This is a genomic window from Pseudomonas sp. FP215 (assembly GCF_030687795.1).
In the GTDB taxonomy this organism is placed as follows: Bacteria; Pseudomonadota; Gammaproteobacteria; order Pseudomonadales; family Pseudomonadaceae; genus Aquipseudomonas; species Aquipseudomonas salmasensis.
Genome location: NZ_CP117447.1, coordinates 3441825 through 3499495, shown reverse-complemented (window position 1 = coordinate 3499495; position 57671 = coordinate 3441825). Strand labels below are relative to the sequence as shown.

Annotated in this window: 37 protein-coding genes and 1 pseudogene (2 of these 38 cut by a window edge); 21 read left to right on the top strand and 17 right to left on the bottom strand. The window is 62.1% G+C overall.

The features are described 5' to 3' along the window. On the bottom strand, positions 1–158 hold the 5' portion of the coding sequence (locus PSH76_RS15610) for a LuxR C-terminal-related transcriptional regulator (protein WP_003190613.1). Its footprint begins 415 nt before the window's first position; only the first 158 of its 573 coding nucleotides appear in the window; the start codon lies at positions 156–158; its stop codon lies beyond the left edge, outside the window. Positions 159–288: 130 nt separating this feature from the next. Here PSH76_RS15610 and PSH76_RS15605 point away from each other — a divergent pair, with 130 nt between their 5' ends. The 6 genes from PSH76_RS15605 (at position 289) to PSH76_RS15580 (ending at position 6590) form a co-directional block, all read left to right on the top strand. After that, the gene (locus tag PSH76_RS15605; RefSeq protein ID WP_032892263.1) at positions 289–1467 is read left to right on the top strand and encodes an acetyl-CoA acetyltransferase; all 1179 of its coding nucleotides are present in this window, start codon (positions 289–291) and stop codon (positions 1465–1467) included. 3 nt (positions 1468–1470) lie between these two features. Continuing rightward, a complete protein-coding gene (locus tag PSH76_RS15600; RefSeq protein ID WP_305492515.1) occupies positions 1471–3000 on the top strand; it encodes a class I adenylate-forming enzyme family protein in 1530 nt (509 codons plus the stop codon). Positions 3001–3033: 33 nt separating this feature from the next. After that, on the top strand, positions 3034–4353 hold the full coding sequence (locus PSH76_RS15595) for an MFS transporter (protein ID WP_032892261.1): 1320 nt from the start codon (positions 3034–3036) through the stop codon (positions 4351–4353). 151 nt (positions 4354–4504) lie between these two features. Then, complete coding sequence (locus tag PSH76_RS15590; protein WP_305492514.1) at positions 4505–5059, top strand: histidine phosphatase family protein; 555 nt, start codon at positions 4505–4507, stop codon at positions 5057–5059. A gap of 45 nt (positions 5060–5104) precedes the next feature. Next, complete coding sequence (gene cobF, locus PSH76_RS15585; RefSeq protein ID WP_305492513.1) at positions 5105–5860, top strand: precorrin-6A synthase (deacetylating); 756 nt, start codon at positions 5105–5107, stop codon at positions 5858–5860. A 10-nt stretch (positions 5861–5870) separates the two neighbouring features. Further along, the gene (locus PSH76_RS15580) at positions 5871–6590 is read left to right on the top strand and encodes an alpha/beta hydrolase (protein WP_305492512.1); all 720 of its coding nucleotides are present in this window, start codon (positions 5871–5873) and stop codon (positions 6588–6590) included. Positions 6591–7140: 550 nt separating this feature from the next. Here PSH76_RS15580 and PSH76_RS15575 read toward each other — a convergent pair. Beyond that, positions 7141–7695, bottom strand: a complete 555-nt coding sequence (locus tag PSH76_RS15575; protein ID WP_014718107.1) for a hypothetical protein — start codon at positions 7693–7695, stop codon at positions 7141–7143. 72 nt (positions 7696–7767) lie between these two features. Then, positions 7768–9579, bottom strand: a complete 1812-nt coding sequence (locus tag PSH76_RS15570) for a monovalent cation:proton antiporter-2 (CPA2) family protein (protein ID WP_032897482.1) — start codon at positions 9577–9579, stop codon at positions 7768–7770. Between the two features lie 412 nt (positions 9580–9991). Here PSH76_RS15570 and PSH76_RS15565 point away from each other — a divergent pair, with 412 nt between their 5' ends. Next, positions 9992–21379: an autotransporter-associated beta strand repeat-containing protein gene (locus PSH76_RS15565; RefSeq protein WP_305492511.1), complete on the top strand. Its 11388-nt coding sequence runs from the start codon at positions 9992–9994 to the stop codon at positions 21377–21379. A gap of 203 nt (positions 21380–21582) precedes the next feature. On the opposite strand, the gene PSH76_RS15560 is transcribed toward PSH76_RS15565, so the two are convergent. The 5 genes from PSH76_RS15560 to PSH76_RS15540 all read right to left on the bottom strand — a co-directional run bounded on the left by PSH76_RS15560 (position 21583) and on the right by PSH76_RS15540 (position 26319). Beyond that, positions 21583–21972 (bottom strand): hypothetical protein, encoded by a 390-nt coding sequence (locus PSH76_RS15560; protein WP_305492510.1) that lies wholly within the window; start codon positions 21970–21972, stop codon positions 21583–21585. After that, the gene (locus tag PSH76_RS15555) at positions 21969–23366 is read right to left on the bottom strand and encodes a PAAR domain-containing protein (protein ID WP_305492509.1); all 1398 of its coding nucleotides are present in this window, start codon (positions 23364–23366) and stop codon (positions 21969–21971) included. Before PSH76_RS15555 ends, PSH76_RS15560 begins: the two co-directional genes overlap by 4 nt. 280 nt (positions 23367–23646) lie before the next feature. Beyond that, positions 23647–23910, bottom strand: a complete 264-nt coding sequence (locus PSH76_RS15550; RefSeq protein ID WP_305492508.1) for a hypothetical protein — start codon at positions 23908–23910, stop codon at positions 23647–23649. Positions 23911–24173: 263 nt separating this feature from the next. Continuing rightward, a complete protein-coding gene (locus tag PSH76_RS15545) occupies positions 24174–24845 on the bottom strand; it encodes a helix-turn-helix transcriptional regulator (RefSeq protein ID WP_305492507.1) in 672 nt (223 codons plus the stop codon). Between the two features lie 229 nt (positions 24846–25074). Further along, a complete protein-coding gene (locus tag PSH76_RS15540) occupies positions 25075–26319 on the bottom strand; it encodes a methionine gamma-lyase (RefSeq protein WP_138763508.1) in 1245 nt (414 codons plus the stop codon). A gap of 123 nt (positions 26320–26442) precedes the next feature. On the opposite strand from PSH76_RS15540, the gene PSH76_RS15535 reads away from it, so the two are divergent. Next, complete coding sequence (locus tag PSH76_RS15535) at positions 26443–26913, top strand: Lrp/AsnC family transcriptional regulator (protein WP_014718112.1); 471 nt, start codon at positions 26443–26445, stop codon at positions 26911–26913. A gap of 713 nt (positions 26914–27626) precedes the next feature. Here the strand turns inward: PSH76_RS15535 and PSH76_RS15530 are convergent. Beyond that, on the bottom strand, positions 27627–29063 hold the full coding sequence (locus tag PSH76_RS15530; protein ID WP_098951868.1) for a PLP-dependent aminotransferase family protein: 1437 nt from the start codon (positions 29061–29063) through the stop codon (positions 27627–27629). A gap of 158 nt (positions 29064–29221) precedes the next feature. On the opposite strand from PSH76_RS15530, the gene PSH76_RS15525 reads away from it, so the two are divergent. The 5 genes from PSH76_RS15525 (at position 29222) to PSH76_RS15505 (ending at position 33419) form a co-directional block, all read left to right on the top strand. Next, positions 29222–29404 carry a rubredoxin gene (locus PSH76_RS15525; RefSeq protein WP_032892249.1) on the top strand — a complete coding sequence of 61 codons (183 nt, stop codon included), beginning with the start codon at positions 29222–29224 and terminating at the stop codon, positions 29402–29404. A 27-nt stretch (positions 29405–29431) separates the two neighbouring features. Then, the gene (locus tag PSH76_RS15520) at positions 29432–30301 is read left to right on the top strand and encodes a sugar phosphate isomerase/epimerase (protein ID WP_305492506.1); all 870 of its coding nucleotides are present in this window, start codon (positions 29432–29434) and stop codon (positions 30299–30301) included. A 69-nt stretch (positions 30302–30370) separates the two neighbouring features. Beyond that, a complete protein-coding gene (locus PSH76_RS15515; RefSeq protein WP_032892247.1) occupies positions 30371–31003 on the top strand; it encodes a LysE family translocator in 633 nt (210 codons plus the stop codon). 79 nt (positions 31004–31082) lie between these two features. Then, positions 31083–32141, top strand: a complete 1059-nt coding sequence (locus tag PSH76_RS15510; RefSeq protein WP_305492505.1) for a diguanylate cyclase — start codon at positions 31083–31085, stop codon at positions 32139–32141. Between the two features lie 48 nt (positions 32142–32189). Then, the gene (locus PSH76_RS15505) at positions 32190–33419 is read left to right on the top strand and encodes a M20/M25/M40 family metallo-hydrolase (protein ID WP_305492504.1); all 1230 of its coding nucleotides are present in this window, start codon (positions 32190–32192) and stop codon (positions 33417–33419) included. 197 nt (positions 33420–33616) lie between these two features. Here PSH76_RS15505 and PSH76_RS15500 read toward each other — a convergent pair whose 3' ends face one another. The 4 genes from PSH76_RS15500 to PSH76_RS15485 form a co-directional block, all read right to left on the bottom strand. Further along, entirely contained in the window at positions 33617–33976 is a 360-nt protein-coding gene (locus PSH76_RS15500; protein ID WP_098951864.1) for a hypothetical protein, read from the bottom strand. Further along, positions 33973–38721, bottom strand: a complete 4749-nt coding sequence (locus tag PSH76_RS15495) for an RHS repeat-associated core domain-containing protein (protein WP_305492503.1) — start codon at positions 38719–38721, stop codon at positions 33973–33975. The genes PSH76_RS15500 and PSH76_RS15495 overlap by 4 nt, the downstream gene beginning before the upstream one ends. 128 nt (positions 38722–38849) lie before the next feature. Continuing rightward, complete coding sequence (locus PSH76_RS15490; protein WP_305492502.1) at positions 38850–41924, bottom strand: efflux RND transporter permease subunit; 3075 nt, start codon at positions 41922–41924, stop codon at positions 38850–38852. Between the two features lie 2 nt (positions 41925–41926). Then, a complete protein-coding gene (locus PSH76_RS15485; protein ID WP_305492501.1) occupies positions 41927–43030 on the bottom strand; it encodes an efflux RND transporter periplasmic adaptor subunit in 1104 nt (367 codons plus the stop codon). Between the two features lie 722 nt (positions 43031–43752). On the opposite strand from PSH76_RS15485, the gene PSH76_RS15480 reads away from it, so the two are divergent. From PSH76_RS15480 to PSH76_RS15470, 3 genes are all read left to right on the top strand, one after another. Then, positions 43753–44619 (top strand): pirin family protein, encoded by an 867-nt coding sequence (locus PSH76_RS15480; RefSeq protein WP_305492500.1) that lies wholly within the window; start codon positions 43753–43755, stop codon positions 44617–44619. 179 nt (positions 44620–44798) lie between these two features. Next, complete coding sequence (locus PSH76_RS15475; protein WP_305492499.1) at positions 44799–46244, top strand: mechanosensitive ion channel family protein; 1446 nt, start codon at positions 44799–44801, stop codon at positions 46242–46244. Between the two features lie 93 nt (positions 46245–46337). Beyond that, entirely contained in the window at positions 46338–46775 is a 438-nt protein-coding gene (locus PSH76_RS15470; protein ID WP_032892239.1) for a carboxymuconolactone decarboxylase family protein, read from the top strand. 5 nt (positions 46776–46780) lie between these two features. Here PSH76_RS15470 and PSH76_RS15465 read toward each other — a convergent pair whose 3' ends face one another. After that, a complete protein-coding gene (locus tag PSH76_RS15465) occupies positions 46781–47551 on the bottom strand; it encodes a helix-turn-helix domain-containing protein (protein WP_032892237.1) in 771 nt (256 codons plus the stop codon). 99 nt (positions 47552–47650) lie between these two features. Between PSH76_RS15465 and PSH76_RS15460 the strand changes: the two genes are divergently transcribed. Then, positions 47651–48781 carry an MFS transporter gene (locus PSH76_RS15460; RefSeq protein WP_032892236.1) on the top strand — a complete coding sequence of 377 codons (1131 nt, stop codon included), beginning with the start codon at positions 47651–47653 and terminating at the stop codon, positions 48779–48781. Here the strand turns inward: PSH76_RS15460 and PSH76_RS15455 are convergent. Together PSH76_RS15455 and PSH76_RS15450 are read right to left on the bottom strand one after the other, a co-directional pair. Next, on the bottom strand, positions 48771–50933 hold the full coding sequence (locus tag PSH76_RS15455) for a TonB-dependent siderophore receptor (protein ID WP_305492498.1): 2163 nt from the start codon (positions 50931–50933) through the stop codon (positions 48771–48773). The genes PSH76_RS15460 and PSH76_RS15455 overlap by 11 nt on opposite strands. 602 nt (positions 50934–51535) lie before the next feature. Then, the gene (locus tag PSH76_RS15450; protein ID WP_305492497.1) at positions 51536–52432 is read right to left on the bottom strand and encodes a helix-turn-helix domain-containing protein; all 897 of its coding nucleotides are present in this window, start codon (positions 52430–52432) and stop codon (positions 51536–51538) included. Between the two features lie 138 nt (positions 52433–52570). Between PSH76_RS15450 and PSH76_RS15445 the strand changes: the two genes are divergently transcribed. From PSH76_RS15445 to PSH76_RS15435, 3 genes are read left to right on the top strand one after another with little or no spacing between them, the layout of a single operon-like run. After that, complete coding sequence (locus PSH76_RS15445) at positions 52571–53929, top strand: glutamine synthetase family protein (RefSeq protein WP_032897477.1); 1359 nt, start codon at positions 52571–52573, stop codon at positions 53927–53929. Positions 53930–53954: 25 nt separating this feature from the next. Further along, a complete protein-coding gene (locus PSH76_RS15440) occupies positions 53955–55043 on the top strand; it encodes a polyamine ABC transporter substrate-binding protein (RefSeq protein WP_305492496.1) in 1089 nt (362 codons plus the stop codon). Beyond that, positions 55040–56332, top strand: coding sequence for an FAD-binding oxidoreductase (locus PSH76_RS15435; RefSeq protein WP_305492495.1), 1293 nt, complete (start codon positions 55040–55042; stop codon positions 56330–56332). The genes PSH76_RS15440 and PSH76_RS15435 overlap by 4 nt, the downstream gene beginning before the upstream one ends. Before the next feature lie 110 nt (positions 56333–56442). Here PSH76_RS15435 and PSH76_RS15430 read toward each other — a convergent pair whose 3' ends face one another. Continuing rightward, positions 56443–57327, bottom strand: coding sequence for a LysR substrate-binding domain-containing protein (locus PSH76_RS15430; protein WP_305492494.1), 885 nt, complete (start codon positions 57325–57327; stop codon positions 56443–56445). A 112-nt stretch (positions 57328–57439) separates the two neighbouring features. Between PSH76_RS15430 and PSH76_RS15425 the strand changes: the two are divergent. Next, positions 57440–57671: pseudogene (locus PSH76_RS15425) on the top strand (aldo/keto reductase) (it continues 780 nt past the right edge of the window).

Sequence of the window (57671 nt, the reverse complement as noted above, 5' to 3'; positions counted from 1 at the left end):
AGCTGGTTGACCAGCGCGTCGCGGGTATAGCCGAACAGCTTCAGGAAAGCGTCGTTGCAGTCGAGTATCACGCGGTCGCTGGTGACGATCTGCGGGGCAGGGGACAGCTTGAACGCCAGGCGTTCGAGGTCGGGGAATTGCTGGGCTAGCGCGGTCATGGGGCATCCTGCCTCGTTGTTCAATGCCCTGGGGCGCTACTTACCCGTGTAAGTAGTTACACGAATTGGCGCACGATCAGGGGTGGGTCATTGTAAGTAAAGTCCGAATCAAGAACAGAAGAAATTGATTATGCCTGCTGATTGCGTCTCCATTGTTGCCGCTGGTCACTCCCGTTTTGGTCGCCTGGAAGGCACGACGCTCGAAGACCTGATCGTCCAGGTTACCCAGGAAGCCTTGAGCGACGCTGAGATTGACGCGTCGCAAATCGATGCGTTGTTCCTCGGCCATTTCAACTCGGGGCTGGTGCCCGACGGGTTTGCCGCCTCATTGCTATTGCAAGCCGACCCCGGGCTGCGCTTCAAACCCGCCACCCGCTGTGAAAACGCCTGTGCGTCCGGCTCGGCGGCGATTCAGGCGGGGGTCAATGCGATCCTCTCCGGCAGTGCTGAGCTGGTGCTGGTGGTGGGCGCCGAGAAGATGACCCACACCAGCACCGCTGCGGTCACCCAAGCCTTGGCCGGGGCCGGTTACCAGAACGACCCGGCCGAAGCCGGCCTGAGTTTCCCCCAGTTGTTCGGCCGCGCTGCGCGCCAATACGCCGAGCGTTACCACTGCCCGCTGGGCTCGATGGCGGCCATCGCCACCAAAAACCACTCCAACGCCATGGCCAACCCGCTGGCGCAGATGCATCGGGAGATGAATTTCGAGCACTGCAACAACGTGTCCCAAAGCAATCCGTTCGTGGCCGACTCCCTGCGCCTGACCGATTGCTCGCTGATCAGCGACGGCGCCGCTGCGATCATCCTCGCCTCGCCCAAACGTGCGCGGGCGTTTCGTCGTGAGGTGCAAATCCGCGCGATGACCCAGGTCAACGACACCTTGCCCATCGCCCAGCGCGACATCCTGGCCTTTGAAGGCCCGCAACGCGCGATCCACGCAGCGCTGCGCGGGGCGAATGTGACCCTGGCTGATCTGAGTTTCGCCGAGGTGCACGACTGCTTCACCATTGCCGAGTTGCTGATCTACGAAGCCATGGGCCTGGCGCCCAAGGGCGAAGGGCATCGCGTGCTCGACAGCGGCGTGGTGCGCGCCGGCGGGCGCTTGCCGGTCAACCTTTCCGGCGGGCTCAAGGCCAAGGGGCACCCCGTTGGCGCCACGGGGGTGTCCATGCATGCCCTGGCGTTCCGGCAATTGACCGGCGAGCCGATTGGCCTGGCGGTGCCCAACCCGGAGTTCGGCCTGGTGTTCAACATGGGCGGCATGGCGGTGGCCAACTACGCCTCGGTCCTGCAGGCACGCCGGAGCTGAGCCATGAACATTGCCAACTGGCTGCACGACACCCAGCGCCGGGCCCCGCAACGCCCGGCTTTGTTCGACGGCAGCGTGCTAGTGGCCGACTACGCCACCTTCGCCGCCCACGTGCGCCAACGCGCCGCGCAGCTGGTGGAGCAGCATGGCCTGGTGCCGGGGGATGCGGTGGCGCTGCTGATGAAAAACAGCTGCGACTACCTGGAACTGCTCTACGCCATCTGGTGGATGGGCGGGGTGGCGGTGCCGATCAACGCCAAGCTGCACCCCAGCGAAGCGGCGTGGATTGCCGATAACGCCGAGGCGCGGTTGATCTTTACCGACGGCGGCCAGGTGTTTTCTTCGCGGGATCTGCCCGCGCGTTGCACGGAACTGGACGGCCACCCGCTGCCGCCCAGTCATGGTTGGCCGACCCTGGAACAGCCGGTGCCCCGCCAGGATTACGACCTCGCCTGGCTGTTCTACACCTCCGGTACTACCGGGCGCTCCAAGGGCGTGATGCTGTCCCACGGCAACCTGATCGCCATGTCGCTGTGCTACGCCACGGATGTCGACGCGGTGAGTGCCGACGATGCGGCGCTGTATGCCGCGCCCATGTCCCACGGCGCCGGCCTGTACAACTTCATCCATGTGCGCTGTGGCGCCCGCCATGTAGTGCCGGCCTCCCATGGCTTCGATGCTGCCGAGCTGTTCGGGCTGGCAGAGCAGATGGGCGATGTGTCGCTGTTTGCCGCGCCGACCATGGTCAAGCGCATGGTGGAGCAGGCGCGGCGTCAGGATTATCACGGCGCTGGCATCAAGACCATCGTCTACGGCGGCGGCCCCATGTACCTGGCCGACCTGCGTGAAGCGGTCGACACCTTCGGCCCGCGCCTGGTGCAGATCTACGGCCAGGGCGAGAGCCCGATGACCATCAGCGTCTTGCCCCGCGCCTTGATCGCCGAGCGCCAGCGTCCCGACTGGGCCAACCTGGCCGCCTCGGTGGGCCACGCGCAAGCCTGTGTGGAAATCCGCATTCTCGATGCCGAACGCCAGCCACTGCCCACCGGCCAGCGTGGCGAAATCGCGGTGCGTGGCGCCACGGTGATGCAAGGCTACTGGCGCAACCCGCAGGCCACGCGCCAGACGCTGGTGGACGGTTGGCTGCTGACCGGTGACATCGGCTACCTCGACCCGGCCGGCTACCTGACCCTCACGGACCGCTCCAAGGACGTGATCATCAGTGGCGGCAGCAACGTGTACCCCCGTGAAGTCGAGGAAGTGCTGGCCCAGCATCCCGAGGTGTTCGAAGTGTGCGTGGTGGGCGAGCCCGACGCGCAATGGGGTGAGTCGGTGGTGGCCTTCGTGGTGACCCGCAGCGGCCAGCCCCTGGACGAAGGCGAACTCACCGCGTGGTTCCTGGCGCGCATGGCCTCGTTCAAAAAGCCGAAAAAATATGTGTGGCGCAGCGACTTGCCCAAGAACAGCTACGGCAAGATTCTCAAGACCGACTTGCGGCATTGGCTGCAAACCGCGAGTATCGCCGCGCTTTAACATGGATCGATAATCAGACAAGGAGTCCCCACGATGGGCAATCCCGCACAAGACACCGTCCGCAAGCGCCGCCGTGCGTTTCTCGGTGCCACCTCCGGCCATTTGATCGAGTGGTACGACTACGGCGTGTATGGCTTTCTCGCGGTCTATATCGGCCAGGCGTTCTTCGTCTCCGATGACCCCACCACCAGCCTGTTGGCCAGCTTTGCCGCGTTTGCGCTGAGCTTCTTTATCCGCCCCTTGGGTGGGCTGTTCTTCGGCCCGCTGGCAGACAAGATCGGCCGGCGCAAAACCCTGATCATGGCGCTGGTGATGATGACCGGCTCCACGGTGATGCTGGGCCTGTTGCCGACCTACGCCAGCCTGGGCATCGCCGCACCGATCCTGTTGATTCTGGTGCGCTGTGTGCAGGGCTTCTCGGCGGGCGGTGAAATCGGCACCGTCACCAGCTTCATCTCCGAATACGCCGGCCCCGGGCGCCGCGGTTTTGCCACCTGCTGGCTGATGGTCACCGCCGTGCTCGGCCTGCTGCTCGGTGGCGCCGTGGCCAATGGCATGACCTGGGTGCTGGGCGCCGAGGTTATGCAGGAATGGGCCTGGCGCGTACCGTTCCTGATTGCCGCGCCCCTGGGCTTTATCTCCATGTATATTCGCCTCAAGCTCGAAGACAGCCCCGAGTTCCTCGCCTTGCAACGCGCCGGGCAAACTTCTCGCGCGCCGCTGCGTGAGGTCTGGCAGTGGAAGCGCGCGATTGCCTTGGTGTTCTTTATCATCACCTTGCACAGCTCGATCTTCTACCTGGTGCTGACCTTCGCCTCGACCTACATGGCCAAGATCCTCAAATTCGACAGCGGCACCACCTTGCTGTACGTGTTCGTCGCCAGTTTCTCGGCAGCTTTTGTGATGCCGTTTGGCGGAGCCTTTACCGATAAATACGGGCGCAAGCCGTTCCTGATGGTGATCGGCACACTGGCGACCCTGGCGATGTTCTGGCTGTTCAAATCCGCCCCGACCGCCACCCCGGCGACCTTCTTCGCGCCGTTGATGGCGGTGGCGATTTTGTTCGGGCTGTATGCGTCGTCGACCTATGCGCTGATGAGCGAACTGCTGCCCACGCGCATTCGTTCCACCGGGATTGCGGTGGCCTATAACGTGCCAGTGGCGGTGTTTGGCGGCAGTGCGCCGTTGATTTCCACCTGGTTGATCAAGGTGACGGGAGACATTACCTCGCCGTGGTATTTCTACGTGGCGACCGGGGTGGTGTCGTTGCTGGCGTTGGTGGTATTGCGCAAGGAAGATTTTGTCGCCAGCGCTCACTCCACGGCCGTGCCTGCCAATACTGCGTTGGCCTGATTCACGAACACCCTGTGGAACGGAACTTGCCCCAACTCCCTGTAGGAGCGAGCTTGCTCGCGAAAAACTCAAAGGCGCCGCGTTTACTCAGGCAACACGCGTTATCGTTGACGTTCTTCGCGAGCAAGCTCGCTCCTACAAGAGAATCGCCATGCCGGCCACCCGCTTGACCCTGATCTGCCACGCCCTCACGCCCCTGCAAAAGCAAGGGCGCTTTGCGGATGACGAGTCCGTCACGATGGACTGGCAGGGCGCGGCCTTGTCCCTGGCTGGCCGCTACAAACAACCGGCACGCCTGCTGTGCGGCCCCGAGGCCAGAACCCGCCAGAGCGCGGGCTTGTTCGGCGATAACGCCCAGGTCGACCCCGCCTTATGCGACCTTGATGTGGGTGCATGGAAAGGCCAGCGCATCGGCCAACTCGACAGCGAAACCTTGAACACCTGGGCCACCGACAGCACCAGCGCAGCCCACGGCGGCGAGTCGGTGGATCAGTTGTGCAGGCGGGTTGGCCAATGGCTCAAATCCCTCGAAACCCACCCCGGCCATGTCATCGCCGTGACCCACCCGTTCGTCATCCGTGCGGCGATGCTGTACGTCATGCAGTTGCCTGTCTCGATGTTCTATCGGATCGACGTCGAACCCCTCTCGGCCACCGAGCTACGCTTCAACGGTGTATGGCGCCTGCGCCTGGAAACTTCCGCCTGATTCCCGGAACATGGCAAAATCCACGCCCCGTACTGAGAGCTCCCCATGAAACGCATCCTGATCATCGGCATCGGCGCCGGCAACCCTGACTACATCACGATGCAGGCCGTGAAGGCGCTGAACCGTACCGACGTGTTCTTCCTGATGGACAAGGGCCAGAGCAAGGACAAGCTGATCGACCTGCGTCGGGAAATCTGCGAGACCTATATCACCAAGCCCGGCTACCGTTTTGTCGAGGCCGACTGCCCGGAGCGGGTGCGCGGTGAAATCGACTACACCACCGCCGTGCAAGATCTCAACCGCGATAAGCAGCAGACCTTCGAGCGCATGATCAACGAAGAAATGGCCGACGGCGAAGTGGGGGCGTTTTTGGCCTGGGGCGATCCGGCGCTGTACGACAGCACCATTCGCATCTTGCAGGCGATTCTTGCCAGTGGCCGTTGTGTCTTCGAATTTGAAGTGATCCCCGGTATCACCAGCGTGCAGGCCCTGGCGGCGCAGCATAAGGTGCCGCTCAACCGTATCGGCAAGTCCATCGAGATCACCACTGGGCGCCGGTTGGCGGCGGGGCAGGCGAGTGATGCCGATACCCTGGTGGTGATGCTCGACGCCGAAGACTCCTACCGCAGCGTGGCGGATCAGGACCTGGATATTTACTGGGGCGCTTACCTGGGCACGCCGGACGAGATCCTGATCAGCGGTAAAGTGGCGCAGGTGGCAGAAGAGATCGAACGGGTGCGCAAGGCGGCGCGCCTGGAAAACGGCTGGATCATGGACACCTATTTGTTGCGTAAACCCTGAGGTAAACCCGATGCTCAAACAGCTTGCCTTCGCCCTCCTGGCCCTGGTGGCCGGCGCCGCTCATGCCGATAGCGGCTTGCACACAGACTTGCCGTTGTCCTACCTGGAACAGACCCAGGGCGATGCGCGCAACCAGCCACTGGTGATCTTCCTGCATGGTTTTGGCAGCAACGAGCAAGACCTGTTTGATATCAAAGACGCGTTGCCGTCCACCTGGACTTATCTTTCGGTGCGTGCGCCGCTGCCGGTGGAACCGCAGGGTTATCGCTGGTTTACCAAGACCGATGAGCCTGAGTACAACGGCGAGACCGACGAACTGTTCAGCAGCGCCCGGCTGATCAAGGACTTTGTGCTCAAGGCCACCGCCAAGTACCACACCCAAAGTGATCGGGTGTTCTTGGTGGGGTTCAGCCAGGGCGCGATCATGTCTTACGAGGTGGCCTTGCGTGAACCCGAGTTGGTACGCGGTATCGCTGCGCTCAGTGGCAGCGTGCTACCGGTGCTCAGGTCTGCGCTGAAACCGGATGCGGCGATGGGCAAGCTGGCGATCTTTATTGGCCATGGCACTTTGGATCAGGCGTTGCCCTTTAGCTCGGCCACGCAGGCGAACGAGGTGCTGGCGGGGTTGGGGCTCAAGCCGGAGTTTCATGAGTACCCGGGGATGAATCACACCATCAGCGAAGCAGAGGTGCAGGACTTGAAAGCCTGGCTTGAGAAAAGCCTGAAGTGAAATGCGGTTAAAAATGTGGGAGCTGGCTTGCCTGCGATGGCGGCCTCCCAGCCTACGGCTATCTACCTGACACCCCGCGATCAAACTGTGCGGGCTTGCTCGCGAAGGCGGCCTGGCAGTCAACACAGTTGGATTGGGTACATATCCATTGCTGCGGTAACGGCTACTTAGGGTTCCGCTCTGACAGCGGGTCACTTTTGGAAGGACCCAAAAGTAACCAAAAGGTCCTCGCCCCACCACTTGGCACCTCGCCTAGGCTCGGTGTGCCCGTAATCCGCCAGTGATTTGGGGGGCCGCCGCCACGCGCCATCCATGGCGCGGGGCGGCTAAACCGGCATCCCTGCCGGTTTACCCCCCAAATCCCTGTCGAATTCCGGCCAGCGTGGTTTGACGGGGCGCCTGAGATCAAAAGCAGATCAAGATCAAGAGCGGCTCGCTTCGCATCGTGGTTACCGGTGGCTGCGGCGAACTGCACAGTTGTGTAGATACCTATGGCCATCGCGGGCAAGCCCGCTCCCACATGGGTTTTGTGTGGGCGGGAAGAGGGGGGTTACTTGCCGCCTGTAATCTGCTTCACCAACTGTGCATGCCCCTTCACATCATCCGCCCGCGAAATGGCCTGAATCACCAGCAGATGGTTGCCTGAACCACCCAGGAATGTGGAGTTCAAGGTCTTGCCACCACCTTGGGTAGCGCTGCTGTCCACTTGGCGCAGGCCCAAACCCTTGTAGGTGAGTTTCTTCTCGCCCAGTTTCTTGAAGTCAGGCAGGGCAGCGCTCTGGTCCTTGACGAAATCGGCCACGGCGCCGTCGAGGAACTGCGGGTCGTTATCCTGGATCGTTGCCCCGTCGTTGCGCACGGTTTCGGCGACGATCACCACACTTTTCGTCGTTGAGTTGGCGTACAAGGTGCCTTGGGTGTCAGCGGTGCCGTCTTGCGCGGTGCCGGAGGGCAGGGTGTCGGCGCTGTAGGCCTTGGGCAGTTTGAAGGTGAACTTGCCACCCAAGGTGGAGATGGTCTGGGTGGTGGGCTTGGCAGCAGCGAACACGCTGCCGGCGGTGAGCGCGAGGGCCAGCAGCATTGCGGTCTTGGTGAACGTGGCCATGAAGCACTCCGGGGATGAACGAAATTGCGGCGTATTCTGTCAGAAAATTCGCAGTCTCGTTCATCGGCCCCGTCACACTTTGTCGGAAGATTCTTCCTCAAGCCTGTCCATTTCAAACAAGCGCGCCAGTTCCGCACGGGCTTCCTGGGCGGTTTGCATGACCTTCGCCGCGTCGTCGTACACCGCGTGTTGGGCGGCGAGTACCTGCTGGTCGTGCGTCTTGAAGCGGTTGATGCGCGCATCGGCCTGGGCCTGGCTCAAACCAAGGCCCACCAGGGTACGGCGGCTCATTTCCAGGCTGGAGTAGAAGGTTTCGCGCACCGGTGAAGCGTCCAGGTCCACCAAGCGGTGTACGTGCTGGCGGTTGCGCGCACGGGCGATGATCTTCATGTGCGGGTAGAGGTTGCGCACCAACTCGGCGGTCTTGATGTTGATCTCCGGGTCGTCCATGGCGATGACGAAGAATTCCGCCTGATCGACTTTGGCCGCGTGGAGGATTTCCGGGCGTTGGGGGTCGCCGTAGAACACCGGCATGCCGCCAAAGCTGCGGGTCAGCTCGATGGTTTCCACCGAGGTATCGAGGGCGATGAACGAGATGTTCTGGGCGCGCAGGATACGCGCCACGATCTGGCCCATCCGGCCCATGCCGGCGATGACCACGCGGGGCGCATCGCTTTCGATGGCGCGGTATTCCTCGGGCACTTCCACCGGCTTGACCTTGGGCTTGAACAGCTTCGGGCACACCAGCAACAGCAGCGGAGTCACGGCCATGGACAGGGTGATAGTCAGCACCAGCACGTCGTACAGCTGCGGTTCGAACAGGCCCTGATCGCGGCCGATCTTGAACACCACGAAGGCAAATTCACCGCCCGCCGCCAGCACTACGCCCAGGCGTAAAGCGCTTTCGCGGTTGAGGTCGCCCACCATCCGCCCGACGGCGTACAGCAGCGGCAGCTTCAAGCCGATCAGCAGCAGGGTCAGGCCGATCACCACCAGCGGCGTGCTGAGCAGCAAACTGAGGTTGGCGCCCATGCCCACGCTGATAAAAAACAGGCCCAGCAGCAGGCCTTTGAACGGCTCAATCTGGGATTCCAGTTCGTGGCGGTATTCCGAGTCTGCCAGCAGCAGGCCGGCGAGGAATGCGCCCAGGGCCATGGACACGCCCACCAATTCCATCAGCCAGGCGGTGCCGATCACCACCAGCAGCGCGGTGGCGGTGGACACTTCGCGCAGGCCGGTCTTGGCCACGATGCGAAACACCGGGCGCAACAGGTAGCGCCCGCCGATGATCACCACGGCGATGCTGCCCAGGATCTGCAACACGTGTTGCACGCCCTGGGCCTCGGTGGTTGGGTGATCGCTGCCGGCCAGCAACGGCACCATGGCGATCAGCGGGATGGCGGCAATGTCCTGGAACAGCAGGATGGCAAAGGCCAGGCGCCCGTGGGGTTGGTTGAGCTCCTTGCGTTCGGCCAGGCTTTGCAGGCCAAACGCCGTGGACGACAACGCCAGGCCCAGGCCCAGCACGATGGCGCTGTTCCACGACTGGCCAAACAGCCACAGCGCGACCGCACCCATCACCACGCCGGTGAGCAGGACCTGGGCCAGGCCGACGCCGAACACTGCCTTGCGCATCACCCATAAGCGTTTGGGTGACAGCTCCAGGCCGATGATGAACAGCAACAGCACCACGCCCAGTTCAGAAAACTGCGCCACGCTTTGCGGGTTGCCGATCAGGCCAAGTACCGACGGGCCGATGATCACACCGGCGAACAGATAGCCCAGCACCGCACCCAATTGCAGGCGCTTGGCCAGGGGCACGGTCAGCACGGCGGCGAACAGGAACACCACGGCTGCTTGTAACAGGTTGCCTTCATGGGGCATCACGAACTCCAGCATTTGCATCGATCAACGGTAGGAGCGAGCGTGCTCGCGAAAAACGCAAGGGCACCGCGCTGTGTCTGGTTTGTCGCGTCATCGTTGAGGATTTTCGCGAGCAAGCTCGCGCCTACGGTGGGGGAGGATAGGGCGCTATTAGAGCGCTTTTTCACATTTGGAAACTTGTATTTTTGTCGCGACAGTCAATGGGTGTTGGCTCTCATCCCATTCTTACGCCGGTCTTACGAAAGTATTAATACCATTTAATTCAATGGCTTTCGCGCAGGTCTACTAACGTTTCGAAAAACTGGATCAGTAGTCACCACGGTCAGGTGTTTCGAATTCGATGCGTGTGGATCGTTGAAACAAGGCTTACACGCAGTCACGGATGAAAGGCTTGGACCACAAGGAGTAGAACGTGGATAGAAGACTTGCGACTGCCGCTTTACCTCGTATTTCTGCGCTTTCTCTTGCGATCCGCCTGGGAGTGGCCGGGTTGGTGATGGGGCTGGCGAGCCCGGATGTGTTCGCCGCCTGTAGCCCGGCGAGTCCCACCGCTGGAGCGACGGTGACCTGTACGGGTGTGCCGTCATTGCCGCTGTTACTCAATACCTTCAGCAGTGCAGTCAACAGCCTGACGGTCAACGTCAACGCGGGGGCGCAGCTCAATGCGACGTTGGGCGGTAAAGCACTGACCCTGACCGGCAACAACACGACGTTGAACAACGCCGGCACCATTGACCCGGCACTCCTCGGATTGGTTTCGGTGCTGAGCGGTGGTGTGGTGATCGGCAACACGGCAGCCAGCGTGTTGAATATCACCAACAGCGCCACCGGCATCATGCGCGGGACTGGCGCGTTGCTGGGGCTGAACCTGGCCTCGCTGGACGGCATGGCCCTGAACGCCACTAACGGCGCAGGCGGCACCACCACGATCGTTAACAACGGTGTCATTGGTTCTTCCTCTTTGCTCGGCCTGACGCTGTTCGCCTCCGATACCCCGGTGGTGGCGGTCCAGGGTGGCGGCCAGGTCAATATGACGAATAATGGCACCCTGACCGGGCGCGTGGCGTTCGAGAGCTCCACTACAGGGAACACGTTCCGCAACACCGGCACCATCTCTGGCGGCGTGTCGATGGGGACCGCCAGTACCAACACCTTTACGGCAGTCACGGGGTCGCAAGTGACCAACGGCGGCGGCATTGGCGTAAGCCTGGGCGGACTGATCGGAGTGAACCTCACCTTTGCGCCCACCGGCCAGGTGGACGGCGGGGCAGGCGGCAGCAACTCACTGATCCTTGAAAACACGACGGGTGTCGGTGGTGGCAGTACGGGTACCGGCACGGCCTCAAGCGCCAACTATGTCAACTTCAACAACCTGGCCATCAACAGCGGCACCTGGACCTTGCTAGGGCCGCTGGTCAGCGGTAGCACCACGCTCAATGGCGGCGTGGCGCAATTCAATAACAACGCGACATTCGGCAGCGGTGTGCTCACCTCTAACGGCGGCGCTATCGAAGCCACCACTAACAACCTGACACTGGCTAACCTGATGACCCTCGGAACCGGTGGCCTGACGGTGCAGGGGGCTGCTACCGGGCTGACCTTGAACGGCCTGATCTCGGGCAGCACTGGCTTGACCAAAGTCGGTACGGGCGAATTGATCCTCAGCGGCGCCAACACCTTCCAGGGTGGCACCACCTTGAACGCCGGCACGCTCACACTGGGCGATGCTGCAGCACTCGGCACTGGCGCCTTGACTGTGACGGGTGCGGGTACGTTGCAGAGCAATGCAGCGTTGACCACCAGCAATGCGATCACCTTGAACGCCAATCTGACCGTAGGCGGCGTGAACCCTCTGACCCTGGGCGGGGTTGTCAGCGGTGGCTCCGGGCTGATCAAGACCGGCGCATCGAGCCTGGCGCTTACTGGCAACAATACTTATACCGGCACCACGGCCTTGAACGCCGGTTCGCTGGTGGTCGGCTCAAACACCGCGCTGGGTACCAGTGTGTTGAACGCAACGGCGGGCACCACGCTGGATGCCAGCGCAGCGGTGAGCCTGGGCAATAACATCAACCTGGGCGGTAACTTGACCCTTGGTGGCAGCAATGCATTGACCCTGGGTGGCGCCGTGGCGGGCATCGGCGGGTTGATCAAGAACGGGCCGGCTGACCTGATTCTTAACGGGGCGAACACTTACTTTGGCAATACCGCGCTGAACGCCGGCAAGCTGGTGGTGGGCACGGATGGCGCGCTGGGTGCCGGTGTATTGAATGCGGCAGCCGGCACGACCCTGGATGCTAATACGGCGGTGAGCTTGACCAACGCGGTCAACCTGGCCGGTAACCTTGGAATCGGTGGCAGCGCCAACCTGACCCTGGGCGGCACAGTCAACGGTGCAGGCAGCCTGACCAAAAACGGCACGGCCGGCCTGACACTCAGCGGCAACAATAACTTCCTGGGTGGCACCACCCTGAATGCGGGCAGCCTGACCGTCGGCAGCAACACGGCGCTTGGCCTGGGCAACTTGACTGTCGGCGGCGCCGCCACCCTGGACAGCACCTCGGCGGTGGCGCTGGGCAATAACATTGCCCTCAACGCCGGGCTGACCGTCGGCGGCACCAATGCGCTGACCCTGGGCGGTGTGGTCAGCGGCGCGGGTGCGCTGATCAAGGATGGCCTGGCCAACCTCACCCTCAACGGCACCAACACCTTCACCGGTGGCACCAGCCTCAACGCCGGCACGCTGACCTTGGGCTCGGCAGGCGCATTGGGCGCAGGCCCCTTGACGGTCGGCGGTGCGGCAACCCTGGATACCAGCGCGACCTTCACCCTGGGCAACGGGATTGCCTTGAATGGCGACCTGACGCTCGCGGGTAACAATGACCTCAACCTCAGCGGCGTGATCAGCGGCGCCAGTGCACTGATCAAAAATGGCTTGGCTGACCTGACCTTGAGCGGCAATAACACCTTTACCGGGCCATTGAATATTGTCTCCGGCAGCGTCACCACCGGCAGCGCCGGTGCATTGGGTAGCACCTCTGGCGTTGATGTCAGCGCTGGCGCTGCGCTGAACCTGGGCGTCGATTCCAGCCTGGCCGGCCTCAGCGGTGCAGGTAGCGTGGCAGTCGGCAGCGGTTTGAATCTCACCGTGGGTGGTGTGAACACCAGCAGTACTTTTGACGGAGACCTGAGCGGTGCGGGCAGCTTGATCAAGGTGGGCACCGGCACGCTCACGCTCAACGCAATTAATGGCATCACCGGCAACACGACGATCAACGCGGGCACCCTGGATGTCGATGGTTCCCTGGGCAGCGCGTTGGTCGACGTGAATAGCGGCGGCACCCTTACCGGCAGTGGCTCGCTATTGGGTACGGCGAATATCAACAGTGGCGGGCACTTGGCGCTGGGCAGTGGCACGACCTTGTCGGCTGGCGGCCTGAACATGAGTGCCGGGGCCAGTCTGGATGTGGCCCTCGGCGCGCCGTCGCTGACCTCGCTGATGAATGTTGGTGGCAATGTGAACCTGGCCGGCGACCTTAATGTGAGCGATGCCGGTGGCTTTGGCGCTGGTGTGTATCGCTTGATCAACTACACCGGCGGCTTGACCGGTGCGTTGAACGTCAACACGGTGCCGCTGGGTTATGGCCTGGGTGATCTGCTGGTGCAGACTTCAGTGGGCAGTCAGGTCAACCTGGTGGTAGCGGCGCCGAATATTCGTTTCTGGGACGGCAGCAACTCCATCGCAAACGGCATTGTTGACGGTGGCAACGGCACCTGGACAGCGGGCGGCACCAACTGGACCTCGGCCGACGGCCTGTCCAACCAGACCTGGGGCGGTGGCTTCGCGGTGTTCCAAGGCGCGGCGGGCACCGTCAGCGTAGACGGCGTGCAAACCCTCACGGGCATGCAATTCGCCACCGATGGCTACAGCCTGGTCAATGGCACCGGTGGGCAGTTGAGTACCGGCAGTGGCAACTTCGCCGTGCGCGTCGACCCACTGGCGACGGCCACCCTCGGCGTGGAGATCACCGGCGCGGGCGTTCTGAACAAACTCGATACCGGCACGCTGGTGCTCAATGGCGCCAACAGCTACACCGGCGGCACCTTGCTCAATGGCGGTACGGTGGTGGTCGGCAGCAACACCGCGCTGGGCACTGGCACGCTGACTGCGGCAGCGGGCACCACGCTGGACAGCAACGCCGCCGTAACCCTGGGCAATGATGCGGTACTCAACGGCAGCCTGACGGTCGGCGGCAGCAACGCATTGGCGCTCAATGGCGCCATCAGCGGCATCGGGGGCCTGGTCAAGAATGGCACGGCAGACCTGACACTCGGCGGCACCAATACCTTCCTGGGCCCCGTGGCCTTGAACGCAGGCGGGCTGATCCTGGCCAGCAATACGGCGCTGGGCGCGGGCGTGTTGAACGCCGCAGGCGGTACCACCTTGGACGCCAGCACGGCGGTCACCACCACTAACGCGATCAACCTGGCGGGCAACCTGGGCATCGGCGGCAGCGCTGACCTGACCCTCGGCGGCGCAATCAACGGTGCAGGCAGCCTGACCAAGGAGGGCACGGCCAATCTGATCCTCAGCGGCGCCAACGCCTACCTGGGTGGCACCACCCTGAACGCCGGTACGCTGACCTTGGGCAGCGCCACTGCCCTTGGCCTGGGCAACCTCACTGTAGGCGGCGCGGCGACCCTGGATAACACGGCGGCGCTGACAGTGGGCAATGGCGTCGTGCTTGACGCCAACCTCGCCGTCACCGGCAGCAATGACCTGACCCTGGGTGGCCTGGTCACCGGCACGGCTGGCCTGACTAAAGACGGCGCAGCCAACCTGACCCTCAATGGCGTCAACACCTTCCAAGGCGGCACCACCCTCAACGCCGGTACATTAACCCTGGGCACGGCAGCGGCCCTGGGTACCGGCGCCTTGAACGTAAACGGTGCAGCTACTCTGGCCAACAGCACACCGCTGGTATTGGCCAATGCGGTCAACCTCAATGCTGGCCTGACCGTGGGCGGTCTCAACAACAACCTGACCCTGGCCGGCGTGCTGGCCGGCAGCGGTAGCCTGGTGAAAACCGGCACGGCGGATGTGAGCCTGACCGGCACTAACACCTTCAACGGCCTGTTCGATGTGCAATCGGGCAGCCTCACTACGGTGGGCAATGGTACGCTGGGTGTCGGCGCTGGGGTCAACCTGGCGAGCGGTACTTCCCTGAACCTGGGCGCCAGCGCCAGCCTGGGCGCCCTCACGGGTACCGGGATTGCCACCGTAGGCGCCGGCAGCACCTTGAGCGTCGGCAACAATAATCTGGACAGCACCTTCGACGGGATCGTGGCAGGCCTCGGCAACCTGGCCAAAGACGGCACTGGCGCCTTGACCCTTGGCGGCCTCAGCGTGGTGACCGGCGATGCCCAGGTCAACGCCGGCAGCTTGCTCGTCAATGGCTCCCTGGCCAGCGCCAATGTGGCGGTGGGCAGTGGCGCCACCCTCGGCGGCACCGGCACCTTGCTGGGCAATGTGAGCGTCGCCGATGGCGGCCACCTGGCCGTCAATTCAGGCGCGACCCTGACCACCGGTTCGCTGCTGCTCAATGCCAACTCCAACCTGGATGCGGGCCTCGGCGCGCCCGCCACTGGCGGCACGGCGCTGGTTCAGGTCAACGGCAACCTGACCCTGGACGGCACCCTCAACGTCACCGATATAGGCGGCTTCGGTGCGGGCATCTACCGCCTGATCGACTACACCGGTGGCCTGACCAACAACGGCCTGCAACTGGGCAGCCTGCCGGTGAACATCCCGGCCAGCGACCTGGACCTGCAAACTGCGATCGGCAACCAGATCAACCTGCTGGTCAACGGCAGTACCAATGTGCAGTTCTGGGACGGCAGCCAAACCACGGGCAATGGCACCATCGAAGGCGGCAGCGGCACCTGGAGTGCAGGCGGCAGCCAATGGACCGGCGTCAACGGCGCATTCAATACCGCCTGGACACCTAACAGCTTTGCCGTGTTCCAAGGCACGGCGGGCACCGTCACGGTTGACGGCGCGCAAGCCGTCACCGGTTTGCAGTTCGTCACCGATGGCTACAACCTGGCCGGCGGCGCAGCGGGCGCCTTGACCCTGTTCAATGGCGTGGGTGGCAACACCGCCGTACGTGTCGATCCCGGCGTCACCGCCACCCTGGGCGTCGCGCTCAACGGCGGCGGCACCCTGGCCAAGCTCGACACCGGCACCCTGGTGCTCAACGGCGCCAACAGCTACACCGGCGGCACCGCCCTGGATGGCGGCACCTTGGTGGTCGGCAATGACAGCGCCCTGGGCAGCGGCGTCTTGACCACCGCCAATGGCACCACCCTGGACAGCAACACCGCGGTCAGCCTGGCCAATGCACTCAACGTCAACGGCAGCCTTACCCTCGGCGGCAGCAATGCCCTGACCCTGGCCGGCACCGTGGCGGGTACGGGCAGCCTGATCAAAAATGGCATCGCCAACCTGACCCTCAGCGGCAACAACACCTATGCCGGCCCAACCGCCCTCAACGCAGGCGGCCTGATCCTGGCCTCCAACACGGCCCTGGGCAGTGGCGCCCTGAACGCGGCCGCCGGCACCACCCTCGACAGCAGCACGGCGGTCGCCCTGGCCAATACGGTCAATCTGGCCGGCAACCTGGGCATTCTGGGCACCGCTGACCTAAGCCTCAACGGCCTGGTCAGCGGTACCGGTGGCCTGACCAAAACCGGCGCGGGCAACCTGACGCTCAACGGTGCCAACGCCTATCTGGGCGGCACGCAATTGAATGCCGGCTCCTTGACCCTGGGCAATGCATCGGCCCTGGGCAGCGGTGCCTTGGCGGTCAATGGGGCAACCACCCTGGACACCAACACGGCGTTGGCCCTGGCCAATAACACCAGCCTGAATGCCGCGCTCACGGTCGGCGGTAGCAACGACCTGAGCCTCAACGGTGTGGTGGACGGCACGGGTTCGTTGACCAAGGCCGGTGGCGCCAACCTGACCCTCAACGGCGCCAACACCTACAGCGGCGGCACGGCGCTCAATGCCGGCACGCTGACCCTCGGCAGCACCACGGCCCTGGGCTCGGGCGCATTGACCGTCGGCGGTACGGCCACCCTGGCCAACAGCACGCCGCTGGTGCTGGCCAATGCGGTCAATCTCAATGGCGACCTCACTGTCGCTGGCAGCAACAACCTGACCCTGGCCGGTGTACTCGCTGGCAACGCAGCGCTGATCAAAAATGGCGCGGCGGACCTGCTGCTGACCGGCAACAACAGCTTCAGCGGCCCACTGACCGTGGCGGCGGGCAGCGTGACCACGACGGGTAATGGTGCGCTGGGCACCACCTCCGGCGTCACTGTCGGCAGCGGCGCCAGCCTCAACCTGGGTGGCGATGCCAACCTCAACAGCCTGGCCGGCAACGGCACGGTGCAGGTGGCTGGCGGCGCTACGCTGGCGGTGGGTGGCAGCAACCTGGATAACAGCTTTGGCGGTGCGCTCAACGGTGCCGGCAACCTGGATAAAAACGGCAGCGGGGTGCTCAACCTGAGCGGCACCAATGCCCTCAGCGGCGCGGCCACCGTCAACGGCGGTACCTTGAATGTCACAGGTTCCCTGGCCAGCGGCACGGTGGCAGTCAACAGCGGCGCGACCCTGGCCGGCAGCGGTTCATTGGCCGGCGCGGTGACCGTGGCCGACGGTGGGCACATCGGCCTGGCCACCGGCAGCACGCTGTCGGTGGGCTCGTTGGTGCTGGGGGGCAACTCGAACCTGGATGTCGGCCTCGGCACTCCGGTGCTGGGTGGCGGCACAGGCCTGCTGAATGTCGGCGGCGACCTGACCCTGGACGGCAACCTCAATGTCATCGATATCGGCGGTTTTGGCAGCGGCGTCTACAACCTCATCAACTACACCGGAGCCTTGACCGATAACGGCCTGGCCCTCGGGACACTGCCAGGCAGCGTGGTGCCGGGCGACCTGCAAGTGCAGACCGCGATCACCAACAAGGTCAACCTGCTGGTGACCGCGCCCAACACCACCGTGCAGTTCTGGGATGGCAACAGCCTGATCGGCAACGGTGCGATTGACGGCGGCACCGGCACCTGGAACGCGGGCAATACCAACTGGACCAATGTCGACGGCACCCTCAACCAGGGCTGGGTCAACAGCTTCGCGGTGTTCCAAGGCGCGGCAGGCAACGTGACGGTGGACGGCACGCAAAACATCACCGGCATGCAGTTCGTCACTGATGGCTACACCCTGGGCGCTGGCACGGCGGGCGTGCTCAACCTGGTCAATGGCGGCACCGGCAACACCGCGGTGCGCGTCGACCCGAACGCCACCGCCACCCTGGGCGTGACCCTCAACGGCGCCGGCACCCTGGCCAAACTCGACAGCGGTACCCTGGTGCTCAACGGCAGCAATGGCTACACCGGCGGTACCGCGCTGAACGGCGGCACCCTGGTGGTGGGCAATAACAGTGCCCTGGGCACAGGCGCTCTGACGGCGGCAGGCGGCACCACCCTGGACAGCAACGCGGCGGTCAGCCTGGCCAATGCGGCCGTGCTCAACGGTGCGTTGACGGTGGGTGGCAGCAACGCGCTGACCCTCCATGGTGGCATCAGCGGCAGCGGCAGCCTGGTGAAAAACGGTGCGGCCGCGCTGACGCTCAATGGCGTCAACAGCTACAGCGGCGGCACGGGCCTGAACGCCGGCCAATTGATCCTCGGCAATAATGCTGCCCTGGGCAGTGGCGCTTTAACGGTCGGCGGCGCGGCGCAACTGGATGGCAGCACCGACCTGCAACTGGCCAACACCCTCAACCTGGGCGGCCCGCTGACCCTGGCCGGCAGCCACGACCTGGCGCTCAACGGCGTGATCAGCGGCAGCGGCAGCCTGGTGAAAAATGGCAGCGGCGCGTTGTTGCTGACCGCTGCCAACACCTACAGCGGCGGTACCACGCTCAACGGCGGCAGCACCACCGGCAACACCACCAGCCTGCAAGGCGCTATCGCCAACAACGCGGCGTTGACCTTTGAGCAAGCCAGCGACGGCACCTACACCGGCAACCTCACCGGTACCGGCGTGTTGAACAAAACCGGCACCGGCGCGTTGCTGCTCAGCGGCAACAACACCTTTACCGGCAACACAAACGTCAACACCGGCAGCCTGCTGGTCAACGGCACCTTGAACAGCGCCGCGGTGCAAGTCGCCAGCGGCGCGACCCTCGGCGGCAGCGGTACCCTGGGCGGTGCGGTGAACATGGCCGACGGCTCGGTGCTCCAGGCTGGTGCCGCGACGCCACTGTCGGTGGGTTCGCTGGCCTTGTCGTCGGGCACCACCCTGGACTTCGCCCTCGGTGCGCCGGGTGCCTCCAGTACCGCGGTGAACGTGGCGGGTAACCTGACCCTGGACGGCACGCTCAACGTCAGCGATACGGGCGGCTTCGGCGTCGGTGTGTACCAACTGTTCCGCTACGGCGGCAGCTTGACCGATAACGGCCTCACCTTTGGCACCTTGCCGGTGGCACTGGGCAACCTGAGCCTGCAAACGGCGCTGGCCAACCAGCTCAACCTGGTGGTGCAAACCACTCCAGGGCAGATCCAGTTCTGGAACGGCGGCACCACCAACCCCGATGGCAGCATCAGCGGCGGCAGCGGTACCTGGGGGCCAGGCACCAACTGGACCGACCCCACCGGCACCCAAGGGCAGGCGTCCACCAACCAGTTCGCGGTATTTGGCGGGCAGGGCGGCACCGTGACCGTGGTCGGCAACCAAGGCTTCACTGGCCTGCAAGTGCTGGACGCCGGCTACATGCTGGTCGCCGGCGAGGGCGGCAGCTTGAGCCCCACCAATGCGGCGGATGGCAGCCTGGCGCCGGTGCGGGTCAATTCCGGCGTGACCGCTCAGATTGATGCACCGCTGGTGGGAACCGGCGGCATCAACAAGCTGGATGCCGGCACCTTGCTGCTGACCGGCGCCAATACCTACACCGGCGGCACCACCGTCAGTGGCGGTACGCTGGCGGGCACCACCACCAGCCTGCGTGGCAGGATCCTCAACAACGCGCGGTTGTTGTTCACCCAGCGCACCAATGGCCAGTTCAGCGGTACCTTGAGCGGCACCGGTGCGCTGATCAAGCAAGGCGCAGGCGCGCTGTTGCTGACCGGCAACCAGCCGTTCAGCGGCACCGTGGCAGTGGAAGAGGGCGTGTTGCAAGTGGGTAACGCGGCCAACCCAGGCGCGGTACTTGGCGGCCAGGTCACCGTGGCCAACGGTGCAGGGCTGACCGGTAACGGCAGTGTCGGTTCGCTGGTCAACAACGGCTCGGTGACACCCGACGGCGGCAAGCTGACCGTGGCCGGCAACTTCACCAACGCCAGCACCGGTGCGCTGAACCTGGTGATCACCCCATCCACCACCGGCTCCCTGGCCGTAGGCGGCACCGCCAACCTGGGCGGCACCTTGAATGTGGTCAACCTGGCACCCTATGCCGGCGCCACCACCTACACCCTGCTGACAGCCGGCGCGGTCAACGGCACCTTCGCCACCACCAACCTGGAGAACCTGGCATTCCTCACTACCGCGTTGAACTACAGCCCAACCCAAGTGGCCCTGGCGGTCAGCCGCAACGACGTCAGCTATGCCAGCGTGGCGGCCACCGGTAACCAGCGCGGCGTGGCGGCGGCGTTGGGTACAGGTACCGCAGTCGGTGGCGCAGCGGTGCAAAACGCACTGCTTAACGGTGATGCAGCGGCGGCACGCGCGGCCTTTGACAGCTTGTCCGGCGAAATCCACGCCAGCACCGCCAGCGCCATGCTTGAAGACTCGCGTTACGTACGTGACGCGGTCAACGAGCGCCTGCGCCAACCCGGTTGCTACCGCGAGGACGACCCGCGCAATGCTCTGGCACCTAGCGAGAACCACCTGAGCAGCGCCGGTTGCCACGGCGAGATGGTCGGTTGGATGCGCGTACTCGGTACCTGGGGCCATATGGGCGGTGACAGCAACAGCGCCAAGCTGGACCGTAACCTCAGCGGCTTCCTGCTCGGTACCGATAAGCAGGTGGACGACGCCTGGCGCGTGGGCGTGGCCGCCGGCTACACCCGCAGCGACCTGGACGCCAAGCGCCGCAACTCCAGTGCCGATGTGGACAGCTACCACCTGATGGCCTACACCGCCTACCAGCAAGAAGCCTTCGCCGCACGCATGGGCGTGGCGTACAGCTGGCATGACATCGAAAGCAAACGCAACGTGGCCGTCGGCGGCGAGGGCCAACGCCTCAAGGCCGACTACAAGGCACGCAGTGCGCAGGTGTTCGGTGAAGTCGGCTATACCATTCAAACCCCTACCGTGGCCCTGGAACCGTTCGCCGGCCTGGCCTACGTCAACTACGACAGCGACACCATTAAGGAGAAAGGCGGCTCGGCAGCCCTGCGCGGCGATGCCGACCAAGACATCACCTACTCGACCTTGGGCGTGCGCATTGGCCAGACCATCACCCTGGGCAACGGCTCGAAAATCACCCCACGGGGCAGCATCGGCTGGCGCCATGCCTTCGGTGACACCAAGCCCGACGCCGACCTGAGCTTTATCAATGGCGGTGGCTCGTTCAGCACCCAGGGCGTGCCGATTGCCAAAGACAGCGCGGTGGTGGAAGCGGGCCTGGACTACCAGATCAGCCAGAACGGCAGACTGGGCCTGGGCTATTCGGGCCAACTCTCGCGCAACGACAAGGACCACGCCGTGACGGTAAGTTTCTCCCTCGGTTTCTGATCAAGGCCGAGTTTTCTTGAACCGCCCGCAAGGGCGGTTTTTTTGCCCCATGTAGGAGCGAGCTCGCTCGCGAAAAACCTCAACGATAACGCGGGCATCCTGATTAAACGCGGCGCCTGTGAGTTTTTCGCGAGCAAGCTCGCTCCTACAGGAGATTGCACTTGGCTGTGTTGATGTGGGGCCTCGGGTGAGGTCCGTTGGGGTTACCTGAACTTCACCAGAATAGCTGCAACTATTCCCCATGTGAGGGCCGTGAAGGCCATCGCCGTAAGGGTGGTCAGATGTCGTTTCAAGTAAGGGGGGAAGTTTTGAAGATCAATTGGGCTCAACTCCCCATTTAGAATAGAAGCCTTCGGCCACACCACCATTCCGGCTATTTTTGACATTTCCAGCAGGGACCAAATCAACCCGCGTTTCCCCAAACTACTTCCCCAGATGTAAATATAGCGACTGTTTTTTAAGGCTTCCTTGATGGCATCCAAATGACGATGGGTCATATACAGGCTGTAACCAAGACCGACTACGGAGAGAAAGCCGGGACCTCCCGCGACAATAATCGCCAGCCATCTTGGCCAGGTATCGATGCTGGTCATGGTTGTGTTGCCTCGTAAATCAGCTCGCCTATGTACTCGCCGCCCATGCCACCGGCAGTAGTCCCCACCCATGCTCCGGCGCCGACTAAGGCCGCAACACAGACAACACCTCCGATACCACCTGTAGCCACGCCGATCGCCATGCAGACTGAGCCACTGGCAGCTCCAGCCGCCCATCCACTAAATGCGCCAAGAGCACTGGATAGGCCGAGCTTCCCCAATTCAGTGAACTTGATCTTCTCGCAAGCTGCACCAGAATCCCCATTACAGACCTGTTGAATAGCCAACAACGACGACACACCGCCCAGCCCAATTCCAATATAACCACCCGCCTTCATATACTTGGCAGCCCGGCTCGTCGCTTCCACATGCGCGGCATACCCCGGAATCTGCCCAGGCCCACCCGCTTTGTCCCAGTGATGCACCAGACTGCGACTGGAAATGCCCAGGGCCGTTTTCAACTTGGGGTGATCGCCCAGGGTGGTTTGGCCACGTAAGCGCGTGGAGTTGAGCAGGTGGGCATCCAGCTGGCTCATGAGACGCTGGCGATCGGTGAAGAACTGCGACGATTTGAGGTGGCCGTGTTGGCGGTAATTTTCTTGATGTAAACGTTCGATTGCTTGGAGGGTGTCGCGCAGGTTGTTCAGGTGCGTTTCCATCACCACAGCGCTGACGCCGAGCCAGGTTGAGGTATGGCCGATAAATCCAGCGATCTCGGCACCATGGCGATACAGAAAGTCCGCCTCGTCTGGCGTCAGCGAATCCAGAGATGCGCTGACGTGTTGTGCAGCCTGCATCAGTTGCGCTTCCTGATAGGTGCAGGAGGTGTTGTTCGGATCGCTGAGCACGATCATCGAGCCGGCTTTGAGGTGACTCGTATTTGGGTTCAGTGCTTGAAACTTGCGCATTACAGCCGGGTCGAGCGTTGGAAAAAGTGTGGCTTGCAGCGCCTCACGGCTCACACTTTTGGGCACGATATAAAAACCTGGCTCCTGGCCCATCACACCGTTAATGACATTCGCAGCCGCATTGCTTGAAGGTGTGTAGGTGGGTTGAGAACGCGCCACTGGGGTGCTGCTCGCCGTTTCTGCGGTGCTGGTTTGTGGGGCTGCGTTTCGGCTCCTATAGGTAGCCTTGTAAACCGAAGGGATCAGCCGAGCTTTACAGGGGCAGTCACTGTGGCTGTCCAGCGTACCGGCAGTAAGCCGGCCATGACTGTTAATGAAATGAATACCACCGACGATCCGATAGATTTGCCCATCTTTCCCGCAACTGACTCGATCCCCTGCACGGGCATGGAGCAGGCCATACATGTTGACTCTGTCATCACCGTCCAGCACTTCGCCGCCGCAGGTGGTCTTGTCACCCTTGCCAATGAAATAACCCACGCTCATTGTTTTGCCCTTTATCCATTAGAGTTTTTGGCCGCACTTTCCGAGGTGAGAAAGTCAGCGGCAGCCAAACTTTGGAGAGGGATTTCCTGAGGGTAAAGTCAGACGTTTCCGGGCTTTTCGTCGTACAAATCTGATCAGTCCGCAGCACCCCATACAGTCCCCCGAGAGAGCAGTACCGCTCCTTGTCCCCGCTTCCCATGTCACCCCCCCCAGCCCACAGATCCCTTAATTTTCAAGCCTGCCGGAAGCCCCTCCAGGCCTACGGCTGCGCCCGCATTTTTTACAGGCGCGCGGTACTGCCGATCCAAGCGGCAAAACTGAATACGGACATTCTCGTCAACCGTGAATTATCAGGCAGGTTCCCCATGCAGTTCAGCGCCTGTTCGACCTTGATCGGCATTGTGTTCGGTTTTGTGCCGGCGCGAAATGCGGTGCGGTTGGACCCGATAGAGGCATTGGCAAGGGACTGACCTGTGGGAGCTGGCTTGCGATAGCCATAGGTATCTACACAACTTTGTGGGTTGCCGGCATTCCGGCTTTTCAAAAGTGAGCCGCCGTCAGGGCGGAACCCTAGGTGGCCGTTACCGCAGGAATGGATATGTACTCGGTATGACTGTGTCGACTGTCAGGCCGTCTTCGCAGGCAAGCCAGCTCCCACATTTAGACCTCGGCGCGTCAGTTAGATCAGCGTCGGCTGCAGGGCCGTCACGGGAGCAAACTCCCTCGCCACAGGTCCGGCGTCGCACCAAAGTTGTGTAGATACCTATGGCTATCGCAGGCAGCTCCCACATGGGATTTTTGCTTGGCTTATAGGGCAGTGTCAGACTCGGTCGAGTACATCCACCGCAACAGCGAATGCCGCCCGCTGATTCCCAACTTGATCGCCGCACGCTTGAGGTAGCTCTCGATGGTGTTGACCTTCAACGCCAGTTGCTCTGCCAGCTCCGGCGCGGTGCGCCCGGCCAGCAGGCCTACGCACACTTCCAGTTCACGGTTGGACAAGGTCAGCCCCGATTGCACCAAGCGCTCCTGGATGCGTCGGCGCAGGGTGTCGATGCCTTGGTGTTGCGGCACTGCCGACGGGCTGTCCGGGAGCGATGGCTGCAGCGCAGTGATGTGTTTTTCCACCATGGGCAGCAACAGCGTGGAGAAGTCCTGGAGCATGCTGCGTTCTTGCGCAGAAAAACTCTCGGACGGGTGCGAGCGATACACCGACAGTACGTAGCGCACATCGTCCTTGCGGCGCGTGAGGTGCAGTTGTGCGGCGAGTTGCTCGCTGCCCAGGGCCGCCACCGAATCGGTGTATACCGGGCTGATCTCGCGACGGCCAAGGCCTTCACGGCTGACGTGCAATTGGGTGATATGGGTGGCGTCCACTGCCAGTTGGGTAAGGATCAGGTCATGCAACATGCGTGGGAAATGGCGGCTGCCGGTGCTGGCGATGACCTTGCCTATCTGTGGGAACAGGTGTGAGTTCATCAATTCGTCCATGAGTTTCGTGCAGGTATTGGGCCTTATAGCGACGGGGATTAAGAAGGTAACTAATGTGAATAACCTGCAGTGATAGTGCGTCCCGCCGCTGACATGCTAGTACAGGCTGGCTGAAGGAGGGGGATCCAATCTGCGAAAAAAAACATTAAGCAGGCATAGCGGCAGTCGGATCCTTCCGACCGCCGCCCGGGCACCGCAAAACGCGTGGGTTTGGGCGCTATTTCATCGCGTACGCCGCTGTCGTGGTGGGCCGCAGGTTGGCACCGTTGCACTTGGCCAGGGCCTGGTGGATATCGGCCAGCAGGTCGGCAACGTCTTCAAGCCCCACCGACAAACGCACCAGCCCCTCGCTGATACCGTGCTGCGCCCGTTGCTCGGGGGTGTAGGTGGAGTGGGTCATGCTCGCCGGGTGTTGGGCCAGTGATTCGGCATCCCCCAGGCTGACCGCGCGGGTGAACAGTTGCAGCGCGTTCATGAAGCGCTGGCCGGTCTCGATGCCTCCCTTGAGTTCAAAGGCGATCATGCCGCCGGGCAGTTTCATTTGTCGGTTTGCCAGTTCGTACTGTGGGAAAGAACGCAGCCCCGGGTAGGTCACCCACTGCACGGCCGGGTGTGCCTGCAACGCCTCGGCCACCGCTTGGGCGTTGCTGCAATGGCGGTCCATGCGCAGGCCCAGGGTCTTGAGGCCGCGCATCAACAACGCGGCGTCCTGGGGCGACATCACCGCGCCGGTCAGGTCCTTGAGCCCTTGCAGGCGAATGCGCTGGGCCAGGGCCTGGTTGCTCACTGCGATGCCCGCGGTGATGTCGCCGTGGCCGCTGAGGTATTTAGTGGCCGAGTGCACCACCACATCGGCGCCCAGTTCCAGGGGACGCTGCAGGTAGGGGGTGCAGTAAGTGTTATCGACCACCACGGTGACATTCGGCTGTTGATGGGCCAGCTCGGCCACGGCGGCGATGTCGATCAGGCGCAGGTTGGGGTTGGCCGGGGTCTCGCAGTAGAGCATGCGGGTGGCCGGGGAGAAGGCTGCTTGCAGGGCGGCCAGGTCGGTCAGGTCGACATGCCGCACCTTGATGCCGAATTCGCCCAGGCCGTGGTGCAGCAGGGCGAAGGTACAGCCATAGAGCGTCTGGCTGACGATGATCTCGTCGCCCGGGCGCAACAGGGTCCAGAACGTCGCGGCGATCGCGCCCATGCCGGAGCTGAACGCTACGGCGGCCTCGCCGTTTTCCAGGCTGGCCATGCGTGACTCCAGCAGGGCCAGGGTCGGGTTGGAAATGCGCGTATAGAAGTGGCCGCTGGCTTCGCCGGCAAAGCAGGCGGCGCCGTATTCGACGGTGGGGAAGGCGAAGGTGGCAGACAGGTAGATGGGCGGGACGAGGGCGCCGTGGTGGTCAACGGGGTCATAGCCGTGGTGGATGGCACGGGTAGAAAAGCCGAAGCTGGTGTGTTTAGTGTGCATGTCGGGCGCTCCTTATTTCCTACAATGCTATGCTCATAACCACGCATGAACCTTGCAAAAAAGCCCGGGAAAACCTGCGTTTGTGGATCAAATATCGATAAAAATAATGATTAGAGGCACGTTATGCCCATCAAGCTGGACCGTACGGACAAAGCCCTTTTAAACGCGTTGCAAGGCAATGCCCGCCTGACCGTGGCCGAGTTGGCCGAGCGGGTGGCCCTCACCACGTCACCCTGCTGGCGCCGGGTGCGCACCCTGGAGGAGAGCGGGGTGATCAGTGGCTATCAGGCGATCCTTTCTCCAAAGGCGCTGGGTTATGGGGTGACTGCGTTTGTCAGCATCATGATGGAGAGCCACACCCAGGAAATCGCCCGGGCGTTCGAGCAGCGGCTGTTGGCGATTCCGGAGATTGTGGCGTGCCATAACGTTTCGGGGCGCTATGACTTTTTGCTGGAGGTGGTGGCCAAGGATTTGGAGTCGTTTGGTGAGTTTGCGCGGGAGGTTTTGCAGACGTTGCCTTGCGTCAAGGAGATTTATTCGAGTTTTTCGTACAAGTCGGTGCGGCCGTTGCGGGTGATTCCGTTGCCGGGTTGACGGGGGGCTACGGCGCGAGCCGATGCGTATCCAGCTGACGCCCTGCGATCCAACTGTGGGAGCTGGCTTGCCTGCGATAGCGGTCTGCCAGCCGGCCCATATCTACCTGACACCCCGCAGTCCAAATGTGGGAGCTGGCTTGCCTGCGATGGCGGCCTGCCAGTCGGCCCATATCTACCTGACACCCCGCAGTCCAAATGTGGGAGCTGGCTTGCCTGCGATAGCGGTCTGCCAGCCGGCCCATATCTACCTGACACCCCGCAGTCCAAATGTGGGGGCTGGCTTGCCTGCGATGACGGCCTGCCAGCCGCCACCTATCTACCTGGCACCCCACGATCAACCTGTGGGAGCGGGCTTGCTCGCGAAGGCGGCCTGGCAGGCGACACAGTTGGACCGGGTACATATCCTTTATTTTGGTAACGGCCACTTAGGGTTCCGCCCTGACGGCGGCTCACTTTTGAAAGCGCAAAAGTAAGCAAAACGCTCTTGCCCCACCACTCGGCACCTCGCCTAGGCTCGGTGTGCCCGTAATCCGCCAGTGATTTGGGGGGCCGCCGCCACGCGCCATCCATGGCGCGGGGCGGCTAAACCGGCATCCCTGCCGGTTTACCCCCCAAATCCCTGTCGAATTCCGGCCAGCGTGGTTTAACGGGGCGCCTAAGATCAAGATCACAAGCAGATCAAGATCAAGAGCTACTCGCTTCGCATCGTGGTTAGGTTGGGGTTGGGGGGCTTTTGCTTTTTTGGGCGACACCGTGCAGCAGCAGCGCCTCGAACACTCGCTGCACGCGTGGTTCGTCGCTGTGTGCCACATTGAAGCGCATTGAGTCGCGGTGGGCCGGGTCATAGCCAAACAGGGCGCCGGGGGCCAGTACCATGCTGCGTTTCAGCGCTTCCTGGGCCAGGAGTTCGCCGTTTACGCCGGGCGGCAGGCGTGCCCAGATGAACATCCCGCCTTCATACGCCATGGGCAGTTCGCACCCGCAGCGTTTGAGCCATTGTTCGACGCGCCCGCCGGCTTCCATCAGGCGCTGCACCATGCGTTTGCGATGCTTGGCGTAGCTGCCTTCGCTGAGCATGCGGTAGACGATCTGTTCGAACAGTTCGGAGGTGACGCCGCCGCTCATCAATTTCATGTTGGTGAGGTTGGCGGCCAGTTGCGGGGCGGCCACCACGTAGCTGACGCGGGTGTTGGCACTCAGGATCTTCGAGAAACCCGACAGGTAGGTGACCTGGTCCAGCCCGGCGACGGCGGCCAGGCGTGGGGGTGGGTTGGGGTGCAGGTCGCCGTAGAGGTCGTCCTCGACGATGTGGCAGTGATAGTGCTGGGTCAGTTGCAACAGGCGGAACGCCTGGCTGGGGCTGAAGGAGTGGCCGGTGGGGTTGTGCAACACGCTGGTGGTCAGGTACAGGCTGGGGCGGTGTTCGGCCAGCAGCTGTTCGAGGGCGGTGAAGTCAAAGCCGTCGGGGCGGCGGGCAATGGTGATGACTTTGACGCCGTGCAGCGCCAGGTTGGCGTGGAAGTTGAAGTAGCACGGTGCATCGAGCAGCACCGTGTCGCCGGGGCGGGCGAGCAGGCGCATGAGCATATCCAGGCCCTGCACGGTATTGGGTGTGGTGATGATCTGTTCCACCGGCACCGACAAGCCTTCGCCGTGCAGTTTCTGTTGCAGCGCCTGGCGCAACGGCAATAGCCCCGCCGGCGTGCCCAGGCCGGCGATGCGCAGTGACGGGGCGCGCACCACACTGCGCATGGCTTGGCGGATCGCTTCGCCATTGAGCCAGTCCTCCGGCAAGTGCCCGCCACCGGGGCGCAGTTCGCCACTGGCGGTGGCCAACGGGCGGCGCAATACGCTGAGCAGGTCTTGGGGCAACAGGTCTACCCAGGTCGCCGAGGCCGGGCGGGTGCTGTCCATCGCCACGAAGTAGCCGCGGCCCTGGCTCGAGGTGAGCAGGTGGCGTCCGCGCAGGCGGTCCAGCGCTTCATTGAGGGTGAACTTGCTGACGCCGAGGATCTGGGTCAGTTCACGCACGGATGGCAGTTTGCTGCCCGGTGCCCATTCGCCCTTTTCGATGGCGTGGCTGAACGCCTCGACGATCTGCTGGACCTTGGGCGTGCCTTCTACAAAAGCGATGGCGGATACAAACATGACGCGTCCTTGTGTTTGCCGGTGCTTTTACCGGTGAAGTTAGGCCGGATTAGGCATCACTTTACCTGCCTTGCGCAATGCCACTCCCCTAGACTGCGCGGCATCTCGCCAGGAGATGGCGAAATTTCTTACACCTAAGCAATGGATTCTGCATTTCCATGAAGACTTATATGTGCGCACCCTGCGGTTTTATGTACGTAGAAGAACTGGGCATTCCGGAGGACGGAATTCCCGCAGGCACCCCTTGGGAAGAGGTGCCTGAAGACTGGGCATGCCCGGATTGTGGCGTGACCAAGGCCGATTTCATGGCCATCAACCTCCCTGAACTTCAAGAAGCCTGACACACCATCAACGAAAGGAATCGTCCCATGCACAGCAAACTGATCAACGCCACCGTCCCGTTCTGCACCGGTGTGGCCCACCAGAAATACCTGGGCGCCGAAAAGGGCCTGCAAACCGCCATCGAAGGCGACTGCACCCACTGGTACATCGACGGCAGCCTGTTCGGCGAAATGGTCGATGACTGGACCGACGCACGTATCGAAAGCCTGCAGGCGCAAATCGCGGCCACGGGGGTCAAGCCGGTTTTCCACGGCAACTTCAAGGCGCCGTTGGGCAGTGATGTCGAGGCCTTCCGTAGCGCGGCCGTGGAGTACGTGAAGAAGGAAATCGACATCGCCAGCCGCCTGGGCGCGCCGTTGATCATTCATGGTGGTTGCATCGTCGAGCCGAAAATGGTGCTGATGGCCAAGAAGGTTGCCCTGGAGCATTACCTCAAGTCGGTGCAGGAACTGGCGTTGTACGCCAAGGCCAAGGGCACGGATATCTACCTGGAAAACCTGTCCAACTACGTCAACTATCGGCCATTCCATTACATCTTCACCCACGAAGCGGAATACGCCTTTGTGTTCGAGCGCCTGCAAGCCCACAGCAATGTGTACTTCTTCCTCGATGCCGGCCACGCCAACATCGAGAACGGCCTGCCGGCAGAAGTGGTGCGCAAGTACCACCACCTGATCAAGGGCATTTCCTTCAGCAACAACAACGGCGTGCAAGACCAGCACTTCGGCATCCATGACGGCAACTGCGATTACGCCGATGTGCTGCAGGCCATTGTCGAGACCAACTGGAAGGGCCTGGTTGCGTTTGAAACCCGCAACCAGACCGCCAAGGCCGCCCTGGCTGACCTGGCGGTGATGTACCGCGACTCCCTGACCACCGAAATCGCCGTCGCCTGATCGGCCTGGGGCGAGCGCCGGCTGCGTTCGCCCCGTTGCTGCTGTTTCTCTTTATTCAAGGTGCTGGCCATGACAAGTGCGTTAACCCTGTCTTCATTTCTCTACTTCCTGTTGTTCTGCGCCACCATGACCTTCAGCCCGGGCCCCATGACCCTGCTGTTGCTCAGCCTGGGCTTGAAGGATGGCCTGCGCAGTTCGATCCCGGCGCAGGTCGGCGCCAGTGTGTCGTACCTGATTTCGATCCTGATCTTTGCCGTGGGCTTTTCGGAACTGATCAAGGGCAACCTCGCCATTACCCAGACCATCCAGTTTGTCGGGGTGGCCTACATTCTTTACCTGGCCTACAAGCAGTGGACCAGCAGTGGCGTGTCGATCAACAACGCCGGCACGGTTGAGGGCGCGCGCAGCCTGTTCGGCAAAGGGCTGTTGACCGGGTTTTCCAACCCCAAGACCATCATCATGTTCAGCGCCGTGTTCCCGCAGTTTGCCGGCGCCGGTGAACACAGCTCGGCGGCGGATATCGCCATCCTTGGCCTGACGTTCCTGCTGCTGCAATTTGCCAGCGGCTGCCTGTATTGCTATTTCGGCCAGCGCATCAAGCATGTACTGGAAAACCCCAAGCGGCGCGTGCTGTTGCAGCGGATCACAGCCGTGTTGCTGCTGGGCGTGGCCTTGATGCTGGCGCGTGGGTTTTCGCACTGAAGTATTAGCCAATAAGCGGTAGTGGCGATTTGACGTTGCCCTGTTAGACTCCAGGCAATCACCCAGGATCGCCCCCACCATGCCAGCCGTCGGAGGAAAAGGACTTCCGCTCGCTTTGCGCTTGTACAAATCCCGCCTGCTGGGGCTGACGCTCGGCTTTGTGTGCGTGGCGTTCGGCATGTATCCGTTGAACCCGCCCTTGTGGGTGTGGGCCTGGATGCTGATCAACGCGTTCGTGTGGCCGCACCTGGCTTTTCAATGCTCGTTGCGTTCGGCCAATACCTTGCGCAGCGAACGCCGCAGCCTGCTGTTCGATTCCTTTTGCGGTGGGTTCTGGGTTGGCGCGATGCACTTCAACCCGCTGCCCAGCGTCACCACCCTGTCGATGATGAGTATGAACAACGTCGCCATCGGCGGGCCGCGCTTCCTGTTTGCGGGTTGGGCGGCACAGGCGCTAGGGCTGGGCACCGCGCTGATGCTGTTCACGCCCGGGTTTATCGCCGTGACCACCCAGGCCCAGCTGTATGCCTGCCTGCCGATCCTGATGCTGTATCCCCTGGCCCTGGGCTGGATCTGCTACCGCCAGGCCGTCACCTTGGCCCGCCACAAGCGTGAGCTGCTGGCCTTGAGCCGCACCGACAGCCTGTCGGGCCTGCTCAACCACGGCGCCTGGAAGGACCACCTGGACCTCGAGTTTCAACGTTGCCGCCAAGGCCCCGCCGGTGCCGCCATCGCATTGATCGACATCGACCACTTCAAGACCATCAACGACACCTACGGCCATGTGACCGGCGATATCGTCCTGCGCCAACTGAGCAAGGTGCTGCGCCAGAACCTGCGCACCACCGACCTGGCCGGGCGTTATGGCGGCGATGAGTTCTGCGTGATCCTGCCAGACATGCCCCTCAACCGTGCCACCGAGGTGATGGAGGCCCTGCGCGGTCGCTTCAACGCCTTGGCCTACGCCCAGGACCCGACACTGCGAGTGAGCTTGAGCATCGGCCTGGCGCCTTACCAGCCGAGCCACGCCGACTCCATCAGTTGGCTCAACGATGCCGACCAGGCGCTGTACGAGGCCAAGAGCAGCGGGCGCAACCGGGTCAGTTCAGTACAGGGCAGTTGGTTGCGGTCGGTTTAGTGGGGTAGGGTGGCCGGGCACCCTCCAACAAAAAACAAGGATCGGTCCATGTTCTTCTCCTTCCCGCAAACCCTGTTGGCCGCTACCCTGGCCTTGTCTTTCAGCCTGCCGGCCTACAGCGCTGAGCCCCATAAACAGATCCAGCAACAGGCCGAACAATACAAGGCCGAAGCCTTGAAGCTGCTGGAGCGCCTGGTGAATATCGACTCGGGCTCAGGCTACGAGCCGGGCCTGACCCAAGTGCGCGATATCGCCGTGGATGAGTTGAAACAGTTGGGTTTCACCATCGAACGGGTGCCGGATAAAGCCGCCAACAACAGCCATGTGATTGCCACCCTCAAAGGCACCGGCAAGGCCAAGATCCTGCTGATGGCGCATATGGACACGGTATTCAAGGAAGGCTCGGCTGCCGAGCGCCCCTTCCACATCAAGGACGGCCGCGCCTATGGCCCCGGCGTGATGGATGACAAGGGCGGCATCGTCGCGGGCATCTACGCGCTCAAAGTCCTCAAAAGCCAGGGCTTCAAGGACTACGCGCAGATCACCTTCCTGCTCGACGCCAGCGAAGAAACCGGCTCCGACGCCGCCTCCGAACTGATCCGCAACACTGCCAAGGGCCACGACGTGACCCTGAACCTGGAACCCGGTCGCCCAGCGGACGGGCTGGTGGTATGGCGCAAAGGCAGCGCCACCGCCGTGGTCGAAGTCAAAGGCAAAGCCGCCCACGCCGGCGTCGCCCCGGAGCTGGGACGCAACGCCGCCATGGAAGCCGCGCACCAGATCCTGCAACTGGGCAAACTTGGTGATGAAGACAAGAAAACCACCATCAACTTCACCGTGCTCAAGGCTGGCGACCGCACCAACGTCATCCCTGACCAGGCCACCGCCAAGGCCGACGTGCGTGCGGCCTTGCCGGAAGAGTTCGACCGGATCGAGAAAGACCTGGCCCGGGTTTCAGCCAACAAATTGATCCCGGAAACCGAAGTAAAAACCAGCCTGCAGCGTGGCCTGCCACCGATGCCGCAGACGGCCGAGTCGGATAAGTTGGTAGCGATTGCCCAAGGGATTTACGGCGAACTGGGACGCAAGTTGACCATCGAGGGCAGTGGCGGCGCGGCAGATGCCAGCTTGTCCGCCGGGGTAGGCACGCCGACGTTGGATGGGTTTGGAATAGTGGGGGGCAACATTCACACGTCGGAGGAATATGCCGAGGTGGAAAGTGTGGCGCCGCGGGTTTATTTGTTGAGTCGGATGATTATGGAGCTTTCCAAGCGCTGATCAGATCGAACGAAGCGGGTTTGAATGTGGGAGGAATGCCCGTCAGGCAAACGCAGATCCCTGTGGGAGTGGGCTTGCTCGCGAAGGCGGTGTGTCAGTCGCTGCATGTGTTACTGCACTACCGCTTTCGCAGGCAAGCCAGCTCCCACATTTGGGCTTTGTTGATTTGAGCGTTGTGTTCGCTTGGTTTTGTCGGATTACTTATCTGTTTTCGCTTCAGCGTGATAACGAATTAGACATTCAAGCAATGTTTTCATAAAGGCTCTGTTGTCGATGATTTCATCTTCGAAGTAAGTGTCAAATAGATAAAATACGGACTCAAAATTCTCGTCCGTGCTGAGAAAATGCTGGAGTGTGTTGATGTGCCATTCTCTTTCATCTTGCTTATATTTGATGAATTCAGGCTTAGTTAGCGTGTTGAATAACCATGTGAGTTCCTCGTGATGGTTCACGTTTATAGAGGTAATTAGCTCTTCTCGGTCCACACTTCTGGTGTTTTCGATGCAGTATGTAAAAAGCAGACCTTGGATTATGGAGAGGTTTGGCTTGAGTTTCATTCGAGATCCGTAAATGCTGTGATAGGTTGTCCATCTTCGTTTAAGAAAACCCTAGCCTTCTTCGTTTGGCGGTATTCGTATCCATCTCGTTTATACCCTTCTCCAACTATTTTTCCCATGTGCATAGGTTGTTTGGATGCCGACAAGTTGAGCGATTTGAAAATGAGCTGAGCACGGTAAATAGCATTCAACTGGTCTCTGTGGCTTAGAAAGTGAGTCGCCGCGCTTGGCGGTCTTGGCTCTCCTTGGCGTGGCCCTCTTAGGTGTCGCTCAATTTCCCCTGTGGTTGGGTTCCTCGCTGTTATTACCCGCTCTAGTTGAGACTCTAACGACGTCTGCGCACCGTGTTTTTCTAAGAAGTGTGCCCCTGGAATTGACGCTTCAAGCTCTGATAATCGCCGATGAGCATTTGATTCTGCTAGTTCATCAATTTTCGCCTGCCGCTGCGTGCGGGTCAGTTGCGGTAAGGCAGGCTCTCCGTGGTTAACACTCTGCGCAGGGTTTGGAGCACTGGTGCTGGGTTTACATCCGTCAGCACCAGGGCATGTATTCAAGCCTAGGGGGTCGACCCAACCCGTTGGATTGGGCACATACCGGTACCCATTGATCCCACCCGCCAGCTTCACTGGATCTGGCGTCAAGTAACGACCAATATCCGGATTGTAGTAGCGATGGCGGTTGTAGTGCAGCCCGCTTTCCTGATCGAAATACTGCCCTTGAAACCGTAGCGGATTGTCGATGTTGCCTACGTCGAGCCGGGCGATCTGCCCGTAGGCGCGGTAGTGGGCGGACCAGACGATGTCGCCTTCGGGGCTGGTCAGTTCCTGCGGGGTGCCGAGGTGGTCGAGTTGGTAGTGGTAGGGCGTTGTGGCTTGTGGGCCGAAGCCTTCCAGTAGCGCCAGTGGTCGAAAGCTATCCGGTTCGTAGAGGTAACTGCGATGACGCTCTGCATGGTGCTCGGCAATCAGCTTGTCGCCTTGCCAGAAAAACTCGGTGGTCTTGCCGTCCACGGTTTTGCTGATGCGCCGCCCAAATGGGTCGTAGCGATAGCTGGCGGTTTGGCCGTTCGGCTTTGTGATGCTGATTAACCGATGCTGGCAGTCGTAGCGGTATTCGGTGACGAGTTGCTGGCCCTTGCCACGCCGTTCGCGGATGAGGTTGCCAAAGGCGTCGTAGTCGTAATGGCGGTCGCCCTGGATCATCAGACGATTCGCCGCGACGATGTCTGGACCGGGACGGTCTTGCATCAGCAGGTTGCCGGCCGGGTTGTGGCCGAAGCGTTCCTGTATGTCTTGGGAATGGTCGGCGCGGGTCAGGCGGGCGAGGGGGTCGTAGTGGTAGCAGTGCTCGCCTTTGCGGGTGTCGAGCAGGCGGGTGAGGTTGCCGGCTTTGTCGTAGTCGTATTGGCGTTGGTAGAGGTGGTTTTGTTGCTGGGTCACCGCGTGGGCGTGTAGGCGGTGTTGGTCGTCGTAGTGGTAGTGGCTGAGCAGTTGGCCTTGCTGGCGCTGATGCTCTCGGCCGCTGTTGAATAGATGTGAGGTGAGCACGTCACCATTGAGTTGGACGGTGGCGAGGTGGCCGCCTTTGTCGTGGTTGAAGGTGACGCGGTTGTTGTCTGGCAGGCACAGGTTTTTCAGTTGGCCGCAGGCGTCGTAGCCGTAGCGCAGGGTGCCCCAGCCTTGGTGTTCGGCGGTGAGGCGGTTTTGGCGGTCGTATTCGTAGGCCAGCGCCCAGTGACCGTCTTCGACGCTGAGGAGGTTGCCTTGGCGGTCGTAGGCATAGTCGACAACGTTGCTGTCGGGGAGGGTTTTTCGTACGAGGCGCCCGGCGTGGTCACGTTGGTAGCGGGTAATGAGCTGACTGCCATCGTCGCCGTATTCGGTTTTCTCCAGCAGGTTGCCGTTGAGGTCGTAGGCATACGCGGTGCGTTGGCCGTCGAAGCCGGTTTCCTGGCGGATCAGGCCGTTGGGGTGGTAGTCGAGTTGGTAGGTTTCGCCGGCTTCGTTTTCGATCTCGGTGAGCAGCAGCCGAGTGTTGTCGTAGCGGTACTTGACCTGGGTGCCGTCGGCGTTGAGACGGCGGCTGATCAGGTGCAGGCCGTCGGCGTATTCGTAGCGGGTGACGTGGCCGAGTTCGTCGCGTTCGGCGATGATTTTGCCGTAGGGGTTGTAGCTGAATTCGCGGGTGGCGCCGCCTGGCAAGATGAGGCGAATCAGCCGACCGACGCTGTCCCATTCATAAACGGTCTGCGCGCCGTGTTCATCCTCACGAGCAATCTGTCGACCCAGATCGTCATAGCGATAACGCTTGATCCCACCCTGGGGCAATTGCTCCTCAAGCAACTGCCCACGCTCGTTCCACACCAGTCGATGACAACTGCTGTCGGGGTACCAAACCCCGGTCAGTTGCCCCTGTTTGTTGTAGCTGTAGTCAGTCGAATGGCCATCGGGATCAGTCTTGCGAATGACATCGCCTTGGTCATTACGCTCATATTTCCAGACCGCCTCGCCACGGCGCACAACCCGTACGAACCCATTGTCATGCTCGTAGGAAGTCGGCTCATCATCCCCCGGAAACAGCGCCACCAGGCGTCCGGCGTCGTCATACTGATAGGCCGTCACCGCGCCCATCGGGTCTTGCTCGACGGTCAGCCGGCCTTGGTCATCGTAGGATTTGTAATGCTGAGCGCCGTCCGGATCGATGCGCTGCACCAACCGCGCCCGATGGTCATGGACATACACCTCCTGGCTACCGTCGGCGTTATGCACGGTGACACGCCCGTCATCGCCCCAGGCATAACGCGTGTCCATCTGCGAAAAGTTCGCCCAATGCCGAACACAGCGTGCTGCCTTGCCAGCACGTTCCCATTCCCAGAAGAAACTCGCACCCCCGGCCAGTTGGCGTTCCAGAATGACGTGCTGATCGTCGTACCGATAGCGCTCGCTTTCACCGACAGCATTGGTCGCGCAAACCAGTCGTCCGTGTTCGTCATAGGCGTAGGAAACAACGTTCTGTTCGGTCTCCCACACGTAGGGCTCACGCCCTTTGGCACGATGCACCTGATAGTCCACCGCGACGATGCGACCCAACTCATAACGCAACAGCAACGAACGGCCAGCACCGTTATCCAGCCGCTCAATCCGCCCTGAGCGGTCCCGGCAAAGGCGCAGTCGGTTGTCATACGCATCGCTGATGGTTGTCAGCACGCCATCGCGAAAGTGATAGAAGCGCGAGGCCTGGGCCAGCACCAACTCGTCAGGCGCCGGACCCAAATAGATCGCCGCTTCCGCCAGGCTATTGGTGATCGCGGGCCGAGAGTCGGTGGGCAAGGGCAGGGTAGTCGAGCGGTTCTCATGGTCAGTCCACACCACTGAATCGCCCGACACCACCAGCCGATGGGCCAGCGCATGGCTCCAACCAAACCCCAACCCACAATCGACTTCCACCGCGCTGGTGCGATACAGCCGCGTCCACTCAAACGGCAAGATCCCGTCCAACGCACCATCGGTGAGGGTCAGCAATTCCTCGCCCGTGACCATCGACACCGGGCAACCGTGGGTAACGGTCTTGTCCGCTGGGGCCGCCGCATCCCCCTTCGGATTCGACGCCACCACCGGCACATCATCCACACGCTCTTTCTGCATCAGCACCGCGTTCTGCTGCGCCCGCCAGCGCATCTGCACCGTGCCTTGCTTCAGCCCACCTACCACCCCGCGAACCGCCACCGCTTTGTAGCGGTCCACCGCCCGCATGAACTTCGTGAGGATCGTCAGCACACCGGTCACGAAGCCCACGGCTGACTGAAGCACCCACGCACCGTACTTGACCAGGCGCATACTCAAATACGCTACGCCCGCTGCCGGCAGCGCGATGGTCAGCACCGCGCCAATCACCAGGTCAATCAGCAGCGACACCATAAAACCGGCGGCTGCTTGCGCGACTTCACTGGGCGGTAACGCCTCCAGCCAGATCATGGCGGTGCGCAGTAACAGGTACAGCGCCGCCTCATCACTGGCCAGCAACATCGCCTGTTCCATGACCCTGGGCGCATCAGTGGCGATTTGCGCCAACCTGGCCGCCTCGCTACCCAGTTGCTCGGCGTACTTGAGCGGGTCTTCAAGCATCGCCTGCACCTGCTTGACGCTGTCCCACGCGTCACGGATCGCCGCCCAACTGCCGGCCAGCACGCCGCTGCCAATTGCGCTGGCGGGGGATTGCTGCCAATGCGGTTTGAAGCCTTGCCACTGTTCGCGCAGCCATTGCTCCAGATCCGCTGTCAGCCCCGCATAGGACGCAAACAAGGCGTCGACTTGCTGCGCTGAAACACCGCCTTGAACCCTCACCTGATAACGCCCGCCGGCGGCGCAGTCGTGGGAACCCTCGCCGTGCTCGTCGAGCAGGATGACCTTGGAACTGCCGTCATCCAGCCCGATCACCTCAACCGGGATATTGCCGATCGGCACGTCGTACGCTGACTCGAACCTGCTCTGGATCTTCAGCACACCTCCTGCCGGACAGCGGGCCACGGTGGCAAAGTCCGCATCGCCAAGACTCACCGACTGCTGCGCATCCCCAGCCCGTAATACCCGGTCCATACCCAGCAATGACGGCATGTCCGCTGCATGACTGACCGTATCCAGCGCACGCGAATACCAGGCGCCCATCTGCTGGCGGTACTCCACCAGGCTCTGATGGAAACCATCCAGCTCGTGTTCGATAAAGGTAACTTGGGCTGCTTGGGTCATCCGCGACGGCTCCCCACGGGGGGCGGCCAGGTAACCAAGGCACTCACAGGAAAAACCATCTGCAATCCCTCGCACTGTTTGATCAGGCGAGGGACTTTGCAGAGGTTTACAGGGGAGGGGAGTAGAGCTTATCCGGCCGTTACGTGGGACGTTTCAGCAACCTTGTCGCGCAGCACCAGGCTGCACAGCGCCGGCAAAAACAACAGCGTCAACACCGTGCCCACCAGCACCCCGCCAATCAGCACATAGGCCAGCGACGACCAGAACACCGACAGTGTCAGTGGAATAAACGCCAACGCCGCCGCCAGTGCCGTAAGGATCACCGGCCGCGCACGCCGCACCGTGGCTTCGATGATGGCCTCGCGAATCGCCATGCCGTGGTCCTGGTTCTGGCGGATCTGGTCGGTAAAGATCAGCGTGTTGCGCATCAGGATGCCGCCGATGCCGATCAGTCCAAGAATTGCGTTGAAGCCGAACGGCTGGTTGAACAGCAGCAAGGTGGGCACTGCGCCGATCAGGCCCAAAGGCGCGGTAGCGAACACCATGAACATCACGCCAAAGGAGCGCACCTGGAACATGATCACCGTGAGGGTCAGCAGGATCATGATCGGAAACAGCGCCGCCAGGGCGACGTTGGCCTTGGCGCTTTCCTCAACCGGGCCGCCGATGTCGATTTTGTAACCGCTGGGCAACTTCGCGATCAGCGGTTGCAGGTCTTTGTACACGGCCATTTCCACATCGGGCGGTTGTACGCCGTCGATGATGTCGGCGCGTACCTCCACGGTGGTGGCGCGGTCGCGGCGCTTGAGGATCGGTTCTTCCATCACCGCCTGGAAATGCCCGACCTGGGCCAATGGCACCGAGGTGCCGGCGCTGTTGGTCAGGGTCATGTTGTTGAGGTTGCCCAGGTCTTCACGCTGGCTGCCCTGGGCGCGGGCCACCACCGACACGGTGCGGTTGCCTTCGCGCACTTCGGTGATCGGGTTGCCGCTGAGCAAAGCGTTGAGCTGGGACTTGACCTCGTCCGGCGTGAACCCCAGCAGGCGCAAGCGATCCTGATCCAGCACCAGGCGATAACCGCTGGCACGTTCGCCCCATTCGAGGAAGGTGTCTCTGGTCAGCTTGTTGCCGGCCACCACCTGACGCACGTCTTCAGACAGCCCACGCAGCACATTCAGGTCCGGCCCGGAAACGCGGAACACCACCGGGAACGGCACTGGCGGGCCGAAGACGAGCTGTGTGACCCGAACCCGCGCCGAAGGGAATTCGCCTGCCGCAATGCGCTCACGCATCCGCAGTTTCAGTGCGTCGCGGGCGTGGGAATCCGGCGTTTGCACGATCAACTTGGCAAACGCCGGGTCCGGCATTTCAGGGTTTAACGACAGGAAAAACCGTGGTGCACCGCCGCCCACATAGGTGTCGACCATGCTGGTCTGCGGCTCTTGCAACAGCGCCTTCTCCACCTGCGCCGCCACGGCTTCGGTGCTTTTGAAGGCGCTGCCGGGTGGCATATACACTTCCAGAATCAGCTCCGAGCGGTCGGAGTCCGGGAAGAACTGTTTCTTCACCACCGCCATACCCAGGCCGCACACCACGAACGCGGCCACCACCAACCCGGTCACCAGCCAGCGCCCACGCACGCAGGCTTCCACCAAGCTGCGCAGTTTCTGGTAATAGCGCCCTGCATAAATAGCATCATGCCCGCCGGGCACTGGCTTGATCTGCGGCAACAACTTCACGCCCAGGTAGGGCGTGAATACCACCGCGACCAGCCACGACGAAATCAATGCGAACCCGACAATCCAGAAGATATTGCCGGCGTACTCGCCAGCACCGGAGCGCGCAAACCCCACCGGCAAAAAGCCAATGATGGTCACCAGCGTACCGGTGAGCATGGGCGCGGCGGTGGAGCTCCAGGCATAGGTCGCCGCGTGAATGCGGTCAAAGCCTTCTTCGAGTTTGACCACCATCATCTCGATGGCAATGATCGCGTCGTCCACCAACAGGCCCAGGGAGATGATCAGCGCGCCGAGGGTGACCCGGTCGAATTCCCGGCCCGTGACCAGCATGATCACGAACACGATCGACAGGGTCAGCGGCACGGCGGCCGCCACCACCAGCCCCACGCGAAAGCCCAGTGCCAACAGGCTGATCAGCATCACCACCGCCAGGGCGACGAAGAATTTGAGCATGAATTCATTGACTGCCAGGCTGATGTTTTTCGCCTGGTCGGACACCTTGGCGAAGTTCACGCCCAGAGGCAGGTCGGCCTGGATCCGCGCTTCTTCGGCTTGCAGACTCTTGTCCAGTTCAAGGCCGTTCCAGTGCTTCTCCATGATCACGCCCAGCATCAGCGCCGGGTCGCCCTGATGGCGGATGCGGTAACTGGGCGGGTCTTCATAACCGCGGCTCACGGTCGCTACATCGGCGATGCGCAATACGCGGCCATTGACTTGCAGGGGCACGTTCTCGATCAGGGCCAGGCTGTCGAACGCGCCGTCGATGCGGATATAGGCGCGGGCGCCCGCGGTTTCGACGAAGCCTGAGGGCGCCACGGCGTTTTGTGCGGCGAGGGCGGCGAAGATCTGTTCGGGCTTGATGCCCAGGGTTGCCAGACGCTCATAGGAAAACTCCACAAACACACGCTGGGCCTGTTCGCCTAGGATATTGACCTTCTTCACCCCGGGCAGGTTGAGCAGGCCCTGGCGCAATTGTTCGGCCATTTGCACTTGCTGGCGGTGGGGCAGGTGTTCTGCCTCCAGGGCATACAACGCAAAGTACACATCGGAATATTCATCATTGAAAAACGGCCCGATCACGCCCTTGGGCAATTGCGCGGCTTCGTCGCTGAGCTTTTTGCGCGTCTGGTAGAACAGCGCCTGGATCTCGCTCGGGCGGGTGGATTCAAGGAAGGTCATGCGCATCGACACAAAGCCCGGCTGGGCGATGGTCTCGACGCGGTCGTAGTAGTCCAGTTCCTGCAGGCGTTTTTCCAGGCGGTCGGCCACTTGCTCCTGCATCTCCTGGGCGGTGGCGCCGGGCCAGGCGGCGGTGATGGTCATCACCTTGACGGTAAACGAGGGGTCTTCGGCGCGGCCCAGCTTGCCAAAGGCGAAGACCCCGGCGACGAGGATCGCAATCAGCAAAAACAGGGTGACGGCGCGGTGTTTGACGGCCAGTTCGGAGAGGTTGATCCCGCGCATACTCATTGATCCTGCTGACGGTTGAGGGCCAGCGCCTGGGCGGGCAGCAAGCGCACCGTGTCGCCGCTGTGCAGCAGGTGGGCGCCAAGGGCGACGATGGTTTGGCCGGGTGTTACACCGCTGTCGAGCAAGGCGTCTTCCTGGCCGAGGCTGGCGACTTTCACCGGGGCGAAGCTGATCTTTTGGTCATCGCCAATCAGCCAGACGCCCGTGCCTTGCCCTGCATCCTGCAAGGCGCCAATGGGCACGCGGGTTTGCAGGGGCTGGCCGTTGCCTTGCAGGCGCACGGTGATGGTGGAGCCGAGGGCGAAACGCTCGACCGAACCCTGCAGCACATAACGTGCGCGGTAAGTGCGGGTGACCGGGTCGGCGCTGGCGGACAGTTCGCGCAGGGTAGCGGCCACGGCCTGGTCCGCTGCGCCGAAGGGGAATGCCAAGGCTTTTTGCGCGGCCAGGTCGCGCTGGTTTTCCGGCAGGTTGACGATGGCTTCACGGGCACCGTCATGGGCCAGGCGCGCGACGATTTGCCCCTCGGCCACCACTTGGCCGCGATCGGCCAGCACGTCGGTGATGATGCCGTTGCCATCGGCCTTGAGCACCGAATACGTGCGGCGGTTTTCGATCTGGCTGGCATCCGATTGCGCCGCGGCCAGTTCAGCCTGGGCGACGCGCAGGTTGGTGGCCGACTGGTCGAAGATCTGCCGCGACACCGCGCCGGTACTGGCCAGGCGCTGGTAACGGTTTTCATCATCACGGCGCTGGCGCAGTTGCGCCTCGGCGGCGTTGACGCGGTTCTTGGCCGAACGCAGCGCCAGTTCGAAGTCGCCGATGTCCAGCACCAGCAGGGTGTCGCCACGGGAGACATGCTGGCCGGGGTCGACCTTGCGCTCGATCACCTTGCCGCTGACCCGAAAGCCCAGGTTGCTTTCAGTGCGAGCCGCCACCACGCCGGTGTAGGCACTTTGCTGGGTGCCGGCGGCTTCGACTTTGGCGGCAAGTACCGGACGTGAAACGGGCGCCTCGGCGGTATCGGCCTTGCTGTTGCAGCCATTAAGGATCATCAGCAGAGCCAGGGGCGTGAGAAGGCGCAGGGGGAGAGGGGGCATGGCGAACTCCGGAAACCATTGTGCAAAAAATTACGGGCGTAATTTTCTGCTTATATTATGGTTGAAATATAAATTAATCCAGCCCCCGATAATCCCAGTCAGCTATGCGCAGATCTCCTGTCAGTCACTGATGAATCAACCGAACCATCTACACATTTTTGTAGGTTGTAGCCCAACGCTAACCACGATGCGAAGCGAGCCGCTCTTGCTCTTGATCTGCTTTTGATCTTAAGCGCCCCGTCAAACCACGCTGGCCGGAATTCGACAGGGATTTGGGGGGTAAACCGGCAGGGATGCCGGTTTAGCCGCCCCGCGCCATGGATGGCGCGTGGCGGCGGCCCCCCAAATCACTGGCGGATTACGGGCACACCGAGCCTAAGCGAGGTGCCGAGTGGTGGGGCAAGAGCGTTTTGCTTACTTTTGCGCTTTTCAAAAGTGAGCCGCCGTCAGGGCGGAACCCTAAGTGGCCGTTACCGCAGCAATGGATATGTACACAATCCACCTGTGTTGACTGCAAGGCCGCCTTCGCGAGCAAGCCCGCTCCCACAGTTTGGACCGCGGGGTGTCAGGTAGATAGATATCGACTGGCAGGCCGTCATCGCAGGCAAGCCAGCTCCCACAGGTTAAAGCATTGTTCTGTATGTAGAACGATCAGGGCCGGTTTTGCCCTCTAGTGCTCAAGAGTGAGGCGAATTAAGCTGTACTCACTTTGGAGGTACACCATGAAAAAGCTGATTGGTATCTACACCAGCCCCCGCGCCCACTGGGTCGGCGACGGCTTCCCGGTACGCACGCTGTTTTCCTACGACACCATGGGCAAACACATCAGCCCATTCCTGTTGCTGGATCACGCCGGCCCCGCCGAATTCACCCCCACCGAACAGCGCCGTGGCGTCGGCCAACACCCGCACCGCGGCTTTGAAACCGTGACCATCGTCTACGACGGCGAAGTCGAACACCGCGATTCCACCGGTGCCGGCGGCAAAATCGGCCCGGGCGATGTGCAATGGATGACCGCAGCCAAGGGCATTCTTCACGAGGAGTTCCACTCCCAAGACTTCGCCCGTCGCGGCGGCGCACTGGAGATGGTGCAACTGTGGGTCAACCTACCGGCCAAGGACAAAATGGCGGATGCCGGTTACCAGACCATCGTCGATGGCGACATTCCGGTGCTGCCATTGGCGAACGACGCCGGCCACCTGCGCCTGATCGCCGGGGAATTTGCCGGCACTCAAGGTCCGGCCCGCACCTTCACGCCTATAGACGTGTGGGACTTGCGCCTCAACGCCGGTAAAGCAGTCACGCTGGACCTGCACGCCGGGCGTAATACCGCCTTGGTGGTGCTCAGCGGCACGTTGTTGATCAATGGCGAAGAGGTCGCACGCCAGGGGCAATTGGCGCTGTTCGAGCGCGACGGCAAGCAACTGACCCTGGAGTCCAACGACGACGCCAAGGTGCTGCTGCTCAGCGGCGAACCCATCGACGAGCCCATCGTCGGCCACGGTCCGTTCGTGATGAACACCGAGCAGGAGATTCACCAGGCATTTGCCGACTTCCAGTCGGGCAAATTCGGGCAGATGCACGCCTGACGATTCACCGCAAACCCCTGTAGGAGCGAGCTTGCTCGCGAAGAACTGCAACATACCGCGTTCAATCAGACAGCACGCGTCATCGTTGTGGTTTTTCGCGAGCAAGCTCGCTCCTACATTTTGTTTCCAGGGGTCTGATTTCATGCGATCTTCTCGGCATTCGCCCTGGAGTCGCCTGGATGCCCTCATTTATCGCTGATCACCCGATGCTATGCGCCGTGGCGTTGATCCTGATCGACATCGCCGTGTGGCGCCTTATTTCCCCCAACCTGGCCAACTGGAAAATCGCAGCGCGGCTGGTGATTTTCGCGGTGTTCAGTGCCGTGCTGTTCAACGACGGCATGAACCCCATGCAAGCGGCGCCCTATGCCGATGACACCACGTTGCACCTGGCCGCCACGGCATTGCAGATCGGCTGGTGGCTGTTTGCGGCGCGCACCCTCACGGTATTGCTCGGCGCAGTGATGATGCAGCGGGTCGGCCATACCGGGCGCTTGTTGCAAGACCTGCTGGGCGCGGTGATTTTCCTCATCGCGATCATCGCCGCCATGGCCTACGTGCTCGACCTGCCGGTCAAAGGCGTATTGGCCACCTCCGGCGCCGTGGCGATCATCGTCGGCCTGGCCTTGCAAAGCACTTTGAGCGACGTGTTTTCCGGGATCGTCCTCAATACCACCAAGCCTTACCAGATCGATGACTGGATCTCCATCGACGGCACCGAAGGCCGTGTTACGGATATCGACTGGCGCGCCACGCGCCTGCAAACCTCCCAGGGCAGCTTGGCGGTGATCCCCAACTCCCTGGCGGCCAAGGCCAAGATCATCAACTTCTCGCGCCCGGCAGACATGTTCGGCCTGGCGGTCAGCCTCCAAGTCAGCCCCCATGCGCGCCCGCAAACAGTGATCGAAGCGCTGGAGCGTGCGATGCAGGGCTGCCGGCCGTTGCTGGCCCAGCCGGCGCCCAGCGTGGCGTTCAAGGCATCCACTGGCAGTGGCGTGGAATATGAAATCAGCGGCTTTGTGCCGGCCATGGGCCTCAAGCGCGAAACCCGTAACCAGCTTTACGACCTGGCCTACCGGCATTTGCAGGCGGCGGGCGTGGGCCTGCTGTCCGCCACCGAAGGCAGTACGCCGCCTGCGGTGTCTGGCGCCCGCGCGTTGCTGGAGCGCTCGTCGATTTTCTCCACCTTGCGCCAGGAAGAAAAAGACACCTTCAGCCAGAACATGACCCTGCACACCTACCGCGCTGGGGACATGATCCTGGCGGCGGGGGAGGTCAGCGATCACCTGTTCATCATCGAGTCCGGCGTGGTTTCGGTGCTGTTGGTCAAGGACGGGCACAAGTTCGAGGCTGGGCGCATGGGCCCGGGGGAGGTGATCGGTGAGTCCGGCATTCTCTCCGACCAGGCGGCGCTGGCGGATTTCTCGGCCAAGACCTACTGCACGCTCTACCGCATCGAAAATGAATACCTCAAGCCGTGCCTGGACGCCCGGCATGATATCGGCGAAGCCATGAAGGCGCTGCTGGACTTCCGCCGCCATGCCGCCCAGGCCCTGACCGAAGACGCACCCGTGGTGCCGGTGAAGAAGGGCTTCATCCAGTGGCTGAGGAACCGTGGCCTGTAGATTGGTCACCTGTTCTTCGCCCGGATTGGCTATTTCTCCAGGACGCCGGGGTGACTAACCTGCTCACCCATCCCACTGTCCTGGAGCAACACCATGCACACCCGTACCGATTTCTACACCGCTTCCCCAGACGCCATGAAAGCCATGCTCGCCCTGGAAGCGGCGGTCGGCAAACTCTCCATCGAACTGCCACTGCTGGAACTGGTGCGCCTGCGCGTCTCGCAGATCAATGGCTGCGCGTTCTGCCTGGACATGCACACCGCCGATGCCCGCAAGGGCGGCGAAACCGAGCGCCGCCTGTACACCGTGTCGGCCTGGCGTGAAACCCCGTTCTTCACCCCGCGCGAGCGCGCTGCCCTGGCCTGGGCCGAAAGCCTGACCCTGCTCAGCCAGACCCACGCCCCGGATGAAGACTTCGACGCGCTGGCCGCCCAATTCAGCCCCCAGGAACAAGTAGACCTGAGCGTCGCCATCGCCACCATCAACAGCTGGAACCGCCTGGCAGTGGGCTTTCGCAAGATGCCCAAGTAAGCCCGTCAGTTGGCTTTGAAATAGTTTCGCGGCGTGGTGCCGGTCATGCCTTTGAAAAAGGCGATCAGTGCACTGTCGCTGGCAAAGCCCAGTTCAAAGGCGCAGTAGCCCAGGCTGCGCCCGATGGCAAGCAGTTCGATCATGCGCATCAGACGCCACTGTTGGCGCCATTGCTGATACCCCAGGCCGGTTTCCTTGAGGAAAATCCGGCCGATGGTCTTGGTGCTGGCGCCAATGTGCTGTTCCAGGTCCTGCAGCGTGGGGGGCAAGCGGTCAAGCTGGGCCAGCAGCGGCGCCAGGCGCTTGTCCCGTGGCAACGGCAACAGCATGGGTTGCGCCGCCGCGTGGCGGATTTCATCCAGGCACAGCCCGAGCAAATGGGCATAGCGACCTGCCTGCCAGTCGGTCTCGAACGGCGCCAGGGCCATGGGTTCCAGCACTGCCCTGAGCAAGGCACTCACTTGGATCACCCGCACCTGGGCCGGCAATTGCTCGGCCAGGGCCGCACTCACATACACCGACCGATAATCCACCGCCTGCTGCATCACCGCACGATGGGGCAGGCCGCCGGGGATCCAGGCTGCGCGGGTGGGTGGCAACAGGCACAGTTGATTGTCCAGGGTGATGCGCGTGCAACCTTGCTGGGTGAACAGCAGTTGCCCGCGCTGGTGCACATGCAGGCCCGAATCGTGATTGCCCAGCACCGCCGCGATGCCGATCACGGGCGCTGCGAAGGCATCGGGGTTGAAAGACGCGGTAGCGGCAAGCCAGGCCATGGGGTTGTCCGATTTGATGGATAAAGTGTCGAAGTCCGGATAATAGCCCAGCTGGCGCGCCCTAGAATCCGTCCGTTGTGTTTATGGATGGATCGTGTGATGACATTTAAAAAGTTGCTGCCGCTGACCATGGCCCTGCTGATGTTCCCGCAGTTGGCCCAAACCCTGTACAGCCCGGCCCTGGGCGATATCGGCCGCGCCTTTGACGTCGCGCCGGAACGCGCAGGGCAGACCTTGTCGGTGTATTTCCTCGCCTTCGCCCTGGGCGTGGTGGTGTGGGGCCGGCTGAGTGATCGTCTGGGGCGGCGGCCGGTGATGCTGATGGGGCTGGCGATCTATGTGGGCGCTTCGGCGCTGGCCTTGACGGTGACGACATTCAACGCCTTGCTGCTGGCCCAGGCCTGCGCGGCATTTGGCGCGGCGGTGGGGTCGGTGGTCACGCAGACGGTGTTGCGTGACCGTTTCCACGGTGCCGACCTGGCCCAGGTGTTTTCCGTGATGGGTATTGCGCTGGCCGCCAGTCCTGCTATCGGCCTGTTCAGCGGCGCGAGCCTGGTGGAATTTTTCGGTTACCGCGGCGTGCTCTGCGCGTTGTTGCTGCTCGCGGCGGTGTTATGGGGCTGGTGTTGGTGGGCCTTGCCCGAAACCCGTCCGGCCTCCTTGCCCACTGCCGCCCTTGGCCAGACGCTCGGCCTGATGCTCAAGGATGCCGGGGTATGGTGCTCGGTCGGGTTGGTCGCGGCGTTCAATATCGCGCTGTTCAGCTATTACAGCGTGGGGCCGTTTATCTTCGCGCAGCAAGGGCGTTCCACCGCCGAGTTCGGCTACAGCGGCGTGCTGCTTGCGCTGGGTTCCGGTTTGGGGGCGTGGCTGAACAAAGCCTTGCTCAAGCGTGGGTTGAGCGGTGAGCGGTTGGTGGTTGTCGCCGCAGCGGTGGCCGTGGTGGGGAGCCTGTTGGTGTTGGCCCTGCAGCACAGCTGGCTGTTGGTGTGGCCGATGCTGTTGGTGGTGCTGGCCTTCGGCATGGCGATTCCCAACGTACTGGGGGCGGCACTGGTCGATTACCGAGACCGCCTTGGCACCGCCGCCGCCTTGTTTGGCTTGCTGTACTACCTGGTGATTGGCGGCGGGCTGGCCTTGGTGACCTGGTCTCAGGATCTTGGCTGGAGCCTGTTGGTGTGCGGCTTGGCAGCGTTGTGGCTGGCCACGTCGCGGCTACTCAGAAGTTGACCGACGCACTCAAGCGCGCCGTCAACGGCGCGCCCTGGAACAGGTAGTCATCGCCCATGTATTCGCCTGCGTCGCGCCAGTAGCGCTTGTCGAACAGGTTATCGACGCTCAGGCGAAACACCGTTTCGTAGCCATCGACCTTGGTGGTGTAGCGGCTCCCGACGTTGACCACCGCGTAGTCGCCCACTTCCACATTGCCGGTGCGATTGGCGGACTTCTTGGCGCTGTATTGCACGCCGCCCAATACCGCCAGGCCGTTGACCCAGGGCAGGGCATAGTCGGCGTAGACACTGGCGCGCAGCTTGGGCACGTTGATCGCCTGATGGCCTTCGTACTCCGGCGTGCCGCTGCCGCTTACCCGCGCTCGGATCGCGGCCACGCTGGTGGCGATCTGCAGACGGTCGGTGGCCCAGCCGTTGGCGGACAATTCAATCCCGGTGTTTTTCTGCTGGCCCTGTTGCACGTAGTTGAACGTGCCACCTTCGGGCTTGGCGTACTGGTAAGCCTGGCGCGTCTGGAACACGGCGGCGGCGAAGCTGATACGGCGCCAGTCGTATTTCACCCCGGCTTCGAGCTGGCGTGAGACGGTGGGAGCGAGGGTTTCATCCGCATTGTTTGCAAACCACGGCGCGGTGCCACCCAGGGACAGGCCCTTGCTGTAGCTGGTGTACAACGAAACGTTGTCCACCGGCTTGTAGATCAACGAGGCCTGGGGCAGGAACACGTACTGTTGGGTGTGGCGCGTCTGGTTGCCGGTGACGCTGTCGAAGGCTTTTTCGTCCAGGCGCACTTCGCGGCCGCCGAGAATGGTTTGCCATTGCTCGTTGAAGCGGATGCGGTCGGTGACGAACAGGCCGTACTGGCGGCTGTCGAGGTTGCGGTGGCTGTCGTTCAACGGCTTGTCGGTCGGGGTAAAGCTTGGTACTTCTTGGTCGATATTGGCGGTGCCGATGAATTCGTTGACCGACTTGCGTTTGTCGATCACCCGGCGAAACGCGCTGGTGCCAAACGTCAGTTCATGGCCGATGCCGGCGGTGTCGAAGAGGCCGGTCATGGCCGCCTGGATTTCGTCGTCGCGGCGAGTGTCGTCCGGGCTGCGGTAGTCGTAGACGTCGTAATTGCCTTCGGGGCTGAAGTAGTTCGGCACGCTGGCGGCACTGCAACTGGCCGAACCATAGCAACCCCACGCAAACGAACTGTAGTCATCAATCACCACCTTGCTACGCGCCGCGCTGACACTGCCTTTCCACTGATCGCTGAAACGGTACTCGAACTTGCCGTTGAGGTTCAGCGAATCAATCCCCACCTGCTTGCCCCCCGTCTGGTGCCCCAGCAGTTTTTTCGGCGACGCATCATGGGGCACTTCGGTGCCGCCCAGCAGCTGATAACCGGGTACTGAACGCTGTTGTTTGTTCTGGTATTCAGCATCCAGTTGCAGCACGGCGTCGGGGCTGATGTTCCAGTCGAAGGCCAGGGACACAAAATCGCGCTGGCCGTTGGCGTGTTCCACATAGGAATTGAGGTCTTCATGGGCGACGTTGGCGCGCAGGCCGAACTGCTGCTCGCTGCCAAACCAGCCGCCGACATCGGTGGCGATGTAGCCACTGCCACGATCATCGGTGGACACCGTCACCGAGCGCACATCTTGAGGGCGCTTGGTCACATAGTTGATCACTCCACTGGGCTCGGAAATGCCGCTCTGCAACCCGGCCAGGCCCTTGAGTACTTCCACTTGCTGCTTGTTTTCCAGGGCGACGTTCTGCTCGCCCGTGATGGTGCGCCCATTGATCTTGTAACTGCTGGCCGCGTTCAGCGAAAAGCCACGCACCACGAAATTCTCGTAATAGCCAATGGGCGCGTAACTGTCGCCCACCGAGGCATCGTTGCGCAGCACTTCGCTGAGCAGGCGTGCCTGCTGGTCCTTGATCAGCGCGGCGTTGATCACCGTGATCGAGGCGGGGGTGTCCAGCAGCGGCGCTTCGTCAAAGCCACCCACCGACGCGGTTTCGTTGCGGTAACCCGACTCATCCTGGCCCTGGACTTTTACGGTCGGCAGCTCGATCTCTGCGGCCAGGCTGCTGCCGATGCCGCCACTAAGCAACAGGCCGAGGGCGAAACGTGAGGTGACGACGGGGCGGAAACGCAAAACCATGGGGCAAGGCCTTAAAGCGCTGGGCGGGGGGCGCATAAGCTAGGCATAACGGCGGGATTTTACAAGTTATGCAGCAGGGCTCTGCCACACCGTTGATCGAATGTGGGAGCTGGCTTGCCTGCGATGGCGGCCTGACAGCCGACGCCAATCTAGCTGACACCGCACGATCCAACTGTGGGAGCGGGCTTGCTCGCGAAGGCGGCCTGGCAGTCAACACGGTTGGATTGTGTGCGTATCCATTGCTGCGGTAACGGCTACTTAGGGTTCCGCCCTGACGGCGGCTCACTTTTGAAAAGCGCAAAAGTAAGCAAAACGCTCTTGCCCCACCACTCGGCACCTCGCCTAGGCTCGGTGTGCCCGGAATCCGACAGTGATTTGGGGGGCCGCCGCCACGCGCCATCCATGGCGCGGGGCGGCTAAACCGGCATCCCTGCCGGTTTACCCCCCAAATCCCTGTCGAATTCCGGCCAGCGTGGTTTGACGGGGCGCCTAAGATCAAAAGCAGATCAAGAGCAAGAGCGGCTCGCTTCGCATCGTGGTTACCGTCTGCTGTTACAGCTCAGAAAGTTGTGTAGAAGCCAGCTCCCACAGGGCATAGCGTTTCAACCAAAGCGCTTCAGCGTCTCGCTGGGCAGCTCCCGGAACAAAGCCCGATAGCTGTTGGAAAACCGCCCCAAATGCCAGAACGACCAATTCATCGCCACCTCGGCCACGGTGGTATCCGCGCCACTCATTAGCTCACGCCGCGCCCCATTCAACCGACGCAACCTTAACCACTGCGCCGGGCTCATCCCTGTGTAGGTCTTGAACCCTTGCTGCAATTGGCGCAACGGCACACCCGCAATCTGCGCCAGTTCCAACAGGTTGACGGTTTCATCCGGCGCATCCGCCGCCCATTCGCCGATGCGCGCCATCAAGCGGCGTTCTTCGCTGCGCTTTTGCAGCGAACTGCGGTCCAGACACACGCAGGCGTTATCGAGGATAAACAGGCAGTCGTCGAGCAATTGCTGGGTGAGCGCATCGCGGCTGATGGGGTCGGTGAGGGCGGACAAGCGCGTGAGCGTGCCACTGAGCCAGCGGGTGAACAGCGCGTTTTGTTGGCAGGTCAGCGGCGCCATGAACAGGCCTTCGAGTCTGGCCATATCCAGGCCCTGGCGCTGGACGAACTGTGGGCCAAACACCACCGCCACTTCGCGGTAGTTGACCGGGGTGATCCAGGTGTTGCGGCTTTCGCCATTGAGCAGGTACAGCGCGTTGTCACTGGCGTCGAAGCAAAACGCCAGGGCGCCGGCAGGGGCGTTGAAATGCTGCTCCACGCGGGTGTTCATGCACTCTTCGTAAACCTGCACGCCTTGCAGGTCGAGGTAGCGCACGCGCCCGGCAAAATGCCCGGGGGACATCTGCTGGTACTGCTGCACCCAGCCGGGTGTCGCACTGCATTGGGCGGCCACATCGCCGGTGGCGAAGGCCTGTACGCGCAAAGCGGTTGCCTGTGTCATGGGTGATCCGTGCGCACTCTATTGGTGCGTTGTGCTGCGTGCAAAGTGGATAGATGCCGTTTCAAGGCTGGCCCAAGATAGACCTCAATGCGCTGGGAGTACAAGCCAGCGTCGCATCCCACCCAAGACGAGGTCCTTATGAACGCCCCCTTCGATCAGCTGTCCGCCTGGCTGAAAGAACACAAGATTACCGAGGTCGAATGCGTGATCAGTGACTTGACTGGCATCGCACGCGGCAAGATTGCGCCCACCAACAAGTTCCTGCATGAGCGAGGCATGCGCCTGCCGGAAAGTGTGTTGCTGCAAACGGTAACCGGGGACTTTGTCGACGACGATATCTATTACGACCTGCTGGACCCGGCCGATATCGACATGATCTGCCGCCCGGCAGCCAACGCCACTTACGTGGTGCCGTGGGCCATCGAACCCACCGCCATCGTGATCCACGACACCTTCGACAAGCAGGGCAACCCTATCGAGCTGTCGCCGCGCAATGTGTTGAAGAAAGTCCTGCAGCTTTACACCGACCAAGGCTGGCAGCCGATCGTGGCGCCGGAAATGGAGTTCTACCTGACCCAGCGTTGCGAAGACCCGGACCTGCCCTTGAAAACACCGATTGGCCGCTCCGGCCGTGCCGAAACCGGGCGCCAGTCGTTCTCTATCGACGCGGCCAACGAGTTCGACCCGCTGTTCGAAGATGTCTATGACTGGTGCGAAGCCCAGGGCCTGGACCTCGATACGCTGATCCACGAAGACGGCCCGGCGCAGATGGAAATCAACTTCCGTCACGGCGACGCCCTGGACCTGGCCGACCAGATCACGGTGTTCAAGCGCACCTTGCGCGAGGCCGCCCTCAAGCACAACGTCGCCGCCACCTTCATGGCCAAGCCGGTGGCCGATGAGCCGGGCAGCGCCATGCATTTGCACCAGAGCGTGGTGGAGATTGCCACCGGCAAACCGGTGTTTGTCGATGCCGATGGCGCCATGAGCCCGCTGTTTTTGCATCACATCGGCGGCCTGCAGAAGTACATCCCCATGCTGTTGCCGATGTTCGCGCCCAATGTGAACTCGTTCCGCCGCTTCCTGCCGGACACCTCGGCGCCGGTCAACGTCGAATGGGGCGAAGAGAACCGCACCGTCGGCTTGCGCGTGCCCACTTCCAGCCCGGAGGCGATGCGCGTGGAAAACCGCCTGCCGGGGGCCGATGCCAACCCGTACCTGGCGATTGCCGCGAGCCTGTTGTGCGGCTATCTGGGGATGATCGAGCACATCGAACCCAGTGCTCCGGTGGAAGGCCGCGCCTATGAGCGCCGAAACCTGCGCCTGCCGTTCACCCTCGAAGATGCGCTGGCGCGCATGGAGGAGTGCGACACGGTCAAGCAGTACCTGGGCGAGAAATTCGTGCGCGGCTATGTGGCGGTCAAGCGCGCCGAGCATGAAAACTTCAAGCGAGTGATCAGTTCCTGGGAGCGTGAGTTCCTGCTCTTGAGCGTCTAAAAACAAGCATAAAAGGGGTGACGATATGCGTCTTGTGAACAAGCTTCTCCCATTGGCCCTGGCCGCGGCGTTCAGCAGTGCCGGCCAGGCGGCACCGACGGTGAGTGTCTACAACTGGACCGATTACATTGGCGAGACCACCTTGGCGGACTTCCAGGCCAAGACCGGCATCAAGGTGATCTACGATGTGTTCGACTCCAACGAGACCCTGGAGGGCAAGTTGCTGGCCGGGCGCACCGGGTATGACGTGGTGGTGCCGTCCAACCACTTCCTGGCGCGCCAGGTGAAGGCCGGTGCGTTCCTCAAGCTCGACCGCGCGCAGTTGCCCAACTTCAAGAACCTGGACCCCAAGCTGCTCAAGTTACTGGAACAGAACGACCCCGGTAATACGCATTCGGTGCCGTACCTGTGGGGCACCAATGGCATTGGCTACAACGTCGACAAGGTCAAGCAAGTGCTGGGTGTCGACCGCATCGATTCGTGGGCCGTGCTGTTTGAACCGGAAAATATCAAGAAGCTGCATGAATGCGGCGTGGCCTTCCTTGACTCGGCGGATGAGCTGTTCCCGGCGATCCTCAACTACATGAGCAAGGACCCACGCAGCGAGAATGCCGAGGACTACAAGCAGGCCGAAGCCAAGCTGCTGACGCTGCGGCCGTACATCACCTATTTCCACTCATCCAAGTACATCTCAGACCTGGCCAACGGCAATATCTGCGTGGCTTTCGGTTATTCCGGTGATGTGTTCCAGGCCGCCAACCGCGCCAAGGAAGCCAAGAATGGGGTGAACATTGCGTACTCGATCCCCAAGGAAGGCTCCAACCTGTGGTTCGACCTGTTGGCGATTCCGGCCGACGCGAGCAACCCTAAAGAAGCCCATGCGTTCATCAACTACCTGCTGGAGCCTGAGGTGATTGCCAAGGTCAGCGCTTCGGTGGGCTATGCCAACGCCAACCCGGCCGCTAAGCCGTTCATGGCCCCGGAACTGGCGAACAACCCTGAGGTGTACCCGCCCCAGGAGGTACTCGACAAACTCTATATTTCCACCACGCCCACGCCGGCGACCATGCGCGTGATGACCCGCGCCTGGAGCAAAGTGAAGTCCAACCGATGATGCAGTCCAACGAACATGCCCAGTCCTATTACCGCGCTTCGGCGAATGCCATGGCGCAGCGGCCCGCACTTGAGGCAGACCTGAGCGCCGATGTGTGCGTGATCGGCGGTGGTTTTACCGGGGTCAACACCGCCATCGAACTGGCCCAGCGCGGGCTCTCGGTGGTGCTGCTGGAGGCGCGCCGCATTGGCTGGGGCGCCAGCGGGCGCAACGGCGGGCAATTGATCCGCGGCATCGGCCATGATGTTTCGGGGTTTGCCAAATACGTGGGCGAGGAGGGCGTGCGTTATATGGAGCGGGCCGGTATCGACTCGGTGGCCCTGGTGGGCCAGCGCATTGCCGAGCACGGTATCGACTGCGACCTGCGCTGGGGCTATTGCGAACTGGCCAACACCCCGGCGCAGTTCGCCGCGTTCAAGGGCGAACAGGCGCACCTGGCGGCCATGGGGTATGCCCATGAAACGCGGCTGGTCGGCCCGCACGACATGGCGCAGGTGGTGGGCTCGACGGTGTATGCCGGCGGCCTGGTCGACATGGGCTCCGGGCATCTGCACCCGCTCAACCTGGTGCTGGGTGAAGCGCAGGCGGCCGAGGCCCTTGGGGTGCGTATCTTTGAGCACAGCCCGGTGCTGGAGCTGATCCACGGCGATACCGTGCAGGTGCGCTGCGCGAGCGGCAGCGTGCGCGCGGCCAACCTGGTGCTGGCATGCAATGCCCATCTTGAAGAGCTGGAGCCGCGCTTGAGCGGCAAGGTACTGCCGGCGGGCAGCTACATCATCGCCACCGAGCCACTGCCTGAGCCTGTGGCCCAGCAGTTGATCCCACAGAACCTGGCGCTGTGCGACCAGAAAGTCGGCCTGGATTACTACCGGCTGACCGCCGAGCGGCGCCTGTTGTTCGGCGGTGCCTGCCATTACTCGGGGCGCGATCCTCAGGACATCGCCGCGTACATGCGCCCGAAGATGCTCAAGGTGTTCCCACAGTTGGCCAACACGGCTATCGAGTTCCAATGGGGCGGCAAAATCGGCATCACCGCCAACCGCTTTCCCCAGGTCGGGCGGCTCAAGCAGTACCCGAATGTGTTCTATGCCCAAGGTTATTCCGGCCACGGCTTGAACGTGACGCACTGGTGCGCGCGGTTACTGGCCGAAGGGATACACGCGGGTGCAAGCCAGGGCCTGGATATCTTCAGCCAGGTGCCGCACATGACCTTTCCCGGTGGCAAGGCACTGCGTTCGCCACTGCTGGCGTTGGGGATGTTGTGGTATCGCTTGCGTGAAGCACTCTGATTGATCGTTCCCACGCTCTGCGTGGGAACGCCGCCGCGGACGCTCCGCGTTCCGCCGTTTAGTGACGCGGAGCGTCATGGGATGCATTCCCACGCGGAGCGTGGGAACGATCAGTCGGTCAGCACCTTGCGAAAGGTTTCCACTAATGGCCTCAAGTTGACGCGATGCCAGGCCGCCCACAGTGGTGTGGTGTAGGCCAGCCACGGCAGCTCGCGCAACACCACGCCGGGCGGTGCGTTGCGGCTCAGGCCTTTTTGCACCATCGCCACCCCCAGCCCGGACGCTACCAAGCCCAATGCAGTAAAGGGCTCGCTGGCCTCCATGGGGATCTGCGGGGTGAAACCGGCGCGGATACAGGCGGCGACGAAATCGTCAGCCGGGTGGGCGCCAGGTTTGCGCTGCACGCCGATCCATTGTTGGTCGGCCAGGTGTTCGGGCAACAGTTCGCGTTGTCGAGCCAGCGGATGCTGTTCGGGCAGGGCCAACAGCATCGGGTCGTCGAGCACTTGCCAGGCGGTCAGGTCCGGGTCATCGGCGGCGGGTGGTTCGCTCACCAGGGCGATGTCCAGGCTGCGTTGGCGCAAACCTTCCAGTTGTTCCTGGGAGGGCAGGTTATACAGCTTGATATGCACGGCGGGCCGGTCGTCGCGCAGTATGCGCAAGGCGTTGGGCAAGACACCGGCATGCATGGCGTTCTCGATATAACCGATGCACAAACCGCCTTCTTCCCCACGGCCCAGGCGCTTGCCCAGTGACTCCAGGCGGTTGGCGTGGGTCAGCAATGCCTTGGTCTCGGCCAGAAAGGTCTGGCCGTCGCGGGTCAGGCGGATGCGCTGCTGGCTGCGTTCGAACAGGGTCAGGCCCAGGCGTTCCTCGAGCTGGGCGATCTGCCGGCTCAAGGGCGATTGGGAAATGTGCAAGCGCTCGGCGGCGCGGCCAACGTGTTCTTCTTCAGCCACCACTTCGAAGTAGCGCAACTGGCGTAGATCAATCATGTAAGACCTGCAAGGACTCAAGTTGGTCGCAGTATGTCTTGGACGGTCTGATCAGCGCAATCTAGCATCTGCTCAACGGTCACCGCGACCTCGCACTCATTGAGGAACCACCATGAGCTTGAAAGACACACTGCCCGGCGTACTGGGCTTTGGCACCGCCCCCTTGGGCAATATGTTCCGCGCCATCCCCGAAGAAGAAGCCCAGGCCACCGTCGAGGCCGCCTGGAGCCAGGGCGTGCGTTACTTCGATACCGCGCCGTTCTACGGCTCGGGCCTGTCGGAAATGCGCTTGGGCCAGGCCCTTTCCAACTACCACCGCGACGACTACGTGCTCAGCACCAAGG

Coding starts and splice junctions, on each gene's coding strand:
- PSH76_RS15430 (WP_305492494.1), bottom strand. CDS start 57,327: ATGATTGATCTACGCCAGTTGCGCTACTTCGAAGTGGTGGCTGAAGAA.
- PSH76_RS15435 (WP_305492495.1), top strand. CDS start 55,040: ATGATGCAGTCCAACGAACATGCCCAGTCCTATTACCGCGCTTCGGCG.
- PSH76_RS15445 (WP_032897477.1), top strand. CDS start 52,571: ATGAACGCCCCCTTCGATCAGCTGTCCGCCTGGCTGAAAGAACACAAG.
- cobF (WP_305492513.1), top strand. CDS start 5,105: ATGAAACGCATCCTGATCATCGGCATCGGCGCCGGCAACCCTGACTAC.
- PSH76_RS15465 (WP_032892237.1), bottom strand. CDS start 47,551: ATGGCCTGGCTTGCCGCTACCGCGTCTTTCAACCCCGATGCCTTCGCA.
- PSH76_RS15520 (WP_305492506.1), top strand. CDS start 29,432: ATGCACAGCAAACTGATCAACGCCACCGTCCCGTTCTGCACCGGTGTG.
- PSH76_RS15605 (WP_032892263.1), top strand. CDS start 289: ATGCCTGCTGATTGCGTCTCCATTGTTGCCGCTGGTCACTCCCGTTTT.
- PSH76_RS15540 (WP_138763508.1), bottom strand. CDS start 26,319: ATGCACACTAAACACACCAGCTTCGGCTTTTCTACCCGTGCCATCCAC.
- PSH76_RS15590 (WP_305492514.1), top strand. CDS start 4,505: ATGCCGGCCACCCGCTTGACCCTGATCTGCCACGCCCTCACGCCCCTG.
- PSH76_RS15475 (WP_305492499.1), top strand. CDS start 44,799: ATGCCCTCATTTATCGCTGATCACCCGATGCTATGCGCCGTGGCGTTG.
- PSH76_RS15510 (WP_305492505.1), top strand. CDS start 31,083: ATGCCAGCCGTCGGAGGAAAAGGACTTCCGCTCGCTTTGCGCTTGTAC.
- PSH76_RS15455 (WP_305492498.1), bottom strand. CDS start 50,933: ATGGTTTTGCGTTTCCGCCCCGTCGTCACCTCACGTTTCGCCCTCGGC.
- PSH76_RS15570 (WP_032897482.1), bottom strand. CDS start 9,579: ATGCCCCATGAAGGCAACCTGTTACAAGCAGCCGTGGTGTTCCTGTTC.
- PSH76_RS15500 (WP_098951864.1), bottom strand. CDS start 33,976: ATGAAACTCAAGCCAAACCTCTCCATAATCCAAGGTCTGCTTTTTACA.
- PSH76_RS15485 (WP_305492501.1), bottom strand. CDS start 43,030: ATGCCCCCTCTCCCCCTGCGCCTTCTCACGCCCCTGGCTCTGCTGATG.
- PSH76_RS15440 (WP_305492496.1), top strand. CDS start 53,955: ATGCGTCTTGTGAACAAGCTTCTCCCATTGGCCCTGGCCGCGGCGTTC.
- PSH76_RS15495 (WP_305492503.1), bottom strand. CDS start 38,721: ATGACCCAAGCAGCCCAAGTTACCTTTATCGAACACGAGCTGGATGGT.
- PSH76_RS15545 (WP_305492507.1), bottom strand. CDS start 24,845: ATGAACTCACACCTGTTCCCACAGATAGGCAAGGTCATCGCCAGCACC.
- PSH76_RS15525 (WP_032892249.1), top strand. CDS start 29,222: ATGAAGACTTATATGTGCGCACCCTGCGGTTTTATGTACGTAGAAGAA.
- PSH76_RS15555 (WP_305492509.1), bottom strand. CDS start 23,366: ATGAGCGTGGGTTATTTCATTGGCAAGGGTGACAAGACCACCTGCGGC.
- PSH76_RS15595 (WP_032892261.1), top strand. CDS start 3,034: ATGGGCAATCCCGCACAAGACACCGTCCGCAAGCGCCGCCGTGCGTTT.
- PSH76_RS15575 (WP_014718107.1), bottom strand. CDS start 7,695: ATGGCCACGTTCACCAAGACCGCAATGCTGCTGGCCCTCGCGCTCACC.
- PSH76_RS15470 (WP_032892239.1), top strand. CDS start 46,338: ATGCACACCCGTACCGATTTCTACACCGCTTCCCCAGACGCCATGAAA.
- PSH76_RS15480 (WP_305492500.1), top strand. CDS start 43,753: ATGAAAAAGCTGATTGGTATCTACACCAGCCCCCGCGCCCACTGGGTC.
- PSH76_RS15460 (WP_032892236.1), top strand. CDS start 47,651: ATGACATTTAAAAAGTTGCTGCCGCTGACCATGGCCCTGCTGATGTTC.
- PSH76_RS15505 (WP_305492504.1), top strand. CDS start 32,190: ATGTTCTTCTCCTTCCCGCAAACCCTGTTGGCCGCTACCCTGGCCTTG.
- PSH76_RS15515 (WP_032892247.1), top strand. CDS start 30,371: ATGACAAGTGCGTTAACCCTGTCTTCATTTCTCTACTTCCTGTTGTTC.
- PSH76_RS15530 (WP_098951868.1), bottom strand. CDS start 29,063: ATGTTTGTATCCGCCATCGCTTTTGTAGAAGGCACGCCCAAGGTCCAG.
- PSH76_RS15450 (WP_305492497.1), bottom strand. CDS start 52,432: ATGACACAGGCAACCGCTTTGCGCGTACAGGCCTTCGCCACCGGCGAT.
- PSH76_RS15560 (WP_305492510.1), bottom strand. CDS start 21,972: ATGACCAGCATCGATACCTGGCCAAGATGGCTGGCGATTATTGTCGCG.
- PSH76_RS15580 (WP_305492512.1), top strand. CDS start 5,871: ATGCTCAAACAGCTTGCCTTCGCCCTCCTGGCCCTGGTGGCCGGCGCC.
- PSH76_RS15535 (WP_014718112.1), top strand. CDS start 26,443: ATGCCCATCAAGCTGGACCGTACGGACAAAGCCCTTTTAAACGCGTTG.
- PSH76_RS15600 (WP_305492515.1), top strand. CDS start 1,471: ATGAACATTGCCAACTGGCTGCACGACACCCAGCGCCGGGCCCCGCAA.
- PSH76_RS15490 (WP_305492502.1), bottom strand. CDS start 41,924: ATGCGCGGGATCAACCTCTCCGAACTGGCCGTCAAACACCGCGCCGTC.